Source organism: Streptomyces sp. HUAS YS2, assembly GCF_033343995.1.
GTDB classification, from domain to species: Bacteria; Actinomycetota; Actinomycetes; order Streptomycetales; family Streptomycetaceae; genus Streptomyces; species Streptomyces solicathayae.
This window is the reverse complement of record NZ_CP137573.1, coordinates 5083250-5138022: the sequence shown is the minus strand read 5'-3', so window position 1 is coordinate 5138022 and position 54773 is coordinate 5083250. Positions and strand designations below refer to the sequence as shown.

Sequence of the window (54773 nt, the reverse complement as noted above, 5' to 3'; positions counted from 1 at the left end):
GCCGACCCAGCCCCTCCCGTACCGTCCGCGCCCTCTCCCACAAGGAGTGACGAACACCATGTCCCTCGACCACCGGCTCACCCCCGAGCACGAGGAACTCCGCCGCACCGTCGAGGAGTTCGCCCACGACGTGGTCGCCCCGAAGATCGGCGACTACTACGAGCGGCACGAGTTCCCGTACGAGATCGTCCGCCAGATGGGGCAGATGGGCCTGTTCGGCCTGCCGTTCCCGGAGGAGTACGGCGGCATGGGCGGCGACTACCTCGCCCTCGGCATCGCCCTGGAGGAGCTGGCCCGGGTCGACTCGTCCGTGGCCATCACCCTGGAGGCGGGCGTCTCGCTCGGCGCGATGCCGGTCTACCGCTTCGGCACCGAGGAGCAGAAGCGCACCTGGCTGCCGAAGCTCTGCTCCGGCGAGATGCTGGGCGCGTTCGGTCTGACCGAGCCGGGCGCCGGCTCGGACGCGGGCGGCACCCGGACCACGGCCGTCCGGGACGGCGACCACTGGGTGATCAACGGCTCCAAGTGCTTCATCACCAACTCCGGGACCGACATCACCGGTCTGGTGACCGTCACCGCCGTCACGGGCCGGAAGGACGACGGCCGGCCGCTGATCTCCTCGATCATCGTGCCGTCCGGGACGCCCGGGTTCACCGTGGCCGCGCCGTACTCCAAGGTCGGCTGGAACGCCTCCGACACCCGTGAGCTGTCGTTCGACGGCGTCCGGGTGCCGGTGGAGAACCTGCTGGGCGAGGAAGGGCGCGGGTACGCGCAGTTCCTGCGCATCCTCGACGAGGGGCGGATCGCGATCGCGGCGCTCGCCACCGGGCTCGCGCAGGGCTGCGTCGACGAGTCCGTGAAGTACGCGAAGGAACGTCACGCCTTCGGTTCGCCGATCAGCACGTACCAGGCCATCCAGTTCAAGATCGCGGACATGGAGACCCGGGCGCACATGGCCCGCATCGGCTGGCGCGACGCCGCGTCGCGGCTGGTGCTCGGCGAGCCGTTCAAGAAGGAGGCGGCGGTCGCGAAGCTGTACTCGTCGACCGTCGCCGTCGACAACGCGCGCGATGCCACGCAGATCCACGGCGGGTACGGGTTCATGAACGAGTACCCGGTCGCCCGGATGTGGCGCGACTCGAAGATCCTGGAGATCGGCGAGGGCACGAGCGAGGTGCAGCGGATGCTGATCGCGCGGGAGCTGGGGCTGCCCGCGTAGCCCCTTGGCGGGGAGCTGCGTGATTCGGCCGTGGGCCGGTGCGGGCCCGTTGTGGCTTGTCGCGCAGTTCCCCGCGCCCCTGTCGGGGCACAACCGCTGTCGCGCCCACGCGGCGGAGCCGCATGTCGGCACAGTCCCGCGCCCTCAGGGGCGCCACGCCCCCGCTCGCCCCGACGCCCACCACGACGGGGCCGGGGTGGCCAGGGGGGCCGCTGTCCTCGGCCAGACGGCCGTCGGTGGGCCGCCCGGGCCCGTACGGTCGGCCGCGCGGCCCGCCGCCAGCGCCTGCAGCACCAGCACGCAGGCCGCCAGTTCCTCCCGGGTCGGGGTGCCTCGGAGCACCCGTATCCCCGTCATTGCGGCTGGTTCCCGTGTTTGCGGCTCGGCAGCGGCGCGTGTTTGGCGCGGAGCATCGACAGGGCGTCGATCAGGCGCGCCCTGGTTTCGGACGGGTCGATGACGCTGTCCACCAGGCCGCGCTCCGCCGCGTAGTACGGGTGCATCAGCTCCGCGCGGTACTCCTTCACCAGCCGGGCCCGGGTCGCGTCCGGGTCGGCCGCGGCCGCGATCTCGCGCCGGAACACCACGTTCGCGGCGCCCTCCGCGCCCATCACGGCGATCTCGTTGCTCGGCCAGGCCAGCGAGACGTCCGTCCCGATGGAGCGCGAGTCCATGACGATGTACGCGCCGCCGTACGCCTTGCGCAGGATCAGCTGCACCCGCGGGACGGTGGCGTTGCAGTACGCGTACAGCAGCTTCGCGCCGTGCCGGATGATGCCGCCGTGCTCCTGGTCCACGCCGGGCAGGAAGCCGGGGACGTCGACGAGGGTGACCAGCGGGATGTTGAACGAGTCGCAGGTCTGGACGAACCGGGCGGCCTTTTCCGAGGCGTGGATGTCCAGGACGCCGGCGAACGCCGACGGCTGGTTGGCGACCACGCCCACCACCTGCCCGTCGAGCCGGGCCAGTGCGCAGACGATGTTGGTCGCCCAGCTCTCCTGGATCTCCAGATAGTCGCCGTCGTCGACGATCTCCTCGATCACCGCCCGCATGTCGTACGCGCGCCCCGGGTCGGCCGGGACCAGGTCGAGCAGGGCCTCGGTACGACGGTCCGCCGGGTCGTCGGAGGGTGCGGCGGGCGGCAGTTCGCGGTTGTTCGCGGGCAGCAGCGACAGCAGGTGGCGCACGTCCTCCAGGCAGGACTCCTCGTCGTCGCAGGCGAAGTGCGCGACGCCGGAGACCGAGGCGTGGGCGTCCGCGCCGCCGAGCGCGTCGTGGGTGATGACCTCGCCGGTGACGGCCTGCACCACGTCCGGCCCGGTGATGAACATCTGGGCCGTGCCGCGCACCATGAAGACGAAGTCGGTGAGCGCCGGGGAGTACGCGGCGCCGCCGGCGCACGGGCCCAGGATGACGCTGATCTGCGGGATCACCCCGGAGTTGCGGACGTTGCGGGTGAAGATGCCGCCGTAGCCCGCCAGGGCGGTGACGCCTTCCTGGATCCGCGCGCCGGCGCCGTCGCAGAGGCCGACGATCGGCGCCCCGGCGGCCTCGGCCAGATCCATCAGCTTGTGGATCTTCTCCGCGTGCGCCTCGCCGAGGGCGCCGCCGAAGATCCGGAAGTCGTGGGCGTAGGCGAACACGGTGCGGCCGTGCACCTTGCCCCAGCCGGTGACGACGCCGTCCGTGTGCGGGCGGCGGTCCTCCAGGCCGAAGCCGGTGGCGCGGTGCCGGCGCAGCTCCTCGATCTCCGAGAACGTGCCCTCGTCGAAGAGCAGCGCGATCCGCTCGCGCGCGGTCAGTTTCCCCTTGGCGTGCTGCGCCTCGGTGGCCCGGTCGCTGGGCCCCCCGCGCACCCGCTCGCGCAGGGCGGCGAGTTCCGCCGCCCGGTCGCGCAGGCAGCCGTCCTGGGGTGGTGGAGTGGCGGTTCTGGTCCCGGGTCTCGGGTGCGTTTCCTCGACAACGCTCATGCGGTGCAGGATGCGCCGCGGTGCTCAAGGCGGGCTCGAACGGTTCTGCGTGAGTCGCTGGAGAACGGCTCGATCGATGCGGACCACGCTGGTGGCATGACTCTTCCTCGCCGCCGCTCCGTCGTCCTGATGCTCCCGGGGACCGGGGCGCAGCATCCGCTCATGGCGGCCGGGCTCTACGGGCACGAGCCGGTGTTCACCGAGGCCGTGGACGAGGTCCTGGGCCTGCTCGGGCCGGAGGGCCGGGCCGCGCGTGCGGACTGGCTGGCCACCGAGCCGGCCGTCCCGATGGAGGCCGACGCCCGCTCCGCGCCGCTGCTGTTCGCGGTGAACTACGCGATGGGGCGACTCGTGGAGAGCTGGGGCGTGCGCCCGGACGCGTATCTCGGGCACAGCATGGGCGAGTTCACGGCCGCCGTCCTCGCGGGGGTGTTCACCCTGGACGCCGCGGTGCGGCTGCTGTGGGAGCGGGTGGGGATGCAACGGTCCACCCCGGCGGGCGGGATGCTGGCGGTGGCCGCCGCGCCCGAGGACCTCGCCGCGTACCTGGGCGGGGGCGTCGTGGTGGCGGCGGTGAACGGGCCCCGGCACACGGTGCTGTCCGGGCCGGACGGGCCGCTGGGGGCGGTGGCGCGGCGGCTGGCCGCGGACGGCCGCACGTACCGGCGGCTCGCCTCACGGACGCCGTACCACAGCCCGGCGCTCGCCCCGCTGGTCGCGCCGGCTCGGGCGCTGCTGCGGACGCTGCGGCTCGCACCGCCCCGGGTCCCGCTGTACTCGGCTTACACCGGCGGACTGTTGACGGCGGACGAGGCGGTGGACCCGGGGTTCTGGGCGGCGCAGCCGGTCACGCCGGTGATGTTCTGGCCGACGCTGGACCGGGTCCTCGCGGCGGAGGACCGGGTCCTGGTGGAGGCCGGCCCGTCGCAGAGCCTGACGGTCCTGGCGCGCGGGCACGAGGCGGTGCGGTCGGGCCGCAGCGAGGTGGTGGCGACGCTGCCTCCCCGGGCCCTCGGTCCCGGGGAGGACAGGCGGTGCGTGCACGAGGCGCGCGAGCGGCTGTTCGCTCACTCCGGCAGGTTGCCGCTGGACCTGCCCGCCTCGTAGGGGCTGCGCACGCCGTCGTACGCGAGGTGCAGCACCATGCCGTCGCGGGCGTGGTCGAGATTGTGGCAGTGGTCCATCCACAGGCCGGGGTTGTCGGCCAGGAAGGCCACCTCGTAGCGCTCGCCGGGCGCGACGTTCAGGGTGTCGGTCCACCAGGGGCTGCCGGTGGCCCGCTCGCCGTTCCGGGAGAGCACCAGCATGCGGTGGCCGTGCAGGTGCATGGGATGGTCGTCGAGGCTGCGGTTGACGAACGTGGTGCGCACCCGCTCCCCCTCCCGTACGAGCAGGGCGGGGATGTCCGGGTACACCGCGTTGTTGACGGTCCAGCGCATCATGGGGCGGCCGTCGAAGAACCCGAGGCTGTTGCCGAGGACGAGGTGGAAGTCCCGGTCGTACGTGCCCGGGCCGAACGGCGTCGCGGCGGGTGAGCCGTAGTGCAGGGGGTCGAAGAGCGGCCCGGTCACGGGCGGCGGGGTCTTCGTCGCGACGCCGCTCGGGTCGAGGAGCAGGGACGCCGTCTCGGTCCGTCCGGTGCCGTACGCGCCGTCCTCACCGCAGCCCTCGAAGCCGTGCGAGGCGCTGGAGGCGTTGGCGTCGCCGACGACCGTCAGGTGCGCGGGCCCGGCGGGCTGGCGGAAGGTGACGTCGACGCGGCCGCCGCCGGCGATCCGCAGCAGCCGGTCCTTCAGTTCGGTGGGCCGGTTCACCTCGTTTCCGTCGATCGCGGCGACCCGGAAGGCCGTCCCGGCGAGGGAGTACGTACGGGGGCAGTTGTCGGCGTTGACCAGGCGCAGCCGGACGGGGGTACCGGCGGTCACCTTCTCGCGGCGCAGCCGGGTGTCGTCGCCGAGCGCGGTGCGCAGCAGGCCGCCGGCTCCGTTCTGTCCGCTCAGCGCGCCGCCCCCGCCGCGGTGCGGTCCCCCGGCGGGGGCGGCGCTCTTGGCGCCGGCGACCTGCCAGGCGTGGGCGACGACGGTCCGGTCCACGCCGGCCGGGCGGGCGCCGGGCTCCTCCACGACCATCGCGCCGAAGAGTCCGCGGGTCACGACGGTGCTGGACTGCTGGTGCGAGTGGTACCAGAAGGTGCCCGCGCGGGGCGCCCGGAAGCGGTACACGTGGCGCCCGCCGGGGCGGACGGCGTTCTGCGTGACCCCGGCCACGCCGTCCTCGGCGGCCGGGACGTCGACGCCGTGCCAGTGCAGCGTCACGCCTTCCGTGACGTTCGCGTTGACCAGCACCACCTCCACCAGCTCGCCGCGGCGCACGCGGAGTTCGGGGCCGGGGAGGGTGTCGTTGAAGGCGAGCGCGGAGATCTTCTCGCCCGAGGCGAGCCGCATCGTGCGCTCGGTCGCGGTGAGCGTGAAGCGGCGGTCGGGGGTGCCGGTGCGGGGGCCGCCGAGGGTGGAGAGGTCCCGGACCGCCGCCTGCCCGGCCTCGGGGCCGCCGCCGGTGTCGTACGCGTGCTGGTGGTGGTTTCCGTCGACGCGGTCCGGCAACCGGCTCTGCCGGGCGGCCAGCGCGTAGCCGCCCGCGGAGAGCAGCGCGACCGCCGTCACGACGGCGGTGGTGCGCAGCGCCCCCGCGGCCCGGGACGGCGGTCGCCAGGCGGGCTCGGTCACGGCCGCCCGGCGGCGCTGCTGGTAGAGCAGCAGCGCCCCGGCGACCACGGCCAACAGGGCGAGTTCGAGCAGGAACATGCCCGTGTAGGGCTCGGGCGTGGGGTGGAGGGTGAGGGCCGCGGCGGCGAGCGTGGCGGCGAAGCAGCCCCGCACGGGCACGACCAGCCGCGCCGCGGCGGCCTCGCCCCGCAGCGCGGGGAGCGCGGGGGCGTGCGCGGGCGAGCCGGGCGCGGGGGGCGGTGCCGCCGGTCCGGCCGGCGCGAGCAGGCCGCCGGACGGCCACGACGAACCTGCCCGCCCGGGCAGGCCCGGCGGCACGTCCGGACCGGCGGACGGCACCAGCGCCGGAGGCCGATCGGACCCGGAGGCGGGCGAGGCCGAGCCGGCCGGTGCCGGGGAGCTCGGCGCGAGCAGGCTGCCGGACGGCGACGACGCCGACGGCTCGGGCGAGCCGGGCAGGGCCGGCGCGGGCGCGTCGGCCCGGCCGGGCAGGCCAGGCGGCACGTTCGTACCGCTGGACGGCATCGACGCAGAAGGCCGGTCGGCACCGCCGGCCGGCGGTGCCGCGCGGGGCGGGGCCGCCGGTCCGGCCGGCGCGAGCATGCCTCCGTAGGGCGACGACGAGCCCGCCCGCTCGGGCGAGCCCGGCAGCGACTCCGGGTCGGGCGCCGCGGGCGCGGCCCTTCGTTCGGGCGAGCCGGTCGGTGCCGGGCGGCGGGCGAGGCGGGCGTACGCGGGGAGCGCGCACGCCGCCACGACGGCGCCCGCCACCGTCAGCGGGACCGCGGCGAAGAGGACGAAGTCGGCGGCGGCCTCCCAGCCCGCCGCCGCGGCCAGGGCGAAGGCGAGGGCGATCCGGGTCACGAGCACGAGCAGCGCGACGGAGACGAGGACGAGCCCCAGCCGGGCCCGGCGCCGGATCGCCTCCGGCGTGCCGCGGGCCGCCAGGCGGCGGGCCCCGCGCGCCGCGAATCCCCAGAAGACCGCGGCCAGTACGGCCCACAACAGGTTCTGCTCGAAGAGGTTCTCCACCATGCGGGCAGCGTGCCGGGTGCCCTTCGAGCCTGCCTCGAGGCGGCTGGCAGATGCTCGCCGCGGCCGCGGCAGCCGCCTCGGCCGCGGCACCTGGAAGGGGCTTGTGATGCAGGAGAGGCGATGCGCGCTGGTGACCGGTGGCTCGCGGGGCATCGGCCGGGCGATCGCGGTCCGGCTGGCGCGTTCGGGGTACGACATCGGGTTCTGCTCCCGGTCCGCCGACGAGGCGGCCCTGGAGACGGCCCGCCTGGTCGCGGAGGCAGGGGCCGCCGTGCACCACGCGGTCTGTGACGTCACCGACGCGGAGGCGGTCCGGGCGTTCGTCGCCGGGGCCGAGGAGAAGCTGGGCGCGCCGTACGCGGTGGTCAACTCCGCGGGCGTGCTGCGGGACCGCCCGATGGCGCTGATGTCGGCGCAGGACTGGCACTCCGTGGTCGGCACGAGCCTGGACGGCGCCTTCAACGTCTGCCGCTCCGTGGTGCGCGGCATGATCACCCGCCGGGCGGGCGCGGTGGTGAACGTCTCGTCCGTCATCGGGGTGTACGGGAACCCCGGGCAGACCAACTACGCGACCGCCAAGGCCGGTCTGAACGGGCTCACCCGCGCGCTCGCGAAGGAGGTCGCCCCGTACGGGGTGCGGGTCAACGCGGTGGCGCCGGGGTTCATCGAGACGGACATGCTGGACGGGATGACCGCCAAGGCGCGGGAGGCGGCGCTCGGGAAGGTCGCGATGGGGCGGTTCGGCAGCGCCGAGTCCGTCGCCGAGCTCGTCGCGTTCCTGGTGTCCGACGCCGCCGACTACGTCACCGGCCAGGTGGTGCAGATCGACGGCGGGATAGCGCTGTGAGTTCGGCCGCCGAAGCCGCCGAAGCACCCGGGGCCGCGGAAGCCGCCGAGGCGGCCCCCTCCCCCGCCGACGCCCCGCCCCACCTCGATCCCGACCGCCCGCTCCGCGCCCTGTTCCGCGAGCGCTGGTTCAGCACGCTCTTCATGACCGACATGTGGGAGCGGTTCAGCTTCTACGGCATGCAGGCCCTGCTGTTCCTGTACGCGACCGCGCCCGCGGCGGACGGCGGTCTCGGCCTCTCCGCCGGCACCGCGGGCGCGCTGTTCGGGCTGTACGTCTCGGCGTCGTTCCTGGCCGCCATGCCCGGCGGCTGGCTCGGCGACCGGGTGCTCGGCACGCACCGGGCGATGCTGAGCGGCGCTCTGGTGATCGCCGCCGGGCACGCCTGCATGGCCGTGCCCGCGCGGACCACGTTCTACGTGGGGCTGCTGCTCGTCGCCTGCGGCACGGGACTGCTGAAGCCCAACCTGCCGGTCCTGTTCGACCAGATGAACCCGGGCGCCGACAGCTCGCGGCGGCAGGCCGCGTTCTCCGTCTTCTACATGAGCGTCCAGGTCAGCGCCCTGCTCGGCCCTCTGATCACCGGCGTCCTGGGCGAGCGCGTCGACTGGCACGCCGGTTTCGGGGCGGCCGCGGTCGGCATGGTCCTCGGCGTGCTGCAGTACCTGCACGGCGCGCCGTCGCTACGCGGGGCCCGGACCGGGCCGGGCCGTCCGCTGCCGCCCGCGGCGCTGCGCCGGCTGGTGCGTGGCGCGTGGGCCGGGCTCGCGGCGGTCGTGCTGCTGGTCGCGGCCGTCGCGGCGGCCGGCGGGCTGCCGTTGCAGCCGGTGCTCGCGCTGTGCGGTCTCGGGGCGCTGGTGGCGCCCGTCTGGTACTTCCGGCGGCTGCTGCGCGGCCCGGAGCTCGGGGCGGCGGAGCGGGCGCGGATCCGCGACTACCGGCGGATCTTCGTCCCGTCGGTGCTGTTCTGGGCGATGTACGGGCAACTCGGCTCGGTCTTCAGCCTGTTCGCGCGCGAGCACACCGACCGGGAGATCGCGGGCTTCACCGTGCCGGCGAGCTGGTTCCAGTCCGCCCATCCGCTGTTCCTCCTGCTGCTCGCGCCGCTGTTCGCCTGGCTGTGGCTGCGGATCGGGAGCGGGCTCGGGGTGGTGCGGAAGTTCGCCGCGGGTCTGCTGTGCGCGGCGGCCGGCTTCGCCGTGCTCGCGGGCGGGGCGTGGTCCGCGCAGGGCGCGGAGCTTCCGGTGTCCCCGCTGTGGCTGCTGGCCGCGTTCCTCTGCATGACCTGCGGCGAGCTGGTCTTCGGGCCGGTGGGGCTCAGCGCGACCGCGGAGACGGCCCCCGAGGGGCATCGCAGCCGGATGATGGGGCTCTTCTACCTGGGCGCCGCGCTGGGCGCCGGTCTCGGCGGCCAGCTCTCCCGGCTCGTGGGCGTCCTGCCGCTGTGGACGTACCTCGCCGGCTTCGCCGGGGCGGCCGTGGTCACCGCCTTGCTGCTGGCCCGTTCGGCCACGCTCAGGACCGGTCGAACAACGGCCTGAATCAGACGTCGAGTTGCCCTGGATCCGGGCTCAAGTCGGCACATCCATCATCACAACCGGCAGGCCCGATCGCTCACGGACCGCCGGAAGCCCGACCGCTCCGGGCGACATCCCTTAGGAGTACCCATGGCTCATCGCACCCTCATCGTCGCGCGGATGGACCACGACGACGCCGAGAAGGTGGCCGCGCTGTTCGGCGAGTCCGACGCCACCGATCTCCCCCACATGATCGGTGTCCAGCGGCGCACCCTGTTCCGCTTCCACGGCCTCTACTTCCACCTCGTGGAGGCGGAGGAGCCGATCGGAGGCCGGCTCTACCAGGCCCGCAGCCACCCGCTCTACGAGGACATCAACACCCGGCTCCAGGAGTTCATGACGCCGTACGACCCGAACTGGCGTGAGCCGAAGGACTCCATGGCCGAGGTCTTCTACAGCTGGACCCCCTGACCTGTCCGCCGCACCGTCCCGCGATCCGTCCCCACCTGTGGAGCATCCATGCACACCACCGACCTCATCAAGGTCGCCATCGACGACGTGCCGCCCAACCGCAAGCGCGGCGGCGATCTGCGTGTCCTGCTCAGCCCCAAGACCTGCGGAGCGACCTCGGGGTTCATGGGCGTCGGCACCCTGGAGCCCGGCGAGTTCGTGTCCGAGCACTACCACCCGCACTCCGAGGAGTTCTTCCACACGATCCGCGGCACGATCCTGCTGCGGATCGAGGGCGAGGAGCTGCTGCTGGAGCCCGGCGAGTCCTTCATGGTCCCGATCGGGGTGCGGCACCGCATCGAGAACCCGGGCACGGAGCAGGCGTTCGTCGCCTTCTTCCTGAGCCCGCTCGCCCCGCGCCCGGAACTCGGCCATGTCGACTGCGAGCCCCTGCCGGGTGAGGGGACCCTGCCCGAAGTGGGTGGCGTGGGATGACCGCGCGTCGCGCAGTGATCACCGGCATCGGTGTCGTCGCCCCGGGGCAGCCCGGCCGGGAGGCGTTCTGGGAGATGATCGTCAAGGGCCGCACGGCGACCCGGCGCATCACCCTGTTCGATCCGGCCCCGTTCCGGAGCCGGATCGGGGCGGAGTGCGACTTCGACCCCGAGCGGGCCGGGCTCTCCTTCCAGGAGATCCGCCGCACCGACCGGGCCGGCCAGTTCGCGCTGGTGGCGACCCGGGAGGCGGTGGCCGACAGCGGGCTCGACGTGGACGCGGAAGACCCGCACCGGATCGGCGTGAGCGTCGGCAACGGCGTCGGCAACGCGATCTCCATGGAGCAGGAGTACCGCACCGTCAGCGACAACGGCCGCGAGTGGCTGGTCGACCAGGGCTACATGAAGCCCCACCTGTACTCGTACGTCATGTCCAGCTCGCTGGCGACGGAGGTGGCCTGGGCGGCCGGCGCTGAGGGCCCGGCGACCGTGGTCAGCTCCGGCTGCTGCGCGGGCATCGACGCCGTCGGGTACGCGGTCGACCTGATCCGCGAGGGCTCGGCGGACGTGATGGTGGCCGGCGCCACCGACGCCCCGATCTATCCGATCACGGTGTCCTGCTTCGACACCCTGCGGGCCTCCTCGACCAGCAACGACGACCCGGAGCACGCCTGCCGTCCGTTCGACCGGCGGCGCAACGGGCTGGTGCTCGGCGAGGGCTCGGCCGTGTTCGTGATCGAGGAGCTGGAGCACGCCCGCCGCCGTGGCGCCCGGATCTACTGCGAGGTGGCCGGTTACGCGGCGCGCGCCAACGGCTACCACATGACCGGACTGCGGCCCGACGGGCGGGAGATGGCCGAGGCGATCACCGCCGCGCTCGACGAGGCCCGGATCAACCCGGACGAGATCGACTACGCCAACGCCCACGGCAGCGGCACCAAGCAGAACGACCGGCACGAGACGGCCGCGTACAAGCGCAGCCTGGGCTCGCACGCGTACGACATCCCGGTCAGCTCGATCAAGTCGATGGTGGGGCACTCGCTCGGCTCGATCGGCTCGATCGAGATCGCAGCCAGCGCGCTGGCCATCGACCGGGGCGCGGTCCCGCCGACCGCCAACTACGAGGAGCCCGACCCCGAGTGCGACCTGGACTACGTGCCGGGCACCGCGCGGGAGGCGGACCTCGACGTCGTCCTGAGCGTCGGCAGCGGCTTCGGCGGCTTCCAGAGCGCGGTCGTGCTCACGTCGCCGAGGAGGATGTCATGAACGCTCCCGTGATCACCGGTCTGGGGGTGGTCGCACCCAACGGCCTGGACCGCGAGGCCTGGTGGCAGGCGACGCTGGACGGCAAGTCCGGGCTCGGCCGGATCAGCCGGTTCGACCCGGACCGGTACCCGGTGCGGGTGGCCGGCGAGGCCACCGGCTTCGACCCGGCGGACCACGCGCCGCAGCGGCTGGTCAGCGAGACCGACCCGATGACGCAGTACGCGTTCGCCGCGACGAACGAGGCGCTGACCGACGCGGCCGTGGACCCGGAGTCCTTCGCCGACCTGGACATGGCGGTCATCACCGCCAACTCCTCGGGCGGTGTCGAGTTCGGCCAGCGCGAGCTGCAGAAGCTGTACGCCGAGGGGCCGCAGGCCGTGGGCGCGTACATGGCCATTGCCTGGTTCTACGCGGCGACGACCGGCCAGCTGTCGATCCGGCACGGCATGCGCGGCCCGTGCTCGGTGCTCTGCTCCGAGCAGGCCGGCGGCCTGGACGCGCTGGCGCAGGCCCGGCGGGTGCTCGGCAAGGGCACCCGGCTGGTGCTGTCCGGCGGCACCGACGCCTCGCTCTCCCCGTACGGCCTGGTCTGCCAGCTGTCCAACGGCAGGCTCAGCGAGGAGCCGCACCCGGACCGCGCGTTCGTGCCCTTCGACCGCACGGCGAGCGGGTACGTCCCCGGCGAGGGCGGCGCGATCCTCGTCGTGGAGAGCCGCGAGGACGCCCGGGACCGTGAGGCGCCCCGGGTGTACGGCGAGATCGCGGGCTACGCGGCGACGTTCGACCCGCGTCCCGGCTCGGGCCGGCCACCGGGTCTGCGGCGGGCCGCCGAACTGGCACTCGCCGAGGCCGGCGCCGCGCCCGCGGACATCGACGTGGTCTTCGCCGACGGCTACGGCGTACCGGAGCTCGACCGGCAGGAGGCCGAGGCGATCACCGCGGTCTTCGGGCCCGGCGCGGTCCCGGTGTCGCTGCCCAAGACGATGACCGGCCGGCTCTACGCGGGTGGCGCGGCGCTGGACGTCGCGGCCGCGGCACTCGCCCTGCGCGACCAGGTGATCCCGCCGTCGGTCAACGTGCGCCCCGACCCGGAGCACCGGCTCGACGTGGTGACGGACCGGCCCCGCGAGGCGCGGCTGCGCAGCGCCCTGGTCCTGAGCCGCGGCTACGGCGGGTTCAACGCCGCGATGGTCGTCCGGTCCGTATGAGTCCACCGGTCCGCACGACGGCCGGCGTTTCCTCTCTTCACCCTCTCCCCAGCAACTCCCGTCCCCAGGAGGAACAGATGAGCAGCACCACCATGACCTTCGGCGACCTCAAGGAGATCATGAGCCGGTGCACCGGCGAGACCGAGGAGCTGACCGAGGAGCACCTCGCGGTCGACTTCACCGACATCGGCTACGACTCCCTCGCGGTCCTGGAGATAGCCAGCCAGGTCCAGCGCGAGTACGGCCTGCAGATCCCCGACGAGGCCATCGAGGACATGAACTCGCCGCAGGACGTGATCGATTACGTCAACACCAGCCTCGCGGCGGCCTGACATGGCGGCCACCGACAACAGCATCGTCGTCGCCGCGCCGATGGATCTGGTGTGGGACATGACGAACGACGTCGCGTCCTGGCCGCAGCTGTTCTCCGAGTACGCGGCGGCCGAGATCCTGGAGCGCGACGGGGCCACCCTGCGCTTCCGGCTGACCCTGTACCCGGACGAGAACGGCCAGGTGTGGAGCTGGGTCTCCGAGCGCACCCCGGACCCCGAGACGCGGACGGTGCGCGCCCGGCGGATCGAGACCGGTCCGTTCGAGTTCATGGACCTGTACTGGACGTACGAGCAGACCGACGCCGGCGTGGAGATGCGCTGGCGGCAGGAGTTCGAGGTCCGCGAGGGCCTGCCGTTCGGCAACGCCGAGATGACGGACCGGCTGAACACCAACACCCGCCGTGAGATGGCCCGGATCAAGGACCTGGTGGAGCAGGCGGCGGCGCAGCGGACGGAAGCGGTGGGGTCGTGACCCGGCCCGCGCCGGAGCTGCGGGTCCTGCTCCGGATCCGGATCGAGCCCGGGCACGAGGCGGAGTTCGAGGAGCTGTGGCTCGCCCACTCCCGTACCGTGCGCACCTTCCCCGACAACCACGGCCAGCAGCTGCTGACCGGGGGGACGGGCGACTACACCGTACTGACGGACTGGACGGACGAGCCGGCCTTCCGTGCCTTCGAGCAGAGCCCCGAGCAGCAGGCGTATCTCCAGCGGCTGTGGCCGATGCGGGCGGGCGGCGAGATGCAGCTGCTCGCCCCGCTCCATGAATGTTCTTCGGACGTCGAGTTCCAGGAGGAACCGGTGAGTGTGCAGCAGGAACAGGTGACCGAGCTGATCGAGCTCGTCGAGTCGGTGCCGTCCAAGCAGCTGGAGGCGGCCGTCGCCGAGCGCGAGGGCGGTCTGGACGCGGCGCTGACGCTGGTCTTCGAGCTCCTCGTCTCGGAGTTCAACCCGAAGAAGGCGGACGGCCAGAAGGGCGTCTTCCAGTTCGACATCGCCTCCACCGAGGGCCAGAAGCTCCACTACGTGCACGTCGAGGCCGGCGAGTGCCGCACCGACAAGGGGCAGCACGACAGCCCGGACATCACCATCGGGATCAAGTTCCCCGACATGATGGCGATGGGCGTGGGCAAGCTGCCCGGCGCGAAGGCGTTCCTGACCGGCAAGCTGAAGCTGCGCGGCAGCCCGCTGATGGGCACCAAGCTCGGCGAGTGGTTCGACCACCCCGAGGTGTGACACGGCGCGAAACCGCCGCCGGGCCCGGGCCCGGCGGCGGTTTCGTCGTACAGGGGGCGGTGCGGGTGTCAGTCGACGCCCAGGACGGACATGTGCGAGATCGACACCATGGCCTGTTCGTGCACGAGGGCCAGGTAGGCGTCGGGGTGGGTGGGCCGTTCGCTCTGCTCCAGGTAGGGCTCCAGCCAGGCGTCGGCGTCCTGCCCGAAACAGCGGTCGGTCAGGAACCCGACGACGTCGTAGGGGTGTCCGTCGTACTGGACCACGCGGACCAGGGTGTCCGCGTGCAGGAACAGCGCCGTGCGGACGATCGTCGGGTGGTCGTCCGAGAGCGGCAGTGACGCCCGGCGGTTGGCGGTGGCCCGCGCCTGGGCCAGTTCCGCGCCGGCGCCCCGGCGCAGCGGATGGCGCAGGGCGACGGTGCCGGCCGCGGGTCGTTCGTCGGGGCTGTGCTGTTCGAGGACGGTCATGAGACTGCGGTGGAAGTGCGCCCGGAACCCCTCGGGGGTCTCGGTGTCGCGGGCTTCGGCGAGATAGGGCAGGATCGCCCGCTCCGCCTGGTGGACCCCCGACTGCACCGACATGTGCCGGGCGACCCGGGCGACGCTGACACCGTCGTGGTGGATCACCCGGATCACGGTGTCGCCCTGCGCGAACAGGCCCGTGCCGAGCAGCATTCCGACGGTGGTGCCCGCGTCGTCCTTGATGACCGGCGAGTCGACCCGGGTGAAGTTGTGCGGCGAGAACACCTCGGTCAGTTCGTCCTCGTGGCCGGGGCGGACGCGGTAGGTGATGGCGTCCAGTGGCATGGCGATCCCTCCTCAGGGAGCTTCGGGCATCAGGGGGCGGCGAGCACCGCGACGGTGACGGCCGTGAGGGCGAGCGCGGCGAGCGCGGTGCGCAGCCGGTGCCAGGCCCGCCACAGCGGCCGCGGGTCCTGCCAGGGGCCGTCCGCGGCGAGCCCGCTCAGCGAGCGGTTGATCGGCACGTTGCCGAGGTGCGAGACCGCCTGCACCCCGAGGAGCAGGACGGACGCCACCGGGAACAGCACCCGGCCCGGCGACTCGGAGAGCCAGCCGAGCGCGAACCCGCTGAGGGTCACGACGTTGACCAGGACGGGCATCAGCGGGTGGTAGCCCCGGCCCAGCAGGGCGTGGGCGCGGAGGTACTCGGCGCGTCCCATGGCCGACATGGCGGGACCCACGCTGACCAGGACAGCCACGAAGATCCCCGTGACGGTCCCCGTCCCGATCAGCACGACCCCGCTCAGCACTTCCTCAAGCATCACGACTCCCGGTCCATGGATGGTGTACGGGTCACGCTGCCGTCACCTGCTCGACTCGCTGTGGAGGGGTGCTCGACGGCGGTCCCCCGGACGCCCGGCGACCCCGGTCGAGCCGTCTTCGAGTCCGCTTCGACCTGCTGAACCGACAGTCGTGGCACTGGTCCCGCCGCCTCCCGCGGCGGGAGGTCCGGGAGGGAGACGCAAGGTGGATCCGGTGCGGATTCTGATGCCCGCGGCGCTGCTCGCCGGCGGTCTGGCGGCCGGCGGTCTGTCGGTGTCGGTGCTCGCGGCGCCGCTGTTCACCACGCTGCCCACGGGCATGTACGTCCCCGTGCACAAGGGGCTCGTCACCCGCTTCGACCCGTTCATGCCGATCTCGCTGGTCAGCTGCCTGCTGGCCGACGTGGCGCTGGTGTTCGCCGCCCCGCAGACCGCCGTACGGCTGCTGGCGGCGCTGGGCGCGCTGCTGCTGGCCTCGGCCATGACGGTGTCGCTGACGAAGAACGTGCCGATCAACCGCTGGCTGTCGACGCTCGATCCGCAGGCGCTGCCCGCGGACTTCGACCGCCTGGACCCGCGCGAGCGCTGGATCCGCTGGAACCGCGTGCGCGGCGCGCTCGCCGTGGCGGCCCTGCTGGTGAACGTCGCCGCGGCCGCCGTACTGATCTGATCCGCTCACCCGACCGAGGAGTAGGTGTGGACACCATGACCGGCGTGGTCGGCCCGGCGATGACCGCCGCGCTGCCGCCCCACGTACGACTGCTGCTGCTGACGGACGGCAAACGGATATCCCGGGTGCTGCACGTGGTCGCCGAGCTGGCGATCGCCGACGAGCTGGCCGACGGGCCGCTCACGGTGGCCGAGCTGGCCGAGCGGACCGACAGCCACGCGGACTCCCTCGGCCGGGTGCTGCGGGTCGCCGCCGCGTTCGGGGTGCTCGCCGAGCAGCCGGACGGGCGGTACGCGCTGACCGACGTCGGCGCCGCGCTGCGCTCCGGGGTGCCCGGCAGCCAGCGGGACATGGTGCTCTACAACGGCGACGAGATGCTGTGGCGCTCGTACGGCCGGCTGTTGCACACCGTGCGCACCGGCGAGCCGGCCTTCGAGGCCGCGTACGGGCACGGCTTCTTCGAGCACCTGGAGCAGAACCCGGACGCGGGCGCGCTGTTCGACCGGGCGATGACCGGCATGAGCCGGGCCACCTCGCACATGCTGCTCGACGGTTTCGACTTCGGCCGGTTCGGCTCGATCGCCGACATCGGGGGCGGTCGCGGCCTGTTCCTCGCCGAGCTCCTCGGGCGGCACCCGCAGGTCCGCGGCACGCTCGTGGACCGCCCGACGGTGGTCGCGGAGGCCGACAAGATCCTCGCCGAGGCGGGCGTCGCGGACCGGGTGGACGTGGTCCCGGGCGACTTCTTCGGCGAGCTGCCGAAGGGCGCCGACGCGTACGTCCTGAAGGCCGTGCTGCACGACTGGGCCGACGACAAGGCGGCCGCGATCCTGGGCCGGATCCGCGAGGCGCTCGCCGACAACCCCGAGGGCCGCCTGCTGATCTGCGAGTTCCTGGTGGGCCCGGCCAACGAGTGGGACCGGGGCAAGCTCCTCGACCTGGACATGCTGGTCCGCTTCGGCGGACGCGAGCGCTCCGAGCAGCAGTGGCGCGCGCTGCTCGCGACCGCGGGCTTCGAGCTCGTGAACGAACCGGCCGCCGGACGTTGGGCGGTCCTGGAGTGCCGCCCCGTGCCGGCGGCCCGCTGAGTACCCGCTGATCACCGATCCCGTACGGAGGAAGACGAGATGGAACTTCGACTGGTGGGCAAGAACGCGCTGGTCACCGGCGGCAGCCGGGGCATCGGGCGGGCGACCGTGCTGGCGCTCGCGAAGGCCGGCGCCACGGTGGTGACCTGCTACCGGCAGGAGGGCGAGGCGGTGGACAGCCTGGCCCGCGAGCTCAAGGAGATCGGCGGCGACCACGCCCTGGTCCGCGCGGACGTGGGCACGGCGGAGGGCGTGGAGCTGGTGCTCCAGGCCTGCCGGGACCGCTTCGAGACGCTGGACGTGCTGGTCAACAACGCGGGTGTGATCAGCCAGATCCCGTTCGCCCAGCTGCCGTTCGAGGAGTGGGAGCGGGTCGTCACGACCAACCTCACCGGCCCGTTCATGGTGATCAGCAAGGCGCTGCCGCTGCTGCGCGAGGGCTCCTCGGTCATCAACATCGGCTCCCGCGGCGCGATGGCTGGTATCCCGCTGCGCGGCCACTACACCGCCTCCAAGGCCGGTCTGGTGGGCCTGACCCGTTCGCTCTGCAAGGAGCTGGGCGGCAAGGGCATCCGGTTCAACGTGGTCGCCCCGGGCGTCATCGACACCTCGGAGCCCGACGAGCTGACCGACGAGCAGCGCGCCGCGTACAACGAGCGCTACCTGCGGATGATGGCCCTGGGCCGGTTCGGCCGCCCGGAGGAGATCGCGGGCGCGGTGCTGTTCCTCGCCAGTGACCTGTCCACGTACGTCAACGGCGAGACCCTGCACGTCGACGGGGGTGTCTGAGGTGGCCGCGACGACCGGGGCGTTCCGGGTGCTGCTGACCGTCCAGGTCGTGCCGGGCCGGGAGGCCGACTTCGAGCAGGTGTGGACGGAGGGCAGCAAGGAGGTCACCGCGCAGCCGGCGAACCTCGGGCACACCCTGGCCCGCAGCGCGAAGCCGGGCGAGGAGTCGGTGTACTACGTGGTGAGCGACTGGACGGACATGGACGCGTTCCTGGCCTTCGAGCGCAGCCCGGAGCACGTCGCGCACCGCGAGAAGCTGCACCCGTACCGCACCGGCGGCTCGCTGGCGATGATGCGCCTGGTGGAGGTCGCGGGATGAGCGCGCCGGGCCGGGTACGGATCCTGCTGCACCTGCGGGCCGCGGAGGGCGAGGTGGCCGCGGTGGAGGAGGCGTACCACCGGATCAGCAAGGACCTGGCGGGCACGCCGGGGCTGCTGGGCAACGAGCTGCTCCGCCAGATCACCGACGCCGGGGCGTACGCGGTGCTCAGCGAGTGGGAGAGCATGGCCGCCTTCCGTGACTGGGAGGCGGGTGCGGCGCACCGCGGCACGACGTCGCCGCTGCGGCCGTTCCAGGACGGCGAGCGCCCCAGCCCGTTCGCCCTGTTCGAGGTGACGGCGGCGTACTGAGCGGTCCCCCGCACGAACGAAAGCGCCGCGGCGAGTTCGCCGCGGCGCTTTCGTGTGCTTCGGAGTCCGTTCAGGGCAGCCGGACGACCTGGCCCGCGTAGACGAGGCCGGCCCCGAAGCCGACCAGGAGGGCGAGGTCGCCGCTGTGGGCGCGGCCGGAGGCGAGCAGTTCGTCCATGGCGAGCGGGATGGAGGCCGCCGAGCTGTTGCCGCTGGTGACGATGTCCCGGGCGACGGCGGTCCGTTCGGTCAGGCCGAGCTGCTCGACGAGGACGTCGGTGATGAGCATGTTGGCCTGGTGCGGGACGAACGCGTCGAGCTGGTCCGCGGTGACGCCCGCGGCGTCCAGCATCCGCTGCGCGGCGGGGACGAGTTGGCTCGTCGCCCAGCGGTAGACCTTCCAGCCGGCCATGGTGATGGCGGGCTTGTCGTCGGGGCGGACGCCGGTGCCGTCGTGCCAGGGCGAGGTCATCTTCAGAGCGGCGTTGCGGGAGCCGTCGGCCTGCCAGACGACGGGGCCGATGCCCGGCTCGTCGGACGGGCCGACGACGACGGCGCCGGCGCCGTCGGCGAACAGGAACGCGGTGTCTCGGTCGGAGTGGTCGAGGATGTCGGTCATCCGCTCCGCGCCGATCACCAGCACGTACTCGGAACGGCCCATGCGGACGAGGTCGCTCGCCAGCGCGACGGCGTGGCAGAAGCCGGCGCAGGCCGCCGAGATGTCGAAGGCGGCGGCCTGCTCGGCGCGCAGCCGGTGCGCGACCTCGACGGCCACGGCGGGCATCTGCTCCATGGAGGTGATCGTCGCGACGATCACCGTGCCGAGCTGGTCGGCGCCGATGCCGGCGGCGGCGAGCGCCTTCTCGGCGGCGGCCGTCGCCATGGTCGGCAGGGTCTCCTCGGGGGAGGCGTAGCGGCGGGAGCGGATTCCGGAGCGGCTCTCGATCCAGTCCGGGTCGAGGCCCGTGCGCTCGGCGATCTCGCTGTTGGGCACCGACCGTTCGGGCCGGTACACGCCGACGCCGAGCAGGCGGCTGTGCCGCAGGACCTGGGTGTCCTGGATGGTGTGCGGGGTGGGTGTGGTGGTCATGGTTGCCGGGAGCCTTTCAGGACGTCGGGACCGTGGGGCGGGCACCGCGGCGGGTGAGCCCCCAGGGCTTGTACGTGGACACGGCCGTCATGAAGACGAGGGAGAGCAGGGCGACGGCTGCCGCGGCGGCCATGGACCAGCCCACGGTGTCCAGTTCGCCGCCGCGCACCGGGGCGCCCCGGTCGACGAGCTCGTTCGCCTCGAGGATGAGCTGGTGGATGACGGAGAAGCCGAGCACCATCACGGCCATCGTGGTGTAGAACTTCACCGCGACCCAACGGCGCTTCAGCAGACCCCACTTGGTGCCGGCGCCGACGACGATCCCGGTGATGAGCGCGAACATGCTGGTCATGCCCAGGAAGATCTCGTCGAGCAGCGACATGGTGCGGTACATCGCGGCCTGCTGGACGGCGTCGCTCGTGGTGGCGCCCGCCACCGACATGGCGAACATCCCGGTGACCAGGCCCAGCCAGCCGACCGAGATGGCGACGTGGGCGGTGAGCACCGCCTTGCGCATCCGCTGCGAGACCGTCCGGCTGCCCTCCCGTACCTCCGCCATCCACCGGTTGAGGGAGGGGACGAAGAGCAGGACCAGACCGACGACGGAGGTGACGAAACTGATGACGGCGAGGCTCGCCTGGAGCGCGCCGACGATGGGCCGCCCGCCGACCCCGGCGAGGCCGAGCCCGGTGAACAGCAGGCCGAGGGCGGTGAACACGGTGAGCAGCACCCGGCCCCACTGGCGTCCGGCGCGCAGCATCTCGGCGAAGAAGCCGAACAGCGCGCAGAACGCGATGGTCAGGGCCAGGTCACCGGTGGTCGCAGCGCCCGCGACGCCGGTCTCCACCTGGTGGGCGATCTCGAAGACGTTGCTCGCGATCGCGGCGAGCGTCGCCACGATGACCATGGCGTAGGCCCAGCCGAGTGCGGCCGGGGGGCGGGGCCGGTCGGACGCCGCGGCGGCCGCGGCCCCCTTCGGCGCCGGGCGGACCGCCCGCGAGGCGGGGCGGCCGCCGTCGGCCGCCCCGGCTTCCCGCCGCTGATCTGTCCGGTCTGTCGTACTCACCGTCGCGCCTCCTTCGGGACAGGCGCGTGCGCCCCACGGCTGCGGGGCTCTGATGCGCCGTCGGTAGCGGGGTATGTGGCGCGATCAGCGTTGCCGGGCGGGCTCGAAGGCGGCTCGAAGGCCGGTGGACGGGCGGGGGCGGTGGACGGGCGGGGACAGTCGACGGGCGGCGTCAGCCGTACGCGGGGCCGGCGGCCGCGCCGGGTCAGCCGCGGGCGGCGTCGTCCGGGCGGCCGGCCTCGTCCAGGCTGTCCACGAACTTGGTGAGCAGGCGGGCGAACTCGCCCTGCTCCTCGGGGTCCCAGCCGTCGAGGACGGCGGAGTAGAAGCCCTGGCGGGTGCGGTGGGCCGCCGCCACGGCCTCCCGGCCGGTGCCGGTGAGCTCCAGGCAGCTGCGCCGGCCGTCCTCCTGCGAGGCGACCCGCCGGACGAACCCGGAGCGGACCGCGTCGGCCACGATCCGGCTGGCCCGCGACGGGTCGATGGCGAGCCGGTCGGCGACGAACCCGACGGTGACGTCGCGCCCCTCCTGCGCCGCGCCCTCGTCGACCGCGTCTACGACGGCGAGCGTGTTGAGGTCCACGGGTTCGGCCATGCCCTTGAGGACCGGCCGGGCCAGGCTGCGCCGTGACTGCCTCCGGCGGATCCGGATCATCGCCGACTCCACGGCATTGAGGACGGCGCTGTCGATGGTGTCCGATGCCTTCACGACATCCAGGTTACCGGCATGTGACTGGACCAGACATTCCCAGGCGTGAGAGCATTATATGCGGCAAGCATGCTTATGAATCGCACACTCATTCCGTGCAGTCCTCGTAGCCCGAAGGAGGCCCGAGATGTCCGCGACCCCCGCCCGCGCCACCGCCCCCGGCCCGGTCCGCACCCGCGCTCTCGCCGTCGTCGCCGCCGTGGTGGCCGACGTGCTGATCTGGCTGATCGCCCACTCCGTCCTCGACATCGACCTGCGGATCCCGGACGGCCCGGGCTCCACCACCACCAGCGAGCTCTACCTCCCGGCCGTGCTCATCGGCTCGGCGGTGATCGCCCTGCTCGGCTGGGGCCTGCTCGCCCTGCTGGAGCGGGTGGCGAGCGGCCGCGCCCGCGCCCTGTGGACCGGCATCGCGTCCGCGGTCCTCGTGCTCTCGCTGTTCGCGCCGGTGTTCGGCGCGGGCCTGACCGCGGGCAACAAGATCACCCTCGTGCTGCTGCACCTCACGGTCGGCGCGATCCTCATCCCGGCCTTCCGACGCGGCCCGGCCGCCGCCTGAGCCGTCCGCAGGATCCCGTGGGACCGGGCCCGGCTCCCCCGCCGGGCCCGGTCGGCGGTCCAGCGCCCCTCCACGCGGCTTCGAGCGCGCCGGAGGAGCTTTGCGCCAGGGCAACCGACAGGTCACGGAAGGAGATCCCGCATGTGCGGCATCGCAGGCTGGGCCGGCCGCGAGGGCGGTCCGGTCCGGCAGGACCCAGGGCTCGCGGAGGGCATGGCGCAGACCATGGCCTGCCGCGGCCCGGACGACCGGGGCGTCTGGTCGGACCGGCACACCACGCTGATCCACACCCGGCTGGCGGTCATCGACGTGGCCGGCGGCCTGCAGCCCATGACCGCCGCGCCCGGCGGGGCGGCGGCACCGGCCGAGGAGCCGCTCGCGGTCCTCAGCTACAACGGCGAGGTCTACAACTTCCGCGAGCTGCGCGCCGAACTGGCCGCCCTCGGCCACCGCTTCCGCACCCGCAGCGACACCGAGGTGGTCCTGCACGCCTACCTGGAGTGGGGCGAGCGGTGCGTCGAGCGGCTCGAGGGCATGTTCGCCTTCGCCGTCCGGGACCCGCGCCGGCGCACCCTGTTCCTGGCCCGCGACCGCTTCGGCATCAAGCCGCTCTGCTACGCGCTGACCGGCGACGCCCTGGTCTTCGCCTCCGAGCCGAAGACCCTGCTGGCCCACCCGGACGTGCGCCCCGCCGTCGACCTCGACGGACTGCGCGTGCTGTTCTCCATGGCCCGCGCCCCCGGCGAGCACGTCTACCGCGACATCCGCGACCTGCCGCCGGGCCACACCCTGACGTACGGCCCGGACGGCCGGACCACGCTGCGCCGCTATTTCCAGCTGGAGGCCCGCCCGCACGAGGACGGCCTCGACGACACCGTGCGCACCGTCCGCGAGCTGCTGGAGACCAGCGTCGCCCGAGAGCTGGTCTCCGACGTGCCGCTGAGCGTGCTGCTCTCCGGCGGTCTCGACTCCAGCGCCGTCGCCGCGCTCGCCGCCCGCGCCCTGTCCGGCCGGGACGGCCGGCACGGCCACCGGGTCCGTACCGCCACGGTCACGTACAGCGGGTACAGCGACAACTTCCAGCCCGACCTGGTGCGCAGCTCCCCCGACGCCCCGTACGCCCGGGCCGTCGCCGACCACATCGGCGCCGACCACCTGGAGATCGAGCTCACCACCGCCGACCTGATCGATCCGGCCGCGCGCCGCGCCGTGCTACGTGCGCAGGACGTCCCGGCGCCGTTCGGCGACATGGACACCTCCACGTACCAGGCGTTCGCGGGGGTGCGCCGGCACTGCAAGGTCGCCCTGACCGGCGAGAGCGCCGACGAGATCTTCGGCGGGTACAGCTGGGTGCACATCCCGGACCTGGCCGACGAGGAGCAGTTCCCCTGGGTCGCCTTCGAACAGTGGCACCCGGGCACCCGCGACGGCCTCGGCCAGGGGCTGCTGTCCCCCGCCTTCGCCTCCCGGCTCGACATGCGCACGTACTACGCGGAGCGCTACGACCAGGCCATGCGCGAGATCCCCCGGCTGGCCGGCGAGAGCGCCGAGGAGCGGCGCGCCCGGGAGATCTGCCATCTCCACCTGACCCACTGGCTGCCGCGGCTGCTGGAACGCAACGACCGGCTCAGCATGATCTCCGGCCTCGAGGTGCGGGTGCCGTTCTGCGACCCCCGGCTGGTCCAGTACGCGTACAACATCCCGTGGGAGCTGAAGACCTTCGACGGCCGCGAGAAGAGCCTGCTGCGGGCGGCCGTGGCGGACCTGTTGCCGGAGCAGGTGCTCGAACGGCCGAAGGCGCCGTTCCCGGTGAGCCAGGACGCGACGTACACCAAGGCCCTGCACCAGGAGTTCGCGGACGTGCTGGCCGACCCGTCCTCGCCTGTGCTGCCGCTGCTCGACCTGGAGAAGGCCCGACGGGTCACCGGCCCGGAGGGGCAGGCCGCCGCGCAGGACTGGCTGCACCGCATGAACGTGGAGATGGTGCTCCAGGTCGACACCTGGCTCCGGGAGCACGGGGCCGGTCTGGAGCTGTGAGGTTCCGGACGTACGCGGCAGGGGGCGCCCGGTCGGGCGCCCCCTGCCCTGTGCGGGGACGGTACGGCGGCGGATCAGGCCAGGGCGCCCACGGGCGCGGTACGCAGGGCCGCCCTGAGCAGGGGCGGCATCCGGTACTGGAAGAAGCGTTCGGAGGAGCGGTCACGGACGAGGTCGACCTCGAGCAGGAAGAACTCGACCAGTTCCTCGAGCAGTTCCTCCGCCTCGTCGGCGGTGCGGCCGAGGATCCGGGCGGCCTGCTCGACGGTCAGCACCTCGCCGGCCTCCCGGGCGAGCTTGACGAGCGCGTCGCAGAGGCCGGGGGCGAGCCCGGCGCAGCGCCGGCGGACGTGGTGGAAGGGGTGCGGGCGCTGTTCCGAGACGGTGGTCGGGCGTTCTCGGTTCATCCAGTCGATCAGCTGCCGGATCGACCAGTGCGGCCGCAGCGCCAGCAGGTCCACGGCCTCGGCCATCGGCCCGGGCAGGCCGCCGCACAGGTCGACCATCCGGCGCAGCCAGCTGCCGTCGTCCAGCAGCCGGTTCCGGCCGAGCGTGCCGAGGAGGAACTCGACGGCGTGGTCGGGGCCGATCGGCGGCAGGTCCACGGGCGTGCCGAACTGCCCGCCGTAGAGCCTGCGGTAGCCCGCCACCAGGACGGCGGAGCCGGAGTCGGCCGGGATCAGGTCGGTGACCTGGTGCGCCGCCGCCACGTCGTCGACGACCAGCAGCGCCCGCCGGCCCGCGGTCCAGGACTGGAACAGCCGGGCCCGGTCGGCCCGCGCGGGCGGCAGCTCGGAGCGGCGGTGACCGACCGCTTCGAGCAGGTCGGCGAGCACGTCCTCGACGGCGCGCGGGGCGGCCGGGTCGCCGAACGACACGTACAGCTGGCCGTCGGGGAAGGCGTCACCGAGCCGGTGGGCGAGGGCGACGCCGAAGGCCGTGGTGCCCGCGCCGGGGGCGCCTGCGACGGAGACGCACCGGGGCCGGTCCTGGCCGGCCGACTCGCGCAACGCCGTGCCGAGCCGGGCGAGTTCGGCCTCCCGGCCGATCAGCGGGACGTCGGCGGGCAGGGTCATGGGCGGGTTCGCGGCCGGTGCGCCGTGCACGGTCACGCGCCCGGCGGGCAGGTCGAGCCCGCGGTCGCCCTCCAGCAACTGCTGGTGCAGCCGCTGGAGTTCGGAGCAGGGCTCCAGGCCCAGTTCCCGGATGAGCACCCGGCGGATGCGCTGGAAGACCTCCAGGGCGTCCGGTCGGCGGCCCGCGCGGTACAGCGACAGCATGAGTTTGCCGTGCAGTCCCTCGCGGGTGGGGTTGTCGGCGGCCAGTGCGGTCAGTTCGCTGATCAGCCGGTGGTGGCGGCCGAGGATGAGGTCCGCGTCGATGCGCTCCTCCAGGACGGCGTAGCGCTGCTCCTCCAGGCGCAGGGCGTCGATGCCGACGATCGGCCCGGGCGCCAGGTCACTGAGAGCGGGCCCCCGCCAGACGGCGAGGGCCCGATGGAGCAGGTCGGCGGCTTCGGTGACGGCGCCGTCCTCCATGGCCGCCCTGCCGCGTGCGGCCAGGTCGGCGAACCGGCGGCTGTCCAGGCAGTCCTGGGGAACGGACAGCCGGTAGCCGCCTGGCGTGGTCAGCAGGGCCTGGGGCGTGGCGCAGGGCTCGGTGTGACGCGGTTCGCTGAGCCCCGGCAGTTTGCGCAGTTGGTAGATGTACGTCTGGAGCGTGGTCGCCGCGCTGGACGGCGGTCTCTCCTCCCAGAGCTCCTCCACGAGCTGGTGGAGGGGCACCGTGCTGTTGGCCCGCAGGGCCAGCAGGGCGAGGACTTGCCGGACCTTCGGAGCGGATGGCGTGACGGGCACGCCCTGGTGCACGACTTGCAGGGTTCCGAGTAACCCGATCTGCAGCACTGGCCCTCCCGTGGCTTGCATCTGATAACGGCCTGATGCACTTCGTGAGCGTGAGGTCGGTCCCTTGACTTCCGCTTGAGCGGCACTCGACGGCAGATGGCGATCAGAGGACGTCTCGAGAACCTCACGTGGACCCGGTTTCGGCCGTCACACTACAAGACACTCACATGCTGAAGGCATATAATTGCCGAAGAACTCTATATGCATGTGACGAGGAGATCTGATGACCGGACCCGCGCCGGGCCGCCCGCACGGGCAGGAGCCCGCCACACCGCCCGCACTGCCACCCCGCTTCCCCCTCCTGCTCGCGGCTCTCCTGCTGACCAGCGCGATGTCGATGCTGGATCAGTCGATCGTGGCGACCGCCGGCCCCCGCATCACCGCCGACCTCGGCGCCCTGGAGCTCTACAGCTGGACGTTCACCGCATACATGCTCACGTTCAGCGTCGCCATGCCCGTCTACGGCAAGCTCGGCGACCTGTTCGGCCGCCGCGCGGTCTACCTCTCCGCCGTCGTGATCTTCCTCGTGGGCTCCGCGGCCTGCGGCGCGGCCGATTCGATGGGCTGGCTGATCGCCTTCCGTGCCCTGCAGGGGCTCGGCGGCGGCGGTCTCCAGGTGAGCGCGTTCTCCGTGCTCGGCGACCTGATGCCGCCCCGGCAACGCGCCAAGTACCAGGGCTGGTTCGCGGGCGTCATGGTCCTCGCCAACCTGGCGGGACCGGTCGTCGGCGGTGTCCTGACGGACCGGTTCGGCTGGCCCTGGATCTTCTACGTGAACATCCCGCTCGGCCTGATCGCCCTGGCCGGACTGGCGACGCTGCTGCCGCGGCCGGCCCCGCGCGCCGACGCGGCGCGACCGCGCATCGACTACGCCGGTACGGCCCTGCTCACCGGCCTGATCGCCTGCCTGGTCCTGGCCACCGACCTGGCCGGCCGGAACGGCTGGGACAGCACGGCGGTCGTCGCGCTCGGCGCGGGCGCGCTGCTGCTCGGCGCGGTGTGGATCCGGCACGAGAAGTCCGCGGCGGAGCCGGTGGTCCCGCTCGGCCTGTTCGCGGACCGTACGTTCACCACCTGCGTCCTGGTGGCGTTCACGGTCAGTCTCGCGTTCTTCGGCTGCGTGAACTTCGTGCCGCTGTACTTCCAGATGGTGACGGGCGCGAGCGCCGCGCGCACCGGGCTGCTGTTCCTGCCCGCGATGATCGGCATGGCGGCGGCGACCGTGGTCGCGGGCCAGATCATCGCCAGGACCGGGCGGTACAAGTGGTTCCCGGTGGTCAGCACCGCGCTGGCCGCCGTGGCCGCCGGGTTCATGTCGCTGAGCGCCAAGGACACCGACGCCACCGCCGTCACCCTGCTGCTCGCCGTCATGGGCATCGGGGTCGGGCTCTCCTCGCAGGTGACCACGCTCGTCGCGCAGAGCACGGCGCCGCGCGAGCACATCGGGGTCAGCACGTCCACGGTGGGCCTGGCCCGCAACCTCGGTACGGCCTTCGGCGCGACGGTCTTCGGCTCGATCCTCAACGCCCGACTGGCGGCCGAGGCGGAGAGCGGGGCCGCCCCGGAGGTCTACGGCAACGCGCTGACCACGGTGTTCCTCGCCGCCGTGCCCGTACTGCTCCTCGGGCTCGTACCGGCGCTGCTGATGAAGGACACCCGCCTGGAGGCCCGCGGCCCGGGCGGACCCGGCGGGCCGGGAGGACCGGGTGGTCCCGGCGGGCCCGGCGGGCCGGGGGCGAAGTCCGCGGCAGGCGCGTGACCGGCCTCGGGGCCGTTTCGAGCGGGCGTCGAGCCGGTCCTGCCAGCCTTCGCCGCATGCGAAGCGACGACGACACCGCCCGGGGCCCCGGAGCGCGCGGCCTCCTGGCGAGGCTCGGCCGGCTGCGGCGCCCCGTACGGACGGCCCCGGCGCCGGGCGCCCCCGGAACCGGCGTCGTGGGCGTCGGGATCGACGTGGCCGCCGTGACCCGGTTCGGCGAGGCCCTGGAGCGCAACCCGGGCCTCGCCGACCGGCTGTTCACCCCGGCCGAACTGCGCCTGCCGTCCGGCGCCCGGCGCGGCGCGGCCTCCCTGGCCGCGCGGTTCGCCGCCAAGGAGGCCGTGGCCAAGGTCCTGGGGGCGCCCGGCGGGCTCCGCTGGCACGACACCGAGGTCCGCACCGGCCCCGGCGGGCGCCCCGCGCTGCACGTCCGGGGCAGCGTCGCGACGGAGGCCGCCCGGCACGGCATCAAGTCATGGCACCTGTCGCTCACTCACGACGCGGGCGTGGCCTCCGCGGTCGTCATCGCCTCCGCCTGAAGTCCTGAAGTCCTGAAGTCCTGGAGCCACGACCGGGCGCCCCCGTCACGGGTCGACGCTCTCCCACACCCCGTCCAACTGCGCCCAGATCGCCCGCTCCTCGGCGGGTCTCGCCGAGAGCGGCCCGCCGACCAGGCGTTCGGGATGCCCGGGCCCCGGGGACCCCTCCGAGGCGCCGGCCATCGCGGCGTCGGCCGCCACCGGGCCCGTCGTCGGAAATCCGCAGGCCGCCGCGTAGGCGCTCGCGAGGTTGTAGCACTCGGGGGTGGTGAAGGCGCCGAAGCTCTGGCCCACGGCGGCCAGTCCGGCCGCCGCCCCGTGCCACAGTCGCCGCAGCCATGTACCGGACTCACCGGAGCGCCGCACGGCGGCCTCCCTTCGCCTTCCTCGGGGGTCCCGAAGCTAGCGGCGCCGCCTCGAAGAAGCCTGGAGCGGAAGTCCAACGGCGCGAGAGCGCCGCCCTATCGGACTCCACGGCCGGCCCATCGGACTCCAACGGCCGACCCAGTGGGAGTCCAACGCCGGCCCAACACCGGTCCACTGCCGGTACAACCCCGGCCCAACGCCGGTCCAGCGAACCTCGAGTCCCCTCCGCCACTGTGGCACCAGGGGCCCGCCACGGCCTGCGAGCCCCGCCCGGCGGGCGGAGTTGGGCGCTTTATCCCCCGTGACGCCCGAACTCCGCCCGCCACACACCCGCTGCCGCCGTCGTACGGAAAGCCGATCGGCCATCCCCTCTGGGCAAGTCGTTGTGAGGTTAGGCTAACCTACCCTCGACTTGCCCAGGCCGACCCCGGCACGCACGAAAGCGACTTCGCCATGTCCAGCAACGCCCGAGCCACCCATCTCACCCGTCGCGGCCTGCTCGCCGCGGGCAGCGCCCTCGGGCTCGGCGCGGCGCTCGCCGCCTGCGGCTCCGAGACCAAGTCCGGTTCCGCCGCGAAGTCCGGGAAGGGTGGCCCCTGGGAGTTCAAGGACGACCGCGGCCAGGTCGTGAAGGCCGCGTCCACCCCGAAGAACATCGTCGCCTTCACCGGCACCGCCGCCGCGCTGAAGGACTTCGGCGTCGAGGTCGTCGGCGTCTTCGGCCCGACCACGGTGAAGGACCCGAAGACCGGCGCGGTGACGCCCGACGTCCAGGCCGGCGACCTCGACATCAAGAAGGTCAAGGTCATCGGCAACGTCTGGGGCGAGTTCAAGATCGAGGAGTACCTCAAGCTCAACCCCGATGTCCTCATCACCGACATGTGGGAGAAGAACGACCTCTGGTACGTCCCGGCCGAGCAGAAGGACAAGATCCTCAAGGTCGCCCCGTCCGTCGCCCTGTGGGCCGCCGACAAGTCCATGCCGGCCGTGCTCCAGCGCCACGCCGACCTCGCCGCCTCGCTGGGCGCCGACGTCAAGACCAAGCAGATCCAGGACGACAAGAAGCGCTTCGAGGCAGCCGCCGAGCGCGTCCGCCAGGCCGCCAAGGGCAAGAAGGACATCAAGGTCCTGATCGGCTCCGGCTCCCCCGACCTCTTCTACGTCTCCACGCCGGTCCGCCCGACCGACACGCTCTACTTCAAGGAGCTGGGCGTCAACCTGGTCGTCCCGACCAAGCTGGACCAGGCCGGCTGGTTCGAGGGTCTGAGCTGGGAGAACGTCGGCAAGTACGCGGCCGACATCATCATGCTCGACAACCGCACCTCGGCCCTGCAGCCGGAGGCCCTGAAGTCCAAGCCGACCTGGGCCGCGCTGCCCGCCGTCAAGGCCGGCCAGGTCATCCCGCGGGTGACCGAGCCCGTCTACTCGTACGCCAAGTGCGCCCCGCTCCTGGAGGACCTGGCCAAGGCCCTCGAGAACGCGAAGAAGGTGGCCTGACCCCATGACGAACGCCGAGACCGCCCCGTTCAGGTTCTTCCCCCTCCAGGTAGACAGGACGAGGCGGCTCGGCCCGTCCCTGGTCCGCGTCACCTTCACCGGGCCGGACCTGAAGGACTTCGCCTCCGGGGGCCGCGACCAGTCGCTCTCCCTCTTCCTGCCGCACCCCGGCCAGGAAGCCCCCGTCCTGCCGCCGCTCGACGACCCGGACCTGTACGCGATCCTGGGCGCCTGGCGCGCGATGCCGGACGACGAGCGGGCCGTGATGCGCTCGTACACCGTCCGCGAGCAGCGCACCGAGCCGAACGAGGTCGACATCGACTTCGCCCTCCATGGTGTGACATCAGCTGCTGACGCAGCGGGCGTCGGCCCCGCCTGCCGCTGGGCCCAGCAGGCCAGGACCGGCGACCGGGTCGTCGTCCTGGGCCCGGCCGTCCCCGCGAACACCGGGGTGCGCTTCCAGCTCCCCGAGGACGCCGACTCCGTACTGATCTGGGCGGACGAGACCGCGCTGCCGGCCGCGTCCGCGATCCTGGAGTGGCTGCCCGCCGAGACCCGCGCCCAGGTGTTCCTCGAAGTGCCGCACTCCGGCGACCGCATGGAGCTCGCGACCGAGGCGGACGCCACGGTCACCTGGCTGGTACGCGAGGAGGGCGCGCCGTCCGCGGTGGAGGCGGTGCGCGCGGCCGAACTGCCTGGCGCGGACCCGTACGTGTGGATCGCCGGCGAGTCCGGCTCCGTGAAGGCGCTGCGGCGTCATTTCGTGGCGGAGCGCGGACTCGACCGCCGCCGGGTCACGTTCGTCGGCTACTGGCGCAAGGGCCTGTCCGAGGACGCCCTGCGCGAGGTCCCGGACGACACCCAGGACGACACCCAGGACGAGGCGGCATAGCCCCGCCACAGACACACATCCGGCCAACTGCCGCGTCCCGAGGGGGCGAGGGTCGTTGCGACGTGAAGTTAGGTTAGGCTAACCTAACTTCACAGCAACCCCCCTCGCCCCCTCTTCCGTCCGGAGGACACATCGCCATGCGCTCGCACCTGCTCAACGATGCGACGGCGGACCGCTACCGTCGCTCCGTCTCCGAAGGAGTCGAGCGGGTGGCGGAACACCTCGCCGCCACGCGACGGCCGTTCACCGGCATCACCCCGCAGGAGCTGGCCCCCGTCGTCGACGCCGTCGACCTCGACCGGCCGCTCGGCGACACCTCCGCCGCCCTGGACGAACTGCAGGATGTCTACCTCCGCGACGCCGTGTACTTCCACCACCCGCGCTACCTCGGCCACCTCAACTGCCCGGTCGTCATCCCCGCCGTGCTCGGCGAGGCGGTGCTCTCCGCGGTCAACTCGAGCCTCGACACCTGGGACCAGAGCGCAGGCGCAACCCTCATCGAGCGGAAACTGATCGGCTGGACGGCCGGCCGGATCGGCCTCGGCCCCTCCGCCGACGGCGTGTTCACCAGCGGCGGCACCCAGTCCAACCTCCAGGCGCTGCTCCTCGCCCGCGAGGAGTCCGGAGCGCAGGACGCGTCGAAGCTGCGCATCTTCTCCTCCGAGTGCAGCCACTTCAGCGTGCAGAAGTCGGCCCAGCTGCTCGGCCTCGGCCGCGAGGCCGTCGTCCCGATCCCGGTCGACCGGCACAAGCGGATGCAGTCCGTGGTCCTCGCCGCCGAGCTCGCCGCCTGTCGCGCCGAGGGCCTGATCCCGATGGCCATCGTCGCCACCGCCGGCACCACCGACTTCGGCTCCATCGACCCGCTCCAGGAGATCGCCGCGCTGGCCGCCGAGTACGGCGCCTGGATGCACGTCGACGCCGCGTACGGCTGCGGACTGCTCGCCTCGCGCACCCGCCGCCACCTCCTCGACGGCATCGAGCGGGCCGACTCTGTCACCGTGGACTACCACAAGTCCTTCTTCCAGCCGGTGAGTTCCTCGGCGCTGGTGGTCCGCGACGTCGCCACCCTGCGGCACGCCACGTACCACGCCGACTACCTCAATCCTCGCCGCACGGTGGCCGAGCAGATCCCCAACCAGGTGGACAAGTCGCTCCAGACCACGCGCCGCTTCGACGCGCTCAAGCTGTGGATGACCCTGCGTGTGATGGGCGCCGACGGCGTCGGCGAGCTCTTCGACGAGGTCTGCGACCTCGCCGAGGCCGGCCACGCCCTGCTCGCCGCCGACCCGCGCTACGACGTGGTCGTCGCCCCCCAGCTCTCCACGCTCGTCTACCGCTACATCCCCGCCGCCGTCACCTCCCCCGCCGAGATCGACCGCGCCAACCTCTACGCCCGCAAGGCGCTCTTCGCCTCCGGCGAGGCCGTGGTCGCGGGCACCAGGGTCGACGGCCGGCAGTACCTGAAGTTCACCCTGCTCAACCCCGAGACGACGGTCGCCGACATCGCCGCCGTCCTTGACCTGATCGCCGGCCACGCCGAGCAGTACCTGGGAGAGACCCTTGTCCACGCAGCCTCTTGATTTCATCGGCATCGGGCTCGGCCCCTTCAACCTCGGCCTGGCCTGCCTCACCGAGCCGATCGACGAGCTGAACGGCCTCTTCCTTGAGTCCAAGCCGGACTTCGAGTGGCACTCGGGGATGTTCCTCGAAGGCGCCCACCTCCAGACGCCGTTCATGTCCGACCTGGTCACCCTGGCCGACCCCACGTCGCCGTATTCCTTCCTCAACTACCTGAAGGAGAAGGGCCGGCTGTACTCGTTCTACATCCGCGAGAACTTCTATCCGCTGCGCACCGAGTACAACGACTACTGCCGCTGGGCCGCCGGCAAGCTGAGCGGCGTCCGCTTCTCGACGACCGTGACGCAGGTGACGTACGACGAGACGGCGGGGCAGTACGTCGTCGCCACGGACACCGGAGAAACGTTCCGCGCGGCCCGGCTGGTCCTCGGCACCGGCACCCCCGCGTACGTCCCCGAGTCCTGCCGGGACCTCGGCGGCGACGCGATCCACAACTCGCGCTACCTCCCCGACAAGGAGGCGCTCCAGCGCAAGAAGTCGATCACCCTGGTCGGCAGCGGCCAGAGCGCCGCCGAGATCTACTACGACCTGCTCTCCGAGATCGACGTCCACGGCTACCAGCTGAACTGGGTGACCCGCTCCCCCCGCTTCTTCCCGCTGGAGTACACCAAGCTCACCCTGGAGATGACCTCGCCGGAGTACGTGGACTACTTCCACGCCCTCCCCGAGCAGACCCGCTACCGGCTGGAGACCCAGCAGAAGGGCCTGTTCAAGGGCATCGACGGCGAGCTGATCGACGCCATCTTCGACCTGCTCTACCAGAAGAACCTGGCCGGCCCGGTCGCCACCCGCCTCCTCACCAACTCGGCGCTGCGGACGGCCGCGTACGACGGGGCGAGCGGCACGTACACGCTGGGCTTCCACCAGGAGGAGCAGGAGAAGGACTTCACGGTGGACACCGAGGGCCTGATCCTCGCCACCGGCTACAAGTACTCCGTCCCCGCCTTCCTGGAGCCGGTCCGCGACCGCCTCCGCTGGGACGGACAGGGCCGCTTCGACGTGGCCCGCAACTACTCGATCGACACGACGGGCCGCGCCGTCTTCCTGCAGAACGCCGGCGTCCACACCCACTCCATCACCTCGCCCGACCTGGGCATGGGCGCGTACCGCAACGCGTACATCGTCCGGGAGATGCTCGGCCGCGAGTACTACCCCGTCGAGAAGACCATCGCCTTCCAGGAGTTCGCCGCATGACCGTGACCTTCCGCCCCCTCGACCCCCTGAAGGACGCCGAGCTGATCCATCCGTGGGTCACGCACCCCAAGGCGGCCTTCTGGATGATGCAGGAGGCGCAACTCCAGGACGTGGAGCGCGAGTACATGGCGATCGCCGCCCACCCGCACCACGACGCGTTCATCGGCCTCGTCGACGGCGAGCCGGCCTTCCTGATGGAGCGCTACGACCCGGCGAAGGTGGACCTGGTCGGCCTGTACGAGGCGCAGCCCGGCGATGTCGGCATGCACTTCCTCGTCGCGCCGTCCGACACCCCGGTGCACGGCTTCACCCGCAGGGTCATCACCGCCGTGATGCGCGAGCTGTTCGCCGACCCGGCGGCCGCCCGCGTGGTGGTCGAGCCGGACGTCCGCAACACGGCGGTGCACGCACTGAACGAGGCCGTCGGTTTCGTCCCCGATCGGGAGATCCAGAAGCCGGAGAAGAAGGCCCTGCTGAGCTTCTGCACCCGCGCGCAGTTCGAGGCCGCCGTGGGCGTCTCGGGGGCCGCCATATGAACCCCGTCGCGCACCTCACCCCTGCCCGCTGGGCCGACGCCAACCGCGCGCTGATCCGCAAGGGCCTGGCCGAGTTCGCCCACGAGCGCCTGCTGGCGCCGGAGGACCTCGGGAACGGCACGTACCGGGTGCTGTCGGACGACGGCAGGACGGAGTACCGCTTCACCGCGACCCGTTATGCCCTGGACCACTGGCAGATCGAGCCGGAGTCGATCACCCGCAGCCGAAGAGGCACGGAACTCCCCCTGGACGCCCTGGAGTTCATCACCGAACTGCGAAATGCGCTGGCCCTGACGGACGAGATCCTGCCGGTCTACCTGGAGGAGATCACCTCCACCCTGGCCGGCACGGCGTACAAGGCGACCAAGCCCCGGATCACCGCCGCGGAGCTGGCCGGCGCGGACTTCCAGGCGATCGAGACCGGGATGACCGAGGGCCACCCGTGCTTCGTCGCCAACAACGGCCGGCTCGGCTTCGGCGTGGACGAGTACCGCGCGTACGCCCCGGAGGCCGCGTCCCCGATCCGGCTGATCTGGCTGGCCGCGCGCCGCGACCGCACCACCTTCACGGCCGGCGCGGACATCGCGTACGACTCCTTCATCCGCGCGGAACTGGGCGACACGGCGGTCGACGGCTTCGCCGAGACGCTGGCGTCGCGCGGCCTGGACCTGGCCGACTACCTGCTGATGCCGGCGCACCCCTGGCAGTGGTGGAACAAACTGTCCGTCACGTTCGCGGCGGAGGTGGCACAGGAGCGCCTCGTCTACCTGGGCGAGGGCGACGACGAGTACCTGGCCCAGCAGTCGATCCGCACGTTCTTCAACACCTCCGACCCGTCGAAGCACTACGTCAAGACGGCGCTCTCGGTGCTCAACATGGGCTTCATGCGGGGCCTTTCGGCCGCGTACATGGAGGCCACGCCGGCGATCAACGACTGGCTGGCGGGCCTGATCGAGGCGGACCCGGTGCTGAAGGACGCCCGCTTCTCGATCATCCGCGAGCGCGCGGCGATCGGCTACCGGCACCTGGAGTACGAGGCGGCGACCGACCGCTACTCCCCGTACCGCAAGATGCTGGCGGCGCTGTGGCGGGAGAGCCCGGTGGCCGGTCTTGAGCAGGGCGAGCGGCTCGCGACGATGGCCTCCCTCCTCCACGTGGACCACGAGGGCAAGTCGCTCGCGGCGGCGCTGATCCGTCGCTCGGGCCTGCCGCCGAAGGAATGGCTGACCCGGTACCTGGACGCCTACCTGCTTCCGGTGCTGCACAGCTTCTACGCGTACGACCTGGCGTACATGCCGCACGGCGAGAACGTGATCCTGGTCCTCGACGAGCGGGGCGCGGTGGTGCGCGCGGTGTTCAAGGACATCGCCGAGGAGATCTGCGTGATGGACCCGGCCGCGGTCCTGCCGCCGGCGGTGGAGCGGATCCGTGCCGACGTCCCCGAGGACATGAAGCTGCTGTCGGTCTTCACCGACGTCTTCGACTGCTTCTTCCGCTTCCTGGCGGCGACGCTGGCGGCGGAGGGCGTACTCGACGAGGACGGCTTCTGGGAGACGGTCGCGGCCTGCGTCCACAGCTACCAGGAGTCGGTCCCGGAGCTGGCGGACAAGTTCGCCCGGTACGACATGTTCGCCGGCACCTTCGCCCTCTCCGCCCTCAACCGCCTCCAGCTGCGCAACAACAAGCAGATGGTGGACCTGGCGGACCCGTCCGGCGCGCTGCAGCTCGTCGGCGACCTGGTGAACCCGATCGCGCGGTTCGCCCGATAGAGACCGGCCGGCGGCCCGGGGGTACGGTCCCCCCGGGCCGCCGGCTCCGTTTCCGCGCCCCTGGGCACGCCTCCCCCTCCATTCAGGCGATCACCCTGTGTCACCGAACGGATCTCGTCGACCACTCAGCGTCGCTGTGGAAGGTTGACCCCCGGGCCGGGACGCGCCGGCCGGGAGCGGAGGTGCTGACGCCGTGATGACTCGAATCGCCCGCGGCCTCGCGGGAACGGCCCTGATCGTGGCCCTCGCCGCGTCGGCGGCCTGCGGGGGCGGATCCGGCGGCGACGCCGTGGTCACACCGACGCCGACGAGCCAGGAGACGGCATCGGGCGACACGGTGGGGAAGCTCTTCCCGGGCAAGGGGGGAGGCGGTCGGGTCAGGCCCGCCCGCGTCCCTACCGCCAAGGTGGGCGAGACGAAGCGCGTGGAGATGAGCGTCGAGAGCCACTCGGACGAGCCCATGACCATCGAGAGCGCGGAGGCGAGGCCCTCCGGCTCCTCGAACAATTTCGCGGCAGCGACGAGTCTCGCAGGCTGCCCCACGCCTCTGCCCCCGTTCGGGAAGTGCGCGATCCCCGTCGACGTCACGCCGTACGAGGCCGGGCGCTACAGCGGATCGCTGACCATCCGGACCTCGCAGGGCGAGACGCTCGCAGCGCCCTTCTTCGGGGAGGCGGTCTCCGGCGAGTCCACCGACCCGACCGACCCCACGGACCCGACCGATCCGACCGATCCGACGGACCCCACGGACCCCACCGACCCGACCGACCCCACCGACCCGACCGACCCGACCGACCCCACCGACCCGACCGACCCGACCGATCCTGACCCCACCAACCCTGACCCCACCAACCCCGAGCCGACCTAGCCCGGGCCCGAGCTCATCAGCCGGGCGAGGTCAACGCCACACGCACGGTGTCGTCGTCGGGCAGCACGACGGTCAGATGGTCCTTGTACCGCGAGACGTAGGAGACCAGGTAGTAGCGGGACGGGGACTTCACGAGCAGGTGGAATCCGACGTATCGGTGCCGGAACGGCCCCTTGTCGGCGCCCATGTCCTTGTGGGTGATGCCCTTCGCGTCGTGCGTGACCGGAATGCGCGAGTAGACCACCACCGGCAGGCTCTCCGCATGCCCCGCCTCGATGGCCTCCCATGCCTTGGTCGTCCCCGTCTCGGCCACGTACCGGGTCATGCCGAAGAAGAGGCTCATGGCCAGCAGTGCGATCAGCAGGGCGCCGCCCGCGGACCACATCTGTTCGGCGGTCCCCTCGCGGCCCGTGCCGTTCGCCATGTGCTGCAGACGCTGCTGCACCGCGAAGAACGCCAGAGTGGCGCCCAGCGCCACCACGAGGGTCGGGACGTACGGGGTCCACCACCGGTTCGCGGGGAGCAGCGGGATCTCGTCCACGAAGAAGAAGCGAAAACCCAGCATCGCCATGAGAAGGCCGACGACGAGGAACCACCGGCACACGATGCGGCGCCGGCGCTCCCTCCCGGGGCGGTCCAGCGCGTGGCCGATCCGGCCGAGCACCAGCAGCGCGACCAGTCCGCAGACAAGCAGGAACCACACCGGGCCGAAGACCGCTTGCGGGCTCTTCGCCAGGTACGCCTGGACGGAGAGCTGGAGGTCGGCCGACGGCACGCCGAAGGTCGCGTAGTAGTTGTCCGTATACACGCTGCCGAAGTAGTAGAGCAGGCCGATGACCACGGTCCCCGGCGCCACCACGTACGCCGCCTTGGCGAGGTACGACGCCCTCGGAGGCGCAGGCTCGGGGGCCTCCCTCGGTGGCGCGGGCTCGGGCGCAGGGCGGGACGGCTCCCCTGGCGGCACGGTCATGCCGCCAGTCTTCGTGCCACCGCCCCGCCGCGCACGCAGAGCCCCGCCACCCGGCTGACCCCCGGCCGGGCCTACGGCCAGGGGATCTGCGGCGAACGGTAATAGTCGATGCCGAGGGCCTCGAAGCGCGGCCCCTGAGCCGCGAGGCGCGGCTTGTAGGCGTTCCAGTCGTGCGTCGCGGCCGGGGACCAGCCGAGTTCCGCGACGCCCGGGAGGCGCGGGAACGCCATCTTGTCGAGGTGCGCGGACGTGGAGAGGGTCTCGGTCCACAGCGGCGCCTCGACGCCCCGTACCGCCGACGCGGGCGCGCCGGGCAGGTACGCGCCCGGGTCCCAGTCGTAGGAGCGCTGCACCTCGACGTAGCCGGCCCAGGCGAGGCCGAGTTCGGTGTTCCGGTCGTACTTCATGTCGAGGTAGATCCGGTCGGCGGGCGACAGGATCAGCCCGGTGCCGCCCCGTGCCGCGGCGGCGACCTGCTCCTTCTCGGCGGCGGAGGTGCCGTCGAGGCCCCAGTACTGGGCGAGCGCGCCGGCGGCCGGGGTGGCGCCGGTGAGCTGGTGCCAGCCGACGACGGTCTTGCCGTACTTCGCGACCAGCGGCTGGACCCGGTTCATGAAGGCGACGTAGTCGGCGTGGCTGGTGGAGTGCGCCTCGTCGCCGCCGATGTGGAGGTACTGGCCGGGGGTGAGCGCGGCGAGCTCGCGGATCACGTCGTCCACGAAGTCGTACGTGACGTCCTTGGCCACGCACAGCGAGCTGAACCCGACGTCGGTGCCGGTGTAGAGCGGCGGCGCGATCCCGGTGCAGTTCAGCTCGGCGTACGAGGCGAGGGCCGCGTTGGTGTGGCCGGGCATGTCGATCTCGGGGACGACCTCGAGATGGCGGGAGGCCGCGTAGGCGACGATCGCCTTGTAGTCGTCCTTGGTGTAGTACCCGCCCGCTCCGCCGCCGACCTGGGTGGAGCCGCCGTAGGTGGCGAGGCGGGGCCAGGAGTCGACGGCGATCCGCCAGCCCTGGTCGTCGCTGAGGTGCAGATGCAGCTTGTTGATCTTGTAGAGGGCGAGCTGGTCGACGTAGCGCTTGACCTGGTCGACCGTGAAGAAGTGCCGGGAGACGTCGAGCATCGCGCCCCGCCAGGCGTACCGGGGCGTGTCGGTGACGGTGCCACCGGCGACGTTCCAGGGCCCCGGCTGTACGGTCCGCCGCTCCACCGCCGAGGGCAGCTGCTGGCGCAGCGTCTGGACCGCGTGGAAGAGACCGGCGGGCGTGCGGGCGGTGAGGGTGACACCGCCCCGGCCGGACTGCAGGCGGTACCCCTCGTCGCCGAGGGCGGTGTCCCGGTCGCTGAGCCGCAGCAGGATCCCGCCGCGCCCCGTGTCGTCGGTGACGGGCAGCGGGTAGCCGGTGGAGGGGCGCAGGAGCCCGGCGAGGTACTCGCCGACGGCCACGGCAGGCGCGGAGTCCTGGTCGACCCGGATGCGGGTGGTGGCGGTCAAGGTGAACGGGGCGCCCCCGGGGCTGACCGACGCGGGCGCGGGAACCACCTGCCCGAGCGGCCGGGTCACGGGCTCGACGACGGCACCGGCCGCCGCGGGCGAGGCCGCGACACAGGAGATCCCGGCCGCCGCGACGAGCAGCAGGGCGCCGAGCACACGGGGAAACGCGGGAAACGTTCTGCGCTGTCTCACAGGCAGTCCCTTTCAACGGGCGTGTCGATGGGCTTGTGCGACTGTGGAGCATCCGTAACCGAACAGTCACCATCCGTACCGTGCACCCCATCAGGCGTCAAGGTGTAGACCAATTTCGGCTCTCAGGGGCGTGATCATGAACACCCTTGCCCGAAATCGGGCAGGATTCTTGCAAAGCGCGCGTCGCTCGCCCAGTATTCACGGGTGCTCGATCGCCGCCCGTCGCACGACGACCTCATCGACCACCTGGTGCGCAGCACCGCGCTCCCGCGCGGTGAGGCGGCCCGGGTGGTGCTCGACGTGCTGGCGTACTTCGACGAGACGACCGAGGAGTTCGTCCGCCGCCGTCACCGCGAACTGCAGTCCGGCGGATCGGTGAACTCCGAGATCTTCGAGCGCATCGCGGCCGAACTGCCGCACCGCGCCGTGGCGCCGCCGGAGCTCTCGCTCCGCCAGCTGCGCCGCATCGTCTACGGCTGAGAAGCCGGCGGCCACAGGACGGCCGGGGCACACCACAACCAGGAGGGGTTCACCTATATGTGCGGAATCGTCGGTTACATCGGTAAGCGCGACGTGGCTCCGCTGCTGCTGGAAGGTCTGGCGCGGCTGGAGTACCGGGGTTACGACTCGGCGGGCATGGTCATCACCAGCCCGAAGGCGGCCGGCCTGAAGATGGTCAAGGCCAAGGGCCGGGTCCGCGACCTGGAGGCCCGTGTCCCCAAGCGTTTCACCGGCACCACCGGCATCGCCCACACCCGCTGGGCCACGCACGGCGCGCCGAGCGACATCAACTCGCACCCGCACCTGGACCCCGAGAACAAGGTCGCCGTCGTCCACAACGGCATCGTCGACAACGCCGCCGAGCTGCGCGCGAAGCTCGAGGCGGACGGTGTCGTCTTCGCCTCCGAGACCGACACCGAGGTCATCACCCACCTGATCGCCCGCTCCCAGGCCACCACCCTGGAGGAGAAGGTCCGCGAGGCGCTCAAGGTCATCGAGGGCACCTACGGCATCGCCGTGATGCACGCCGACTTCAACGACCGCATCGTCGTCGCCCGCAACGGCTCCCCGGTCATCCTCGGCATCGGCGAGAAGGAGATGCTGGTCGCCTCCGACGTCGCCGCCCTGATCGCGCACACCCGCCAGGTCGTCACCCTCGACGACGGCGAGATGGCCACCCTCAAGGCCGACGACTTCCGCACGTACACCACCTCCGGCACGTCCACCACGGCCACCCCGGAGACCGTGGAGTGGGAGGCCGCCTCGTTCGACATGGGCGGTCACGACACGTACATGCACAAGGAGATCTCCGAGCAGCCCGACGCGGTCGACCGCGTGCTGCGCGGCCGGATCGACGACCGCTTCTCCACCGTGCACCTCGGCGGCCTGAACCTCGACCCGCGCGAGGCCCGCACCATCCGCCGGATCAAGATCCTCGGCTGTGGCACCTCGTACCACGCCGGTCTCATCGGCGCCGGCCTGATCGAGTCCATGGCCCGCATCCCCGCGGACGCCGAGCCGGCCTCCGAGTTCCGCTACCGCAACCCGGTCGTGGACCCCGACACCCTGTACATCGCGGTCTCCCAGTCGGGTGAGACGTACGACGTGCTGGCCGCCGTCCAGGAGCTGAAGCGCAAGGGCGCCCGCGTCCTCGGCGTCGTCAACGTCGTCGGCTCGGCGATCGCCCGCGAGGCCGACGGCGGCGTGTACGTGCACGCCGGCCCGGAGGTCTGCGTCGTCTCCACGAAGTGCTTCACCAACACGGTCGTCGCCTTCGCGCTGCTCGCCCTGCACCTCGGCCGGATCCGCGACCTGTCCGTCACCGACGGCAAGCGCATCATCGAGGGCCTGCGCAAGCTGCCCGAGCAGATCGGCGAGATCCTCCAGAACGAGGACGAGATCAAGAAGCTCGCCGAGGAGTACGCGGGCGCCCAGTCGATGATGTTCATCGGGCGCGTGCGCGGCTACCCGGTCGCCCTGGAGGCCTCCCTCAAGCTCAAGGAGATCTCCTACATCCACGCCGAGGCCTACCCGGCCTCCGAGCTGAAGCACGGCCCGCTCGCCCTGATCGAGCCGGCCCTGCCGACCGTCGCGATCGTCCCCGACGACGACCTGCTGGAGAAGAACCGCGCCGCCCTGGAGGAGATCAAGGCCCGCAGCGGCCGCATCCTCGCGGTCGCGCACCAGCCGCAGGAGAAGGCCGACCACACCATCGTCGTGCCGAAGAACGAGGACGAGCTGGACGCCATCCTGATGGGCATCCCGCTGCAGCTCTTCGCCTACCACACGGCGCTCGCCATGGGCCGCGACATCGACAAGCCGCGCAACCTGGCCAAGTCCGTCACGGTCGAGTAGCAGCCCCGGGGGTCCGTCCCCCTGGGCCGCCTCCGGGCCTGTCCCCCGGAGTTCGGCCACGGTCGGGAAAGCCCGTCCGGCACCTTCCGGCCTGTCCCCGGACGCCGGACGCCCGACCGGACACCAGAGCGGTCCCCGCGCACGCCACCCGTGCGCGGGGACCGCTCTCTTTCCTGGGTCCACCGCCTCCGCCCAGAGGCGACGGACCCGTCGTGGCCGCGTCAGCCGGTGGCCGTCACTCCCCGGCCCGCGGCGCGCCCGAGGGACGTCGGCCAGTTGGCGACCGCCGCCGTCGCGCCGTACCAGGCCGCGAGACCGGCGACCGCGGCGACCCAGCCGCCCGCCTTGCCGAGCCCGTCGTTGCCCGCCAGCGACGCGATGCCGGACAGCGCCAGCGAGACGAACAGCAGCCCGTAGACGCCCTGTCCGAACAGGCCGCTGCCCTTGGCCGCCATGGTCAGCGTGAGCGCGAGGAGCGCCCACAGCAGGAGGAACACCCCGGTCGCCTCGGCGGACGACTCGCCGCCCGCCGCGGTGCCCCAGGTGAACCAGAAGGCGCCGAGCGCCGAATACGCCGTGCCCTCACCGCCGTTGCCCGCGCGCAGCGCGAGCAGTCCGACGAGGAAGAGGGCGACCCCGCCGACCCAGGTCGCGAGGGACGCGGCGTCGGACGCCGCGACGTTGTCGATCACACCGGTGCTGCCGATGCCGAAGGCGAGGAGTGTCAGTCCGAGTGCGAGCTGGCCGAGAGTGGAGGTGCTGTTCCCCCCGGCGACGTCGTTGTCCACGGCGGGCTCCCTTCAGGTGCAGTTGTGCTGCGTGGGGTGCTGGTTCCCCGGTGCTGGTTCCGGTGGCCTTTATGTACCCTTCACAAGCACACAATTCACCTGACGGTGGCGGAATTTGTCGTCGCACGGCGGGAGTTGACGGACAGTTCGCGCCACGACGGGACTGCCGTGACCGGTGGGACGGGAGCGCCGGGACTGCGCCAAGGGACGGCTCTACGGGGTTGTACGGGGCGGCGCTACGGGATGACGACGACGGGCCGCTGCGCGCGGCGCGCGAGGCGGCCGGCCACCGAGCCGAAGATCCGCCCGACGATGCCCTGCGTGGAACCGACCACGATGGCGTCGGCGGAGTACTCCCGGCCGACCTCCTCCAGCTCGTGGCAGATGTCGCCGCCGCGCTCGACGAGGATCCAGGGGACCTCGCTGAGATAGTCGGCGCAGGCCAGCTCCAGGCCGAGGACCTCGGTGCGGTGATCCGGTACGTCGACGAAGACCGGCGGCTCGCAGCCCGCCCAGACGGTGGTGGGCAGCCTGTTCGCGACATGCACGATGATCAGGCCGGAGCCGGAGCGGCGGGCCATGCCGATGGCGTACGCGAGGGCGCGCTCACTGGACGTCGAGCCGTCGAAGCCCACCACGACCCCGTGCCGGAAGGCCGGGTCGCAGGCGTGACGTGGCTGTTCGACCGCGAGGGGGTCGACCGTGGAGTCGGCGACGCGCTTGCGGTCCGCGGGTTCGGGGAATTCGTGACCGGCCATCGGTGTCTCGGCGAATCAGGTCCTTGGGAGGAAACGAGGAAGCAGTCGAACGGAACGACGGTTGGCGTCGGAGCTGTGTCCGGGAATCATCTTCCCAACCCCATACCCCCAAGGGTACGGCGCCACTCCTCTCCTGCCCAGGGCCGACCGTCCCACACGCGGCATCCACACGGCGTTCCAGGGAGCATGCACGAGCCCGTCCCGATATGGCAATGCCGGTTGTGCCCTACAGGTGTCCGTACGGGGCCGACACGGGGCCGAACGGACGCGTCGGCAGTGACCGGAACGTTCCGCTCCTCGTTGCCACGGGGTCACCGGATCCGACGAACCCCGAGGGAGCCGTTCCGTGCCCGCATCACCGGCCGCCGCACAGCCGGCGGGGGACGTGGTCCGCTGGGCGGTGTTCGGCTGCGCCCTGGGCCCGGTACTGCTCGTCGTCTGCGGTGGCTCGCTCGGCGGGGCCGCCGGCACGGCGCTCGGCCTGGCCGCGGTGACGGCGGTCTGCCGGATGCTGCTGTGCCGGTCGGAGCGGGGCCCGGGGCCCGCGCGCTCCGGGGTCCGGGCGGCGTCCGATTTCCGGACTCCGCGTCCGTGTCAGGATCGCGGCAGGATTTCCCGCCGGAACGCCCGCGGGAAAGCCCGTGAAGATGACGGGTTCGCACGCACGCACCCGTAGGTTTTCAGCCAACTTCGCCCGACCGGCGAGTCCTTGGCGGAACCACCCCGCAACCCCGGTGCGACCAGGGAGGAAAGCCCCGCGGCGGGCGTACGCACCGTACGGGGACGGGCCATGCACGCGACGCGCACTTCCCTGCGCGGCCCGTGAGTGGAACGCTTCCTGATCGAATGCTTCGCGCCAAGTTGCCTTGTCGACAATGTGCCGGATCGAGAACTTGTCACGCCGGCGCCACGGGACGCAGTAGATTCGATCATGGGTATCGAAGGCTGGGGACTCGTGCAAAACCGAGGGGAAACGTGCAGGAGCGACAGGACCAGGGAGACGCGAACACCGAGGGGGGCTTAGCGTCATGAGCCAGGACTCCGCCGCGCCGGAGGCCGCACGGAAACTCTCCGGGCGCCGTCGTCGCGAAGTCGTCGCGGTGCTGCTGTTCAGCGGCGGCCCCATCTTCGAGAGCTCCATCCCGCTCTCCGTGTTCGGAATCGACCGGCAGGACGCCGGCGTGCCGCGCTACCGGCTGCTGGTGTGCGCCGGAGAGGAAGGTCCGCTACGGACCACGGGGGGACTCGAGCTCACCGCGCCGTACGGCCTGGACGCGATCAGCAGGGCGGGCACGGTCGTCGTGCCGGCCTGGCGCTCGATCACGTCCCCGCCGCCGCCGGAGGCGCTCGACGCGATCCGCCGGGCGCACGAGGAGGGGGCCAGGATCGTCGGGCTGTGCACCGGCGCGTTCGTGCTCGCCGCTGCCGGGCTCCTCGACGGCAGGCCGGCCACCACACACTGGATGTACGCGCCGACGCTCGCCAAGCGCTACCCGTCGGTCCACGTGGACCCGCGGGAGCTGTTCGTCGACGACGGGGACGTGCTGACCTCCGCGGGCACCGCGGCCGGCATCGACCTCTGCCTGCACATCGTGCGGACCGACCACGGCACGGAGGCCGCGGGCGCGCTGGCGCGCCGGCTGGTCGTCCCGCCGCGGCGCAGCGGCGGTCAGGAGCGCTATCTCGATCGATCTTTACCGGAGGAGATCGGCGCCGACCCGCTGGCCGAGGTCGTCGCCTGGGCGCTGGAGCACCTCCACGAGCAGTTCGACGTGGAGACGCTCGCGGCGCGCGCGTACATGTCACGCCGCACGTTCGACCGCCGGTTCCGCTCACTGACCGGCTCCGCGCCGCTCCAGTGGCTGATCACCCAGCGGGTGCTCCAGGCCCAGCGGCTCCTGGAGACGTCGGACTACTCGGTCGACGAGGTCGCGGGCCGCTGCGGCTTCCGCTCGCCGGTGGCGCTGCGCGGTCACTTCCGCCGCCAGCTGGGCTCCTCGCCCGCCGCGTACCGGGCCGCCTACCGGGCCCGCCGTCCGCAGGGCGACGCGGCGACGACCGTCCTGGACCCGGTGGTCCCGGCGCAGGCGTCGCCCGGCGCCCGTCGCCCGGGCGGCCCGCTCGGCCCGGAACCGGGCAAGCCGCAGTCGGACGCGTACGCCTCCGGCAGGCCCGCCCTGCCGGGCCCGCGCAGCGCGACCTGAGCACGCGGTCCTGAGCCGTACGACGGGCGCCCGGGGAGACCCCCCGGGCGCCCGTCCGGTCATCAGGGGGCCCGCGAGCCCGGCTCGGCAGGCGGGGCACCCCCTAAGGTAGGACGCATGAACGATCGCATGGTGTGGATCGACTGCGAGATGACCGGGCTCTCGCTGACGGACGACGCACTCATCGAGGTGGCCGCGCTGGTCACCGACTCGGAACTGAACGTGCTCGGGGACGGCGTGGACATCGTGATCCGACCGCCCGAGGCGGCCCTGGAGACGATGCCGGACGTGGTGCGCGAGATGCACACCGCCTCCGGGCTCCTCGAAGAGCTGGCCGGCGGGACGACCCTCGCCGACGCCGAGGCCCAGGTCCTCGCCTACGTGCGCGAGCACGTGAAGGAGCCCCGCAAGGCTCCGCTGTGCGGGAACTCGGTCGGCACCGACCGCGGCTTCCTCGCCCGCGACATGTCCGCCCTGGAGAGCTACCTCCACTACCGGATCGTCGATGTCTCCTCGGTCAAGGAACTGGCGCGCCGCTGGTACCCGAGGGCGTACTTCAACAGTCCGGAGAAGAACGGCAACCACCGGGCGCTCGCCGACATCCGCGAATCCATCGCCGAGCTGCGCTACTACCGTGAGGCGATCTTCGTCCCGCAGCCCGGACCGGACTCCGAGACGGCCCGCCAGATCGCCGCCAAGCACGTCCTGCCCACCGAATGACCGGGCACTGACCTGCGGCTCGCGCCCGAAAACAATGCGGGCGCGAGCACCCTCCCGGACCCTGTAGACTTCTTCTCGGCCGGTCGGGGAAACCTTCGGGTGAACCGCCGGTCGTGGTGGGTATAGCTCAGCTGGTAGAGCACCTGGTTGTGGTCCAGGATGTCGCGGGTTCGAGTCCCGTTACTCACCCTGACGAGTGAAGGGCCGGTCTGGAAACAGACCGGCCCTTCGCCGTTCCCCGGGGTCCCGGCGTCCAGCCCCTAACGTGGCCGATGCCTTGGCACGTCGCATGCACCGGGAGGACGCCATGCGCAGAAGCCTCATCCCCGTCGTCGCCGCACTCGGCGCGGCCCTGCTGGGCGGCTGCGCGGAGGATCCCGGCGGGGGCGGCGCGGGTGGCGGGGGTACGGGCGGCGGGCCGGTCACGCTCACCGTGGGGGTCTTCGGGGCCTTCGGGTTCGAAGAGGCCGGTCTCTACGACGCGTACACGCGGCTGCACCCGGAGGTCACGATCAGACAGACCTCGATCGAGCGCAACGAGAACTACCACTCGCAGCTGCTGGCCCACCTCGGCTCCGGCTCCGGCCTCGCCGACGTCCAGGTCGTCGAGGCCGGCAACATCGCCGAGGTCACCGCCACCCGGTCCCGCGAGCTGGAGGACCTCGGCCGGGCCCCCGGCGTCGACCGGGGCGCCTTCCTGCCCTGGAAGTGGGCGCAGGGCACGGCCCGGGACGGCAGGACCGTCGCACTCGGCACCGACATCGGGCCGCAGGGCATCTGCTACCGCAAGGACCTGTTCGAGAAGGCCGGGCTGCCCACCGACCGGGAGGTGGTCGGCGCGCTGTGGGCGGGCGACTGGCGGAAGTACCTGGACGTCGGCACCCGCTACCAGGCCGGCGAGCCCGAGGGGACGGCGTTCGTCGACTCCGCGTCCGGTGTCCTGGCGGCCGTCACCGGCAGCGGCGACGAGCGCTTCTACGACAAGGACGGCGAGGTCGTCTACAAGACGAACCCGGCCGTGAAGGACGCCTGGAACCTCGCCGCCGCCTTCGCGACCGGCGGCCTGACGGCCCGGCTCCAGCAGTTCACCCCCGCCTGGGACCGGGCCTTCGCCGACGGCACGTTCGCCACCGTCTCCTGCCCGGCCTGGATGCTCGGCCACATCCAGGACAAGTCCGGTCCGGCCGGCAAGGACAAGTGGGACGTGGCCGCCGCGCCGAAGCCCGGCAACTGGGGCGGCTCGTTCCTCGTCGTCCCGTCCGCCGGGAAGCACCGGGCGGAGGCCGCCCGGCTCGCCGCGTGGCTGACCGCGCCCGCCCAGCAGGCGACGCTCTTCGAGAAGCGCGGCAGCTTCCCGAGCGCCTCGGCCGCGTACGCGCTCCCCGTGGTGGCCGGCGCCACCCACCCGTACTTCGGCGGCGCGCCGATCGGCACGATCTTCGCCCGGGCCGCGCAGGGCGTACCGGTGGCGGCCGTCGGCCCGAAGGACCTGGTCATCTCGCAGAACCTGGCCGACATCGGGATGCTCCAGGTCGACCAGAAGGGCGCGTCGGCCCAGGAGGGCTGGGACGCGGCCGTGACGGCGATCGACGACGCCCTGGACCTGTGACCTCCTCGCGGTCTTCGGCCGGCAGGCGGGCAGGGGCGCGCCCCGGTCGGATGGGGGGGGGGGGACCGACCGGGGCGCGCGGGTGGGGGGCGAAATGGCCTGCTCGGGTCCGGAGGGCCTACTTGTACGCGGCGAACGCCCTGGTGAAGGCCAGCGGCTGCTGGAGGATCGACGAGCAGGTCGCGTCGGCGTGGTTCACCGCGCCGGCCGCGCACTGCTTGTCCCGGGTCGAGGACCACATGGACAGCCAGCCGAGGCCCTTCGACTTCGCGAAGTCGACCAGCTGGGTGGCGTCGTCGACCTTGAAGATCTCACTGGCGACGTCGTTGACGCCGATCATCGGGGTGACCGCGACGGCCTTCCAGGCGGCCGCCTCGGACAGCCCGAGGACGCCCTTGATCTGCGCCTGGGTCGCTGTCGCGGCCTGGACCGCGTAGGTGCCCATGTCGCCGCTGTAGGCCGGCCCGTAGTCCATCGCCATGATGTTGACCGCGTCGACGCGGACGCCGTTCCTCTTCGCGTCGGCGAGCAGGTCGACGCCGGGCTGGGTCAGGCCCTCGGGCATCACCGGCAGCGTGAAGGACACGTTCAGGTCCGGGTGGGACTTCTGGAGCGCCGCGATGGCCTGGGAGCGGCGGGTGTTGGCGGCCGTGTCCGGCAGCGCCGCACCCTCGATGTCGAAGTCGACCTTGGTCAGCCTGTACTGGTCGACGACCTTGCCGTACGCGGCGGCGAGGGCGGAGGAGGTCGAGCAGTTCAGCGCGAGCTCGTGACCGGCCGCGCCGCCGAAGGAGACCCGGACGTCGCCGCCCTTGGCCCGCAGGGCGCCGATCTGGGCGGCGACCTTGTCGCTCGCGAGATCGGTGACGCCGCCCCACAGCGGGGCGCAGGCGCCGCCGGAGGTGATGAAGGCGAGGTTGAACTCCTTCACGCCGGTGGCCTCGGCGGTGGCGAGCAGGTCGTACGCCGGGTAGAGCGAGGTGTCGACGTACGGGGCGTACTTCGCGGCGCCGCCGCCGGCCGGGGGCGCGGTGGGGGTGGCGGTCGCCGTGGCGGTGGGGGTCGGCGTCGGCTTGACCGTGGGGGTCGCGGTGGCCGTCGGCGCCGTGGTGGGGGCGATGGTGGGCTGCTCGGTGGGGCGGCCGCTGGGCTGCGGGGTCGCGCCGGTGTCGACCGAGCAGGACACCTTGTTGATGAGGCAGCCGCTCGGGTCGCCCGCGGCGCCGCTCGCGGAGGTCACGAAGCCGACGGTGACCGACCGGCCGGGCGCGAGCTCCTTGTTCCAGCTCGCGGGCTTCACGGTGACGTGCCGCCCGGAGACGGTGTGCTCGCCGTTCCACAGCGAGCCGATCGTGGTGCCCTCGGGCAGGTCGAACTCCAGCGTCCAGCCCCCCGACTGGACGCTGGAGGTCTCATTGGTGATGACGTACTGGCCGGTGTAGCCGCCGGTCCAGGAGCTGGTCCTGGTGTACGCGGCGCCGACGGCCGACGCCTGCGCCGTACCGGTGAGCGCGAACACCGCGCCACCGATCACCGCGGCCGCGACGACCGCGCCCACGGCCTTCGTCCGGCCGCTCGCCCTGCGCCGATGCGAACTGGTACCCATCGCGTGCCTGCCTCTGCGTTACGGGGGTGGGGTGCGGCAGCACGCTAGCGACCTGGATTCGGACAAATGCCCACCAGTGGCCCGGGGTTGGGATTCTTAGGCTCCGCTTAAGGGACGCATCAAGGCGAGCAAAGGTTGAGGGCCGTGATCCCCCGCTCAGCCCCGCCTGCGGCGGGCCGCCCTGCCGCCTCGGCGGCCCCCGGTCGCCCCCGTCCACCGGCCGCCCAGGCCGATCCAGATGCGGACCTCGGTGCCGCCGAGGACCGAGCGGCCGATGCGGACGTCGCCGCCGGTCGCCTCGGCCATGCGGCGGACGATGTCGAGGCCGAGGCCGGTGGAGCCGGCGCGGTCGCCCTTGTTGCCGCGGGCCAGGGCCGCGGTCGGGTCGGCGATGCCGGGGCCGGCGTCCGAGACGAGGACGATCACGGCGTCCTCGCCGTTGTGGACGTCGACGGAGAACGCGGTGCCCTCCGCCGTGTGCCGGAAGACGTTGCCGAGCAGCGCGTCGAGCGCGGCGACGAGTTCGGGGCGGGCGACCGGGATGCGGACCGGGCGCTCGATGCCGGCGACCCGCACCTTGCGGCCCTCGTCCTCGGCGAGCGCGGACCAGAACTCCATCCGCTCCCGGACGACCTCGGAGGCGTCGCAGCCCGCGCCGGGACCGGCCGCCGCGGTCTGCGGCTTGGCCTCGCGGGCGGTGCGGATGATGATGTCGACCTCGCGCTCCAGCTGCTCCACGGCGGCCCTGGTCTGCTCGGCCGCCGGGCCCGAGCCCAGCGAGGCGGCGTTGAGCCGCAGCACGGTCAGCGGGGTGCGCAGCCGGTGCGACAGGTCGGCGGCCAGCTCGCGCTCGTTGGCGAGCAGCCGGACGACCTGGTCGGCCATCGAGTTGAAGGCGACCGCGGCGGACTTCAGCTCGGGCGGCCCCTCCTCGGGCACCCGCGCGCCGAGCCGCCCCTCGCCCAGGTCGTGCGCGGCCCCGGCAAGCCGCTGGGCCGGCTGGACCATCCGTACGCCGAGCCGGTCGGCGACCGCCACGGACCCGACGATCAGCGCGACGCCGACCCCGGCCAGGACCAGCCACGCGGTGGCGACGCCGTTGGACCGCTCGCCCTCGGGCACGAACAGCTCCACGATCGCGACCCGCCCGGAGCCGACCGCGGTCGGCTGGAGCAGCACCGAGCCGCCCGGCACCTCGACGACGGTGGCCCGGCCGAGCCGGCGGGTGGTCCGCAGGTCCTCCTCGGCGGCCCGCCGGGTGCCGATCGCGGCGGCACCCTGTCCGGGCTCGTCGCCGGCCGGGACGTGCACGGCGAGCCGGCCGGCCGCGCCGTCCTCGGTGCTGGCGACGGCCCGGTCCAGTTCCGCGCGGTCGGTGGTGATGGCGAGCACGGGCGCGAGGCCGGAGGCCCGCCGTTCGGCGTTGGAGAAGGCCCGGTCGCTGGCCATCTCCTTGACGACCAGCGCCAGCGGCACGGCGAAGGCGATGACGACCATGGCGGTGACGGCGAGCGACACCTTGACCAGTGCCCATCTCACGGCAGCTGCTCCCGCGGCGGTTCGAGCTTCACGCCCACCCCGCGCAGGGTGTGCAGATAGCGGGGCCGGGCGGCCGTTTCGCCCAACTTCCGCCGCAGCCATGACAAATGCACGTCGATGGTCTGGTCGTCCCCGTACGACTGCTGCCACACCTCGGCCAGCAGCTCCTTGCGCGGTACGACGACCCCGGGCCGGCCGGCCAGGAAGGTCAGCAGGTCGAACTCCCGTCGCGTCAGGTCGAGCGCGGCGCCGTCCAGTTCGGCCTGGCGGCGCAGCGGATCGATGGACAGCCCGCCCACCGTGATGACCCGGCTCGGCGGCGCCTCACCCGCGGACCGCGCGCGGCGCAGCACGGCGGCCATCCGCGCGGACAGGTGCTCCACCGAGAACGGCTTGGTGAGGTAGTCGTCCGCGCCGTCGTTGAGCAGCCGGACGATCTCCGCCTCGTCGTCCCGCGCGGTCGCGATGATCACCGGCACGTCGGTGATGCCGCGCAGCATCTTCAGGGCCTCGGATCCGTCCAGGTCGGGCAGTCCGAGGTCGAGGATGACCACGTCGAACCGGAAATGGGCGACCTCGCGCAGCGCCTCCAGGGCGGTGCCGACGCTCCGTACGGTGTGGGAGGCGTCGGTCAGATGCCGGATGAGGGCCGAGCGCACGAACTGGTCGTCCTCGACCACGAGCACACTTGCCATGGGCGGCACCGTACGCCATCCGGGGGACACGGGTCCGGGGGCGTGGGGCATGATGGCCGCGATGCGAAGAGGACTGGTACACGCCCTGGCGTGGTCGCTCGCCACCGGCGCGGCGGTCACGCTCTCGTGGTGGGGCGTGCACACGGTGATGGCCGGGACGGTGTACGACCCGCCCCTCGCGCTGCCCATCCCGGCGGGCGCGGTGACGCCGGCCGGGGAGCCGAGCACGCCGGTGGCCTCGTCGACGCGGCGGCCCGTCGAGCCCACCCCCCCGGCCACGCGGACCCCGGACACCCCCGCGAAGTCCCCGACGTCCGCGCCGCCGCGCAGACCCACCGCCACGAAGAAGCCGGACAGCGGCCGCGTGAAGAGCTACACCGTGGACGGCGGCCGGGTCGTCTTCGACCTGGGCGACACCTCGGCGGAGCTGGTCACGGCCACCCCGGCCGCCGGCTGGCAGATGCAGGTCTGGAAGCAGCCGACCTGGATCCGGGTCACGTTCACCCGGGACGGCCGCGAGCTGTCGGTCTTCTGCGTCTGGCACGACAGCGCGCCCCGGGTCGAGATCGACGACCGCTGACGTCCGTCCGGGCACCCTTCCGCGGAACCTGCGCGTGCCACGCCGGGACCGCCCCGGGAGCTCTGGTACGACGGCAGCCTCGACGACTCCGAGGAGGGCCCGTGAACGACTACGAGAAGCGGATCGACCGGACCGAGGAGCAGTTCCGGGTGCTCGCGGAGGCAGCGACGCTGCTCATCGAGGCCCGGCGGAAGGCCGCCACGATGATCCGCGACTCGGGGGCGGAGCTGACACCCGACCTGCGTGACTTCGTCGGCCGGCCCTGCATGGCGGAGCTGGAGCACCCGCCGACCCCGCACACCTGCGGGTGCCGGGGCTTCAAGGGTTCCGACAGCTCTTTCTGCATCGGCAAGTGGTTCGACTCCTCGATCCCCGACCTCGGCTCCCCACCCGGGATGCAGGTCTGCGGGCACCCGGACTCGGACCACATCGAGCTCTGAACGACCGGTCGGCCTACCGGAACACCGACGCCGGCGGTACCGGCGAGGGCTTGGCGCTCGCGTCGGTGACCGGGGTCGCGCCGCCGGTGAAGTCGGCGAGCGCGCGGCCGTGTTCGACCCGGCCGGCGTGCGGGTCGCCGGCGACCCGGCGGGTCAGTTCGGCGACGGGCAGCGGGACGTCGGAGGCGAGCAGGACGGCGTTGCCGAAGCGCCGGCCGCGCAGGACGGTCGGGTCGGCGGTGAGCGCCAGCTCGGGGAAGACGGCGGCGGCGGTGGCGATCTGGCCGCGCAGATGCGCGAGCGGCGGGCCGTCGGCCAGGTTGGCCGCGTAGAAGCCGCCGGGCCGCAGCACGCGGCGCACCTCGCCGAGGAACTCGGTGCTGGTCAGGTGGGCGGGCGTACGGGCGCCGCTGAAGACGTCGGCGACGACCAGGTCGGCCCAGCCGTCCTGGACCTTGCCGAGCCCGGCGCGGGCGTCGGTGGAGCGGACCCGGATCCGGGCCCCGGAGTCGAGCGGCAGTTCGCGGCGGACGAGCTGGACCAGGGACCCGTCGAGCTCCACGATCTGCTGGGTGGAGCGGGGCCGGGTCGCGGCGACGTACCGGGCGAGGGTGAAGGCTCCGCCGCCGAGGTGGACGACCTGGAGCGGCCGGTTCGGCGGGGCGACGAGGTCCACGATGTGGCCGAGGCGCCGCTGGTACTCGAAGGAGAGGTGGGCCGGGTCGTCCAGGTCCACGTGCGACTGCGGGGCGCCGTCGATCAGCAGCGTCCAGCCGCGGGGGCGCTCCCGGTCGGGTATGAGTTCGGCGAGGCCGCCGTCGACGGTCTGGACGACGGGTCCGGCGGTCGCCGTCCGGTCGCGCTGCTTGTTCCTTGCCACTTGTCCATTATCGGCATCGAGGACGGACCGCCGCTTATCGGCGTCGAGGAGGGGCAGCCCTCGCCGTCAGTGGCAGCCGTCGGCCGCCTCGATCAGCCGGGCCGCCTCGCCGAGCGCCTCGCGCAGGACGGCCGGGTCGGTGACCGGGTCGGTGTCGCCCGGCGGCAGCAGCCAGTCGGCGGGGCGGGCGGCGCCGTCCCCGGCGTCCCCGGCGGGCACCTCGGGGAGGTCGGGGATGCGCAGGCCGCGCCCCGAGGTCCGGGTACAGGCGCTGCCCGGCATGTCCCAGCCGTCCGCGGTACCGGGCGGCACGAGGAAGCCGAGCGTGTCGCAGCTCCCGTCGTGCAGCACCGGGCCGACCGCGGGGGTGCCGCCGCGGCGCAGGATGTCGACGGCCTCCAGGCCCTGCCGGACCGGGACCGTCACGAGGTCGCAGGGTTCCGCGTGCGGGGCGCTCGCGTCGGGTGTGGGGTCGTGCCGGTCCGCCGTCGTCCGCGGGCCGGTCTCCGTGCCGGTCTCCAACAAGGGGATCCCCTCCTCGTGCCAGAGGAGACACGTTCCGTCTCTCCGCATGGTTCAACGTCCGCGGGCGTCAACGGCTACGGCGGCACGCCGCCGCAAAGGATGGCAGTTCATGGCAGATCGCGGGAGAGGTATCCGATTTGTAGCCAAATTCCGCGTGTGCGGCCGGTCACAGCAGGTACGTTCTTGCCCCGCCGGAACACCGGCAGCACCAGGAGAGGGCTCGGCCATGGC

At 72.6% G+C, this 54773-nt stretch carries 55 protein-coding genes and 1 tRNA gene (2 of these 56 running past the window's edge); 37 read left to right on the top strand and 19 right to left on the bottom strand.

Annotated elements, in window-relative coordinates:
- Positions 1 to 50, top strand: the 3' end of a protein-coding gene (locus R2D22_RS23835) for a hydroxymethylglutaryl-CoA lyase (RefSeq protein ID WP_318106693.1). The gene continues 889 nt to the left of window position 1, outside the view; 50 of the gene's 939 nt are visible here — the last part of the coding sequence; its start codon lies off the left edge, out of view; it ends in the stop codon at positions 48 to 50.
- Between the two features lie 8 nt (positions 51 to 58).
- A complete protein-coding gene (locus tag R2D22_RS23830; RefSeq protein WP_318106692.1) occupies positions 59 to 1219 on the top strand; it encodes an acyl-CoA dehydrogenase family protein in 1161 nt (386 codons plus the stop codon).
- Positions 1220 to 1363: 144 nt separating this feature from the next.
- On the opposite strand, the gene R2D22_RS36150 is transcribed toward R2D22_RS23830, so the two are convergent.
- Positions 1364 to 1576 (bottom strand): acyl-CoA carboxylase epsilon subunit, encoded by a 213-nt coding sequence (locus tag R2D22_RS36150; protein ID WP_362736344.1) that lies wholly within the window; start codon positions 1574 to 1576, stop codon positions 1364 to 1366.
- Positions 1573 to 3189 (bottom strand): acyl-CoA carboxylase subunit beta, encoded by a 1617-nt coding sequence (locus tag R2D22_RS23825; RefSeq protein ID WP_318106691.1) that lies wholly within the window; start codon positions 3187 to 3189, stop codon positions 1573 to 1575. Before R2D22_RS23825 ends, R2D22_RS36150 begins: the two co-directional genes overlap by 4 nt.
- Before the next feature lie 96 nt (positions 3190 to 3285).
- Here R2D22_RS23825 and R2D22_RS23820 point away from each other — a divergent pair, with 96 nt between their 5' ends.
- The gene (locus tag R2D22_RS23820) at positions 3286 to 4296 is read left to right on the top strand and encodes an acyltransferase domain-containing protein (RefSeq protein WP_318106690.1); all 1011 of its coding nucleotides are present in this window, start codon (positions 3286 to 3288) and stop codon (positions 4294 to 4296) included.
- Here R2D22_RS23820 and R2D22_RS23815 read toward each other — a convergent pair.
- Positions 4257 to 6950 carry a multicopper oxidase domain-containing protein gene (locus R2D22_RS23815; RefSeq protein WP_318106689.1) on the bottom strand — a complete coding sequence of 898 codons (2694 nt, stop codon included), beginning with the start codon at positions 6948 to 6950 and terminating at the stop codon, positions 4257 to 4259. The two genes, R2D22_RS23820 and R2D22_RS23815, sit on opposite strands and share 40 nt — an antisense overlap.
- A gap of 106 nt (positions 6951 to 7056) precedes the next feature.
- On the opposite strand from R2D22_RS23815, the gene fabG reads away from it, so the two are divergent.
- The 9 genes from fabG to R2D22_RS23770 all read left to right on the top strand — a co-directional run bounded on the left by fabG (position 7057) and on the right by R2D22_RS23770 (position 14297).
- On the top strand, positions 7057 to 7797 hold the full coding sequence (fabG, locus tag R2D22_RS23810; protein ID WP_318106688.1) for a 3-oxoacyl-ACP reductase FabG: 741 nt from the start codon (positions 7057 to 7059) through the stop codon (positions 7795 to 7797).
- Positions 7794 to 9338, top strand: coding sequence for a peptide MFS transporter (locus R2D22_RS23805; protein WP_318106687.1), 1545 nt, complete (start codon positions 7794 to 7796; stop codon positions 9336 to 9338). The genes fabG and R2D22_RS23805 overlap by 4 nt, the downstream gene beginning before the upstream one ends.
- A gap of 126 nt (positions 9339 to 9464) precedes the next feature.
- Positions 9465 to 9785: a TcmI family type II polyketide cyclase gene (locus tag R2D22_RS23800; protein ID WP_318106686.1), complete on the top strand. Its 321-nt coding sequence runs from the start codon at positions 9465 to 9467 to the stop codon at positions 9783 to 9785.
- 48 nt (positions 9786 to 9833) lie between these two features.
- Positions 9834 to 10259 carry a cupin domain-containing protein gene (locus R2D22_RS23795; RefSeq protein ID WP_318106685.1) on the top strand — a complete coding sequence of 142 codons (426 nt, stop codon included), beginning with the start codon at positions 9834 to 9836 and terminating at the stop codon, positions 10257 to 10259.
- On the top strand, positions 10256 to 11524 hold the full coding sequence (locus tag R2D22_RS23790) for a beta-ketoacyl-[acyl-carrier-protein] synthase family protein (RefSeq protein WP_318106684.1): 1269 nt from the start codon (positions 10256 to 10258) through the stop codon (positions 11522 to 11524). The genes R2D22_RS23795 and R2D22_RS23790 overlap by 4 nt, the downstream gene beginning before the upstream one ends.
- The gene (locus R2D22_RS23785) at positions 11521 to 12732 is read left to right on the top strand and encodes a ketosynthase chain-length factor (protein WP_318106683.1); all 1212 of its coding nucleotides are present in this window, start codon (positions 11521 to 11523) and stop codon (positions 12730 to 12732) included. Before R2D22_RS23790 ends, R2D22_RS23785 begins: the two co-directional genes overlap by 4 nt.
- Before the next feature lie 77 nt (positions 12733 to 12809).
- Positions 12810 to 13064: an acyl carrier protein gene (locus R2D22_RS23780; RefSeq protein WP_318106682.1), complete on the top strand. Its 255-nt coding sequence runs from the start codon at positions 12810 to 12812 to the stop codon at positions 13062 to 13064.
- A gap of 1 nt (position 13065) precedes the next feature.
- Complete coding sequence (locus R2D22_RS23775; protein WP_318106681.1) at positions 13066 to 13536, top strand: SRPBCC family protein; 471 nt, start codon at positions 13066 to 13068, stop codon at positions 13534 to 13536.
- A complete protein-coding gene (locus R2D22_RS23770; protein ID WP_318106680.1) occupies positions 13533 to 14297 on the top strand; it encodes an antibiotic biosynthesis monooxygenase in 765 nt (254 codons plus the stop codon). Before R2D22_RS23775 ends, R2D22_RS23770 begins: the two co-directional genes overlap by 4 nt.
- A 68-nt stretch (positions 14298 to 14365) precedes the next feature.
- Here R2D22_RS23770 and R2D22_RS23765 read toward each other — a convergent pair whose 3' ends face one another.
- Positions 14366 to 15106, bottom strand: coding sequence for a SchA/CurD-like domain-containing protein (locus tag R2D22_RS23765; protein ID WP_318106679.1), 741 nt, complete (start codon positions 15104 to 15106; stop codon positions 14366 to 14368).
- Positions 15107 to 15135: 29 nt separating this feature from the next.
- On the bottom strand, positions 15136 to 15582 hold the full coding sequence (locus R2D22_RS23760) for an anthrone oxygenase family protein (protein ID WP_318106678.1): 447 nt from the start codon (positions 15580 to 15582) through the stop codon (positions 15136 to 15138).
- 214 nt (positions 15583 to 15796) lie between these two features.
- Here R2D22_RS23760 and R2D22_RS23755 point away from each other — a divergent pair, with 214 nt between their 5' ends.
- Genes R2D22_RS23755 through R2D22_RS23735 form a run of 5 tightly spaced genes read left to right on the top strand, consistent with a single transcriptional unit; the run spans position 15797 to position 18759 of the window.
- Positions 15797 to 16252, top strand: coding sequence for a DUF1772 domain-containing protein (locus R2D22_RS23755; RefSeq protein WP_318106677.1), 456 nt, complete (start codon positions 15797 to 15799; stop codon positions 16250 to 16252).
- 35 nt (positions 16253 to 16287) lie between these two features.
- Entirely contained in the window at positions 16288 to 17340 is a 1053-nt protein-coding gene (locus R2D22_RS23750) for a methyltransferase (RefSeq protein WP_318109957.1), read from the top strand.
- A gap of 39 nt (positions 17341 to 17379) precedes the next feature.
- Positions 17380 to 18129 (top strand): SDR family NAD(P)-dependent oxidoreductase, encoded by a 750-nt coding sequence (locus R2D22_RS23745; RefSeq protein WP_318106676.1) that lies wholly within the window; start codon positions 17380 to 17382, stop codon positions 18127 to 18129.
- A gap of 1 nt (position 18130) precedes the next feature.
- Positions 18131 to 18448, top strand: a complete 318-nt coding sequence (locus R2D22_RS23740; protein ID WP_318106675.1) for an antibiotic biosynthesis monooxygenase family protein — start codon at positions 18131 to 18133, stop codon at positions 18446 to 18448.
- Positions 18445 to 18759 carry an antibiotic biosynthesis monooxygenase family protein gene (locus tag R2D22_RS23735; RefSeq protein WP_318106674.1) on the top strand — a complete coding sequence of 105 codons (315 nt, stop codon included), beginning with the start codon at positions 18445 to 18447 and terminating at the stop codon, positions 18757 to 18759. The genes R2D22_RS23740 and R2D22_RS23735 overlap by 4 nt, the downstream gene beginning before the upstream one ends.
- Before the next feature lie 70 nt (positions 18760 to 18829).
- Here R2D22_RS23735 and R2D22_RS23730 read toward each other — a convergent pair whose 3' ends face one another.
- The 3 genes from R2D22_RS23730 to R2D22_RS23720 form a co-directional block, all read right to left on the bottom strand.
- A complete protein-coding gene (locus R2D22_RS23730) occupies positions 18830 to 19849 on the bottom strand; it encodes a beta-ketoacyl-ACP synthase III (RefSeq protein ID WP_318106673.1) in 1020 nt (339 codons plus the stop codon).
- A gap of 16 nt (positions 19850 to 19865) precedes the next feature.
- A complete protein-coding gene (locus tag R2D22_RS23725; RefSeq protein WP_318106672.1) occupies positions 19866 to 20915 on the bottom strand; it encodes a hypothetical protein in 1050 nt (349 codons plus the stop codon).
- A gap of 205 nt (positions 20916 to 21120) precedes the next feature.
- Positions 21121 to 21570 (bottom strand): MarR family winged helix-turn-helix transcriptional regulator, encoded by a 450-nt coding sequence (locus R2D22_RS23720; protein WP_318109955.1) that lies wholly within the window; start codon positions 21568 to 21570, stop codon positions 21121 to 21123.
- Between the two features lie 181 nt (positions 21571 to 21751).
- Here R2D22_RS23720 and R2D22_RS23715 point away from each other — a divergent pair, with 181 nt between their 5' ends.
- Both R2D22_RS23715 and asnB read left to right on the top strand, forming a co-directional pair.
- The gene (locus R2D22_RS23715; RefSeq protein ID WP_318106671.1) at positions 21752 to 22183 is read left to right on the top strand and encodes a DUF6069 family protein; all 432 of its coding nucleotides are present in this window, start codon (positions 21752 to 21754) and stop codon (positions 22181 to 22183) included.
- Between the two features lie 141 nt (positions 22184 to 22324).
- The gene (gene asnB, locus R2D22_RS23710) at positions 22325 to 24220 is read left to right on the top strand and encodes an asparagine synthase (glutamine-hydrolyzing) (RefSeq protein ID WP_318106670.1); all 1896 of its coding nucleotides are present in this window, start codon (positions 22325 to 22327) and stop codon (positions 24218 to 24220) included.
- Between the two features lie 74 nt (positions 24221 to 24294).
- On the opposite strand, the gene R2D22_RS23705 is transcribed toward asnB, so the two are convergent.
- The gene (locus R2D22_RS23705) at positions 24295 to 26088 is read right to left on the bottom strand and encodes an AfsR/SARP family transcriptional regulator (RefSeq protein WP_318106669.1); all 1794 of its coding nucleotides are present in this window, start codon (positions 26086 to 26088) and stop codon (positions 24295 to 24297) included.
- A 259-nt stretch (positions 26089 to 26347) separates the two neighbouring features.
- Here R2D22_RS23705 and R2D22_RS23700 point away from each other — a divergent pair, with 259 nt between their 5' ends.
- Together R2D22_RS23700 and R2D22_RS23695 are read left to right on the top strand one after the other, a co-directional pair.
- Positions 26348 to 27883, top strand: coding sequence for an MDR family MFS transporter (locus R2D22_RS23700; RefSeq protein ID WP_318106668.1), 1536 nt, complete (start codon positions 26348 to 26350; stop codon positions 27881 to 27883).
- Between the two features lie 122 nt (positions 27884 to 28005).
- On the top strand, positions 28006 to 28422 hold the full coding sequence (locus R2D22_RS23695) for a holo-ACP synthase (protein WP_318109953.1): 417 nt from the start codon (positions 28006 to 28008) through the stop codon (positions 28420 to 28422).
- A gap of 45 nt (positions 28423 to 28467) precedes the next feature.
- On the opposite strand, the gene R2D22_RS23690 is transcribed toward R2D22_RS23695, so the two are convergent.
- Positions 28468 to 28788 carry a DUF6059 family protein gene (locus R2D22_RS23690; RefSeq protein ID WP_318106667.1) on the bottom strand — a complete coding sequence of 107 codons (321 nt, stop codon included), beginning with the start codon at positions 28786 to 28788 and terminating at the stop codon, positions 28468 to 28470.
- A 453-nt stretch (positions 28789 to 29241) separates the two neighbouring features.
- Between R2D22_RS23690 and R2D22_RS23685 the strand changes: the two genes are divergently transcribed.
- The 7 genes from R2D22_RS23685 to R2D22_RS23655 all read left to right on the top strand — a co-directional run bounded on the left by R2D22_RS23685 (position 29242) and on the right by R2D22_RS23655 (position 37185).
- The gene (locus R2D22_RS23685) at positions 29242 to 30285 is read left to right on the top strand and encodes an ABC transporter substrate-binding protein (RefSeq protein WP_318106666.1); all 1044 of its coding nucleotides are present in this window, start codon (positions 29242 to 29244) and stop codon (positions 30283 to 30285) included.
- 4 nt (positions 30286 to 30289) lie between these two features.
- Positions 30290 to 31177, top strand: a complete 888-nt coding sequence (locus R2D22_RS23680; protein WP_318106665.1) for a siderophore-interacting protein — start codon at positions 30290 to 30292, stop codon at positions 31175 to 31177.
- 137 nt (positions 31178 to 31314) lie between these two features.
- Complete coding sequence (locus R2D22_RS23675) at positions 31315 to 32760, top strand: pyridoxal phosphate-dependent decarboxylase family protein (RefSeq protein ID WP_318106664.1); 1446 nt, start codon at positions 31315 to 31317, stop codon at positions 32758 to 32760.
- The gene (locus tag R2D22_RS23670; protein WP_318106663.1) at positions 32741 to 34012 is read left to right on the top strand and encodes a lysine N(6)-hydroxylase/L-ornithine N(5)-oxygenase family protein; all 1272 of its coding nucleotides are present in this window, start codon (positions 32741 to 32743) and stop codon (positions 34010 to 34012) included. Before R2D22_RS23675 ends, R2D22_RS23670 begins: the two co-directional genes overlap by 20 nt.
- Positions 34009 to 34548, top strand: a complete 540-nt coding sequence (locus tag R2D22_RS23665; protein WP_318106662.1) for a GNAT family N-acetyltransferase — start codon at positions 34009 to 34011, stop codon at positions 34546 to 34548. Before R2D22_RS23670 ends, R2D22_RS23665 begins: the two co-directional genes overlap by 4 nt.
- The gene (locus R2D22_RS23660; RefSeq protein ID WP_318106661.1) at positions 34545 to 36317 is read left to right on the top strand and encodes an IucA/IucC family protein; all 1773 of its coding nucleotides are present in this window, start codon (positions 34545 to 34547) and stop codon (positions 36315 to 36317) included. The genes R2D22_RS23665 and R2D22_RS23660 overlap by 4 nt, the downstream gene beginning before the upstream one ends.
- 196 nt (positions 36318 to 36513) lie before the next feature.
- Positions 36514 to 37185, top strand: coding sequence for a hypothetical protein (locus tag R2D22_RS23655; RefSeq protein ID WP_318106660.1), 672 nt, complete (start codon positions 36514 to 36516; stop codon positions 37183 to 37185).
- 16 nt (positions 37186 to 37201) lie between these two features.
- Here the strand turns inward: R2D22_RS23655 and R2D22_RS23650 are convergent, their stop codons facing one another.
- On the bottom strand, positions 37202 to 38155 hold the full coding sequence (locus R2D22_RS23650; protein ID WP_318106659.1) for a hypothetical protein: 954 nt from the start codon (positions 38153 to 38155) through the stop codon (positions 37202 to 37204).
- 71 nt (positions 38156 to 38226) lie between these two features.
- Entirely contained in the window at positions 38227 to 39843 is a 1617-nt protein-coding gene (locus tag R2D22_RS23645; RefSeq protein ID WP_318106658.1) for a beta-N-acetylhexosaminidase, read from the bottom strand.
- 204 nt (positions 39844 to 40047) lie between these two features.
- Here R2D22_RS23645 and R2D22_RS23640 point away from each other — a divergent pair, with 204 nt between their 5' ends.
- Positions 40048 to 40323, top strand: coding sequence for a hypothetical protein (locus R2D22_RS23640; protein ID WP_318106657.1), 276 nt, complete (start codon positions 40048 to 40050; stop codon positions 40321 to 40323).
- A gap of 57 nt (positions 40324 to 40380) precedes the next feature.
- Positions 40381 to 42198: a glutamine--fructose-6-phosphate transaminase (isomerizing) gene (glmS, locus tag R2D22_RS23635; RefSeq protein WP_318106656.1), complete on the top strand. Its 1818-nt coding sequence runs from the start codon at positions 40381 to 40383 to the stop codon at positions 42196 to 42198.
- A 221-nt stretch (positions 42199 to 42419) separates the two neighbouring features.
- On the opposite strand, the gene R2D22_RS23630 is transcribed toward glmS, so the two are convergent.
- The gene (locus tag R2D22_RS23630) at positions 42420 to 42986 is read right to left on the bottom strand and encodes a GPR1/FUN34/YaaH family transporter (RefSeq protein ID WP_318106655.1); all 567 of its coding nucleotides are present in this window, start codon (positions 42984 to 42986) and stop codon (positions 42420 to 42422) included.
- A 236-nt stretch (positions 42987 to 43222) separates the two neighbouring features.
- Positions 43223 to 43744: a universal stress protein gene (locus tag R2D22_RS23625; RefSeq protein WP_318106654.1), complete on the bottom strand. Its 522-nt coding sequence runs from the start codon at positions 43742 to 43744 to the stop codon at positions 43223 to 43225.
- A 1028-nt stretch (positions 43745 to 44772) separates the two neighbouring features.
- On the opposite strand from R2D22_RS23625, the gene R2D22_RS23615 reads away from it, so the two are divergent.
- From R2D22_RS23615 to R2D22_RS23600, 4 genes are all read left to right on the top strand, one after another.
- On the top strand, positions 44773 to 45948 hold the full coding sequence (locus R2D22_RS23615; RefSeq protein WP_318106652.1) for a helix-turn-helix domain-containing protein: 1176 nt from the start codon (positions 44773 to 44775) through the stop codon (positions 45946 to 45948).
- Between the two features lie 117 nt (positions 45949 to 46065).
- On the top strand, positions 46066 to 46668 hold the full coding sequence (gene orn / locus R2D22_RS23610; protein WP_318106651.1) for an oligoribonuclease: 603 nt from the start codon (positions 46066 to 46068) through the stop codon (positions 46666 to 46668).
- Between the two features lie 116 nt (positions 46669 to 46784).
- Positions 46785 to 46857: transfer RNA gene (locus R2D22_RS23605), tRNA-His, on the top strand.
- A 118-nt stretch (positions 46858 to 46975) separates the two neighbouring features.
- Complete coding sequence (locus R2D22_RS23600; protein WP_318106650.1) at positions 46976 to 48277, top strand: ABC transporter substrate-binding protein; 1302 nt, start codon at positions 46976 to 46978, stop codon at positions 48275 to 48277.
- Positions 48278 to 48395: 118 nt separating this feature from the next.
- On the opposite strand, the gene R2D22_RS23595 is transcribed toward R2D22_RS23600, so the two are convergent.
- The 3 genes from R2D22_RS23595 to R2D22_RS23585 form a co-directional block, all read right to left on the bottom strand.
- On the bottom strand, positions 48396 to 49883 hold the full coding sequence (locus R2D22_RS23595) for a glycoside hydrolase family 18 protein (RefSeq protein WP_318106649.1): 1488 nt from the start codon (positions 49881 to 49883) through the stop codon (positions 48396 to 48398).
- Between the two features lie 156 nt (positions 49884 to 50039).
- Positions 50040 to 51422 (bottom strand): HAMP domain-containing sensor histidine kinase, encoded by a 1383-nt coding sequence (locus R2D22_RS23590; protein WP_318106648.1) that lies wholly within the window; start codon positions 51420 to 51422, stop codon positions 50040 to 50042.
- Positions 51419 to 52117: a response regulator transcription factor gene (locus R2D22_RS23585; protein WP_318106647.1), complete on the bottom strand. Its 699-nt coding sequence runs from the start codon at positions 52115 to 52117 to the stop codon at positions 51419 to 51421. Before R2D22_RS23585 ends, R2D22_RS23590 begins: the two co-directional genes overlap by 4 nt.
- Positions 52118 to 52169: 52 nt before the next feature.
- Here R2D22_RS23585 and R2D22_RS23580 point away from each other — a divergent pair, with 52 nt between their 5' ends.
- The gene (locus R2D22_RS23580) at positions 52170 to 52697 is read left to right on the top strand and encodes a hypothetical protein (protein ID WP_318109951.1); all 528 of its coding nucleotides are present in this window, start codon (positions 52170 to 52172) and stop codon (positions 52695 to 52697) included.
- A 101-nt stretch (positions 52698 to 52798) separates the two neighbouring features.
- A complete protein-coding gene (locus R2D22_RS23575) occupies positions 52799 to 53137 on the top strand; it encodes a DUF6422 family protein (RefSeq protein ID WP_318106646.1) in 339 nt (112 codons plus the stop codon).
- 13 nt (positions 53138 to 53150) lie between these two features.
- On the opposite strand, the gene R2D22_RS23570 is transcribed toward R2D22_RS23575, so the two are convergent.
- Positions 53151 to 54017: a spermidine synthase gene (locus R2D22_RS23570; protein WP_318106645.1), complete on the bottom strand. Its 867-nt coding sequence runs from the start codon at positions 54015 to 54017 to the stop codon at positions 53151 to 53153.
- A gap of 66 nt (positions 54018 to 54083) precedes the next feature.
- Complete coding sequence (locus R2D22_RS23565; protein ID WP_318106644.1) at positions 54084 to 54542, bottom strand: hypothetical protein; 459 nt, start codon at positions 54540 to 54542, stop codon at positions 54084 to 54086.
- 226 nt (positions 54543 to 54768) lie between these two features.
- On the opposite strand from R2D22_RS23565, the gene R2D22_RS23560 reads away from it, so the two are divergent.
- Positions 54769 to 54773, top strand: partial view of an NsdA family TPR-like regulatory protein gene (locus R2D22_RS23560; RefSeq protein ID WP_318106643.1) — the 5' end (the start) only. It continues 1279 nt past the right edge of the window; 5 of the gene's 1284 nt are visible here — the first part of the coding sequence; its start codon is at positions 54769 to 54771; the stop codon falls past the right edge of the window.

Excerpts from the sequence above, each read along its gene's own strand:
- R2D22_RS23830 (WP_318106692.1), top strand. The coding sequence starts at position 59 with ATGTCCCTCGACCACCGGCTCACCCCCGAGCACGAGGAACTCCGCCGC.
- R2D22_RS36150 (WP_362736344.1), bottom strand. The coding sequence starts at position 1,576 with ATGACGGGGATACGGGTGCTCCGAGGCACCCCGACCCGGGAGGAACTG.
- R2D22_RS23825 (WP_318106691.1), bottom strand. The coding sequence starts at position 3,189 with ATGAGCGTTGTCGAGGAAACGCACCCGAGACCCGGGACCAGAACCGCC.
- R2D22_RS23820 (WP_318106690.1), top strand. The coding sequence starts at position 3,286 with ATGACTCTTCCTCGCCGCCGCTCCGTCGTCCTGATGCTCCCGGGGACC.
- R2D22_RS23815 (WP_318106689.1), bottom strand. The coding sequence starts at position 6,950 with ATGGTGGAGAACCTCTTCGAGCAGAACCTGTTGTGGGCCGTACTGGCC.
- fabG (WP_318106688.1), top strand. The coding sequence starts at position 7,057 with ATGCAGGAGAGGCGATGCGCGCTGGTGACCGGTGGCTCGCGGGGCATC.
- R2D22_RS23800 (WP_318106686.1), top strand. The coding sequence starts at position 9,465 with ATGGCTCATCGCACCCTCATCGTCGCGCGGATGGACCACGACGACGCC.
- R2D22_RS23795 (WP_318106685.1), top strand. The coding sequence starts at position 9,834 with ATGCACACCACCGACCTCATCAAGGTCGCCATCGACGACGTGCCGCCC.
- R2D22_RS23790 (WP_318106684.1), top strand. The coding sequence starts at position 10,256 with ATGACCGCGCGTCGCGCAGTGATCACCGGCATCGGTGTCGTCGCCCCG.
- R2D22_RS23785 (WP_318106683.1), top strand. The coding sequence starts at position 11,521 with ATGAACGCTCCCGTGATCACCGGTCTGGGGGTGGTCGCACCCAACGGC.
- R2D22_RS23780 (WP_318106682.1), top strand. The coding sequence starts at position 12,810 with ATGAGCAGCACCACCATGACCTTCGGCGACCTCAAGGAGATCATGAGC.
- R2D22_RS23775 (WP_318106681.1), top strand. The coding sequence starts at position 13,066 with ATGGCGGCCACCGACAACAGCATCGTCGTCGCCGCGCCGATGGATCTG.
- R2D22_RS23765 (WP_318106679.1), bottom strand. The coding sequence starts at position 15,106 with ATGCCACTGGACGCCATCACCTACCGCGTCCGCCCCGGCCACGAGGAC.
- R2D22_RS23760 (WP_318106678.1), bottom strand. The coding sequence starts at position 15,582 with ATGCTTGAGGAAGTGCTGAGCGGGGTCGTGCTGATCGGGACGGGGACC.
- R2D22_RS23750 (WP_318109957.1), top strand. The coding sequence starts at position 16,288 with ATGACCGGCGTGGTCGGCCCGGCGATGACCGCCGCGCTGCCGCCCCAC.
- R2D22_RS23745 (WP_318106676.1), top strand. The coding sequence starts at position 17,380 with ATGGAACTTCGACTGGTGGGCAAGAACGCGCTGGTCACCGGCGGCAGC.
- R2D22_RS23735 (WP_318106674.1), top strand. The coding sequence starts at position 18,445 with ATGAGCGCGCCGGGCCGGGTACGGATCCTGCTGCACCTGCGGGCCGCG.
- R2D22_RS23730 (WP_318106673.1), bottom strand. The coding sequence starts at position 19,849 with ATGACCACCACACCCACCCCGCACACCATCCAGGACACCCAGGTCCTG.
- R2D22_RS23720 (WP_318109955.1), bottom strand. The coding sequence starts at position 21,570 with ATGATCCGGATCCGCCGGAGGCAGTCACGGCGCAGCCTGGCCCGGCCG.
- R2D22_RS23715 (WP_318106671.1), top strand. The coding sequence starts at position 21,752 with ATGTCCGCGACCCCCGCCCGCGCCACCGCCCCCGGCCCGGTCCGCACC.
- asnB (WP_318106670.1), top strand. The coding sequence starts at position 22,325 with ATGTGCGGCATCGCAGGCTGGGCCGGCCGCGAGGGCGGTCCGGTCCGG.
- R2D22_RS23700 (WP_318106668.1), top strand. The coding sequence starts at position 26,348 with ATGACCGGACCCGCGCCGGGCCGCCCGCACGGGCAGGAGCCCGCCACA.
- R2D22_RS23685 (WP_318106666.1), top strand. The coding sequence starts at position 29,242 with ATGTCCAGCAACGCCCGAGCCACCCATCTCACCCGTCGCGGCCTGCTC.
- R2D22_RS23680 (WP_318106665.1), top strand. The coding sequence starts at position 30,290 with ATGACGAACGCCGAGACCGCCCCGTTCAGGTTCTTCCCCCTCCAGGTA.
- R2D22_RS23675 (WP_318106664.1), top strand. The coding sequence starts at position 31,315 with ATGCGCTCGCACCTGCTCAACGATGCGACGGCGGACCGCTACCGTCGC.
- R2D22_RS23665 (WP_318106662.1), top strand. The coding sequence starts at position 34,009 with ATGACCGTGACCTTCCGCCCCCTCGACCCCCTGAAGGACGCCGAGCTG.
- R2D22_RS23660 (WP_318106661.1), top strand. The coding sequence starts at position 34,545 with ATGAACCCCGTCGCGCACCTCACCCCTGCCCGCTGGGCCGACGCCAAC.
- R2D22_RS23655 (WP_318106660.1), top strand. The coding sequence starts at position 36,514 with ATGACTCGAATCGCCCGCGGCCTCGCGGGAACGGCCCTGATCGTGGCC.
- R2D22_RS23650 (WP_318106659.1), bottom strand. The coding sequence starts at position 38,155 with ATGACCGTGCCGCCAGGGGAGCCGTCCCGCCCTGCGCCCGAGCCCGCG.
- glmS (WP_318106656.1), top strand. The coding sequence starts at position 40,381 with ATGTGCGGAATCGTCGGTTACATCGGTAAGCGCGACGTGGCTCCGCTG.
- R2D22_RS23625 (WP_318106654.1), bottom strand. The coding sequence starts at position 43,744 with ATGGCCGGTCACGAATTCCCCGAACCCGCGGACCGCAAGCGCGTCGCC.
- R2D22_RS23615 (WP_318106652.1), top strand. The coding sequence starts at position 44,773 with ATGAGCCAGGACTCCGCCGCGCCGGAGGCCGCACGGAAACTCTCCGGG.
- orn (WP_318106651.1), top strand. The coding sequence starts at position 46,066 with ATGAACGATCGCATGGTGTGGATCGACTGCGAGATGACCGGGCTCTCG.
- R2D22_RS23600 (WP_318106650.1), top strand. The coding sequence starts at position 46,976 with ATGCGCAGAAGCCTCATCCCCGTCGTCGCCGCACTCGGCGCGGCCCTG.
- R2D22_RS23595 (WP_318106649.1), bottom strand. The coding sequence starts at position 49,883 with ATGGGTACCAGTTCGCATCGGCGCAGGGCGAGCGGCCGGACGAAGGCC.
- R2D22_RS23585 (WP_318106647.1), bottom strand. The coding sequence starts at position 52,117 with ATGGCAAGTGTGCTCGTGGTCGAGGACGACCAGTTCGTGCGCTCGGCC.
- R2D22_RS23580 (WP_318109951.1), top strand. The coding sequence starts at position 52,170 with ATGGCCGCGATGCGAAGAGGACTGGTACACGCCCTGGCGTGGTCGCTC.